Below are 55378 nucleotides of genomic sequence, written 5' to 3'. Positions count from 1 at the left end.
TCGATCTTCTAATGCCCGGCGTCGAAGTGGTCTCCACCGCGATCACCCATCTCGTCGCCGGCGACAGCATCGTGCGCGACCGCAAGGTCCACATCGCCGACGCGCTCATCGCGATCCTGTTGCCGATGCTGCTTGTGGGCCTGCTCGCCTGGCGGCGCAGCGCGCTCGGCATCGTCGCGGCGGCCGCGGTGATGATCGCCTGGGCCGGATTCAATCTGTTTGCGTTCACGCACGGCGTCTGGCTGAACGCCGCGACCACGCTCGCCGCAGCCGTGCCGCCGGTTGCGGTCTTTGCCGGCGTGCAATTATGGGCGGGAGGCCGCCGCACGCAATATTTCGCAGCCAAGAGCCGGTCGCTCGCGCAATTCCAGGCGCCGGCCGTGCAGGAGTGGTTGGCGCGCGATCCGAATTTCCTGTCGACACCTGTCCGGCAGGACGCCGCCGTGGTCTTCATCGATCTCTCCGGCTTCACGGCGCTGAGCGAGCGGATCGATCCGGGCGAACTCCAGGACATTCTGAAGGCGTTTCACGCGCTGATCGAGAAGACCGCGGTCGATTGCGGCGGCATGATCAGCGGCTTTCTCGGCGACGGCGCCATGATCCTGTTCGGCCTGCCCGGCGCGATGCCCGACGACGCCGCACGCGCGCTGAAATGCGCGATCGACCTGCACCGCGGCGTCGAACGCTGGATCGCGTCGCTGCCGCCTGCGATCAGGGATCAGCTCGGCTTCAAGATCGGTGCGCATTTCGGCCCGATCGTCGCCTCGCGCCTCGGCGAAAGCCATCAGCACATCACGGCGACGGGCGACACCGTCAACGTCGCGAGCCGGTTGATGGAGGTTGCCGTTCAGAACGGCGCGCGGCTCGCGCTCAGCGATACGCTGCTGGATGCGGCCGACTTTCAGGGCGGTCCCGACGACGTTCTGTCGGGCCCCCTGCTCACGCAGGTCCGCGGCCGCTCCGGCGTCGTGACCGTCTGGTTCTGGCGCGACCAGGACAGGCCGAACCAGGCCGCGACCAAGGCCGAGATGATCGACTGAACCTTCGTCGTCGTTCCGAGGAAGAGCTACCGCGCTTCCGGCGGTGGCGAGCGGTCCAGCACGTCGCCCTTGGCGCCTTCGAGCAGATCGATGCTGTAAGTCTCGATCACGAGCGGGCCGCGCTTGCGCTGCAATTGCGCGACCTGCGTCACCTTCCCAAAGAGGTCGTGGACGGCGGGATGGCCGTCAGAGCGCAGCTCGTCGACATAGATCAGCTTGCCCGCAAGCAGCTTTGGATCCGGCTCGGGCATGTTGGCCCAGCGGATGCGCTGGTTTTGCTGCGCCACGCAGCTGCCGCGCGGCAGATAGAAGGCGAGCCAGCCCGTCGTGCCGTAGTCCGGCGCAAGCACGCAGGACGCGCCATTGCGGACGCGCACCGCTTCGATTTCGGCAGCGAGCTCGCGCCAGCCGACGCCGACGCTGCGCACGGTCGCATCGCGGCGATAGCCGGACAGCCAGCCGGTATTGGCCTGCACGATCAGCGCGGCAAACATCACGATGCCGGTGGGTGCGGCCCAGCGCAGGCAGAAATCCACCAGGCGGCGCTGCCGCGGCTTCCACTGTACGAGATTGGCGGCGGCGGCCGCCGCGATGACGAAGGGCGGATAGACCGGCGCAAACCAGTTGGCCTCGACGCGCGCATGCAGCGAATGCCAGACAAAATAGACGACGATGGTCCAGAACATCGTCTCGATCAGCACGCGCGAGGCCAGCGCGCCGGCCCGGCGCCAGGTCAGCGCGTGCAGCCCCATCGCGCCGAGGATGAACACCAGCGGGGTTGCGAACGCGATCTGGGTCGGGATCAGCTCGGCAATGAAGACCGGACGAAAATCCTCGATCCTGGCGCGCCCGAGCTGCTTTGCGAACGAGACCCATTGATGATCGGCATTCCAGAGAATCACCGGCGAGAACAGCGCCAAGGCAACGAAACCGCCGAGATACGGCCAAGGCGAGAGAAACCAATGCCGCAGTTTCGGCACGGCCGCGATCCAGATCAGGATCGCCAGCCCGAAGAACATCGCGGTGTATTTGGACAGTAGCGCCGCGCCGACGGCTGCGCCGATCGCGAGCCACCAGACGCCGCGGCCGCTCTCCAGCACCTTGGCGAGAAAGAACAGCACGAAGCTGGAGGCAACCAGAAGCGGCGCATCGGGCGTGACGATCAGCGTGCCGACCGAGGCCAGCAGCGTCACGTTGAGCAGGATGGCGCTGGTCGCAGCCACCCGCGCGCCGCCGATCAGGATCGCGGCGGAGCGATAGACCGCATAGCTCATCGGCAGCGCGAGCAGGATCGAGACCACGCGAACGCCGAGTTCGGTGTCGCCCGCGATCAGGGTACCGGCGCGGATGACGTAGGCAACCATCGGCGGGTGGTCGTAATATCCCCCAGCGAGGTTCTGCGACCACATCCAGTAATAGGCTTCGTCGAAGGTGATCGGCGTGACGGCGGCTGCGACGAGCCGCAAGCCGACCAGCGCAAGGATCACCAGCGCGGTATTGCGGACGATCCGCGCATCAGCCCCGCCCATCGTGAGCTATTTCTTGCGCCAGACGAACAGTCCGGACATCGCGTAGTTCCACACCACGCCCATCAGCGCCCCGGCCGCACCCGCAAGCCACCAGATCGGCTCCTGGTCGTAGACCGAGAAGGCGACGCCGACATTGGCCAGCAGGCCGACGCTGCACACGATGTAGAACGCGATCAGGCCGCGCAGCAGCGCAAAGCCCTTCAGCCGCTGGTCGCGATAGGTGAGGAAGTTGTTGAGAACGAAATTGCTGGTCATCGCGACGATGGCGCCGGAGGCCTGCGCTTCCGCGAACGGCTCCTTGAACAGCTCGAGCGATATGAACAGGGTGGTGAGATGCACCACGAGGCCGATCCCGCCGACCATCGCGAACAGCAGGAAACGTAACGAGACAGCATCGTTGGTGAACTTCGCCAGAACGAGGCCGAGAAAATCCAGCGCGACCATGGAATCGAGCTTGCTTTCGCCGTGCTGGCGCTCGCCGAACGTGTAGGGAATTTCGATGGCGCGCAAGGTGCCGTTAGCGCTTGCGACGAGGTCGAGCAGGATCTTGAAGCCGTGCACGGAAAGTTTCGGCGCCAGCTGCTCGAAGCGGTCGCGGCGAACCATGAAGAAGCCGCTCATGGGATCGGCGATCTCGACCCGCAGCGCTTTCCTGGCGAGTTCCGTTGCCAGCGCGCTGGCGCCGGCGCGCTGCTTGTTGAAGCCTTCGCTCTTGTAGCCCTCGATGTAGCGGCTGCCGACCACGAGCTCGGCCTGCCCGCTCGCGAGCAGCGACAGCATCTTCGGCAGTTGCGTCTCGTCGTGCTGGAGGTCGGCGTCGATCACGGCCGCATAGGGCGCGCTGGAGGCCAGGATGCCCTCGATGCAGGCCCCCGACAGGCCGCGGCGGCCGATACGGCGGACACAGCGCACGCGGCTATCGCGCTGGGCCAGCGCGCGCACGACGTCCCAGGTGCCATCAGGCGAATTATCGTCGACGAACACGACCTCCCAGGCGATGCCGGCCAGCACGGCCTCCAGCCGCCGGTACAGCACCGTGACATTGTCGCGTTCGTTGAAGGTCGGGACGACGACCGACAATTCGGGCGCCGGCGAAGCCTTCTGTGGGATGTCGGAGCCCGGTCTGATCGCTTCATTCATGACGGCAGCGTATATCCGCCGCGTCCTGTGCTGCCAAGAACTTGCGCCAGCAAGCCAGGGTTTCTCTGGGGGGCGGCCCCAAAAGGGGCCCAAAATGCCAACGACCCCGGAACGGCGGGCCGCGCGTACATCCGGCGCAGCCTGTGCTATTCCAAGGTCGTTCCAGCGCCGGAGTTTTTCGCTCAACGTCGCCGTTAGAAGCTAAATGGGAACGGTAATGCCGCTTTACAAGGGGCGAAAGAGGCCTTTTCCACGCCCTTATTGGTTCGGGACTTCCTTGATCACCGGCCCTCGCGGCACGGGCGCGGCAGGGGCCGCCGGCGCCGCAGCCCCGGCCGGCTCGGTCTTCGCAGGTTTGGGCGGCTTGCCGTACTGGCCGATCGGCCCAAAGACGACGGCGACCGCAAGCACGATCGCCGCGACGATCGCGCCCAAAATGCCCCCCACCGACTCAGACGACATGGAAACCCATCCCTGTTCCAGATGCGCCCAGTGATACCATGGATGAGCGCGCTGCCGGAAGGGCTTGCCGGACGCACCGGTTCAATGGGCTATTTCTGCGGCGGCTTGTGCTTGACGAAGGCCGCCACGATGTCCTTCTGCGCCGCCTCCACCGCCCTGTTCGCGGTCGCGAGATGGGCGCCGGCATCAATATCCGGATATTGCGTGGTGAGATAATCGAGCAGTGCCACCCGGTAGTATTGTCGCTCCGACGGACAGGCTCCGGCGACGGAGCGGCCAAAATCCTGTTTCGACAGGCCCTGATTGCCGACGCGCGAATATTCCCGCGCCAGGCAATGCCAATAATCGTCGCGGCCCTGCGTGGCGAGCTTCTGCGCACCCTTGGCATCGTCATCGTCGGCCATAACTAAAGATATCATGGCAGCAGATGTCATCATGACGAGCGCCGCTCCCACCATCAGCATCCGCATCTTGTTCTCCTTTTTTCGCAGATCCTATCGCGAGCTTAGACGGGACGTCGCAACTGGCCAATCACAACTGGTTTGATTAGGATGGAGGCCCTCCTCCCGCATCCGAGATCCTCCCGTGGCCAAAGCAAAAACCGCGTCCAAAAAATCCGGCAACATCTTCATCGGCATCGGCGGCTGGACCTTCGAGCCATGGCGTGGGGTGTTCTATCCGGAGAAGCTCACGCAAGCCAAGGAGCTGTCCTACGCCGCCTCGAAGCTGACCTCGATCGAGATCAACGGGACTTATTACGGCTCGCAGAAACCGGAGAGCTTTCGCAAATGGGCGAGCGAGGTGCCTGATGGTTTCGTGTTCTCGGTGAAGGGGCCGCGCTTCGCCACCAACCGGCGCGTGCTGGCCGAGGCCGGGGATTCCATCAAGCGTTTCTATGATTCCGGCGTGCTGGAACTCGGCGATCATCTTGGGCCAGTGCTGTGGCAGTTTGCGCCGACCAAAAAATTCGACGGCGCCGATTTCGGAAAATTCCTCGAGCTGTTACCGCGCAAGCTCGAGGGACGCGCGCTGCGCCACGTCGTCGAGGTCCGTCACGACAGTTTCTGCACGTCGGATTTCGTCGCGCTGATCCGCGAATTCGAGACGCCCGTCGTGTTCGCCGAGCACGGCAAATATCCGGCGATCGCCGACGTCGCCGGCGATTTCGTCTATGCGCGACTGCAGAAGGGCAATGACGAGATCAAGACCTGCTATCCGCCGAAGCAGCTCGATGCCTGGGCCAAGCGCTTTCAGGACTGGGCCGAGGGAAGCGAACCCGACGACCTGCCGAAGGTCGACAAGGCCAAGCCGAAGAAGGAACCGCGCGACGTGTTCGCCTATGTCATCCACGAGGGCAAGGTGCGCGCGCCGGCCGGCGCGATGGAACTGATCGCACGGGTGAGCTGAGGTATTTCGCTAAAGGTGTCTCATGGCAAAGGCAAAAAAGCTCTTCACCATCGGCTATGAGCAGACGCCGCCGAAGGCAGTGCTCGACGAGCTGGAGCAATCCGGCGTCAAGCTCGTCGTCGACGTGCGCGCGGTGACGTCATCGCGCCGGCCCGGCTTTTCCAAGAGGCAGCTCGCCGCAGGCCTCGATGAACGCGGCATCGCCTATGTCCATCTGGCAGCGCTCGGCACGCCCAAGGAAGGCCGCCTCGCCGCCCGCAGCGGGCAATACGATGTACTGGAGAAGGTTTTCTCAAAGCACCTGAAGACGCCGGAGGCCAGGGAGCAGATGGACGAGCTCTCGGCGCTGGTGAAGAAAGCCGGTCCCGTCTGCCTGCTTTGCTACGAGCGCGACCACACCCATTGCCACCGCCAGATGATCGCGGAGATCATCGAGGAGCGCGATGGGGTAACGGTGAAGAATTTGGCGGGACGGCAGGCCTGAACGACTCTCTCCGTCATGGCCGGGCCTGTCCCGGCCATCCACGCCCTTGCCACACAGCACGAAGAACGTGGATGCCCGGGCTTTCGCGTCGCCGAAGCGGCTTCGGCCGCGCAGGCGGGACAAGCCCGGGCATGACGATGGAATAGAGAGCTAACCCTCCCCATCAAGCCTCAACGTCCCTTCCATCATCTGCACGCAGCTGCCGCCGACATGGGCGGAGACGATCTTGCCGTCCTGCTTGCGCACGCGCGTCTGCAGGATGCTGGGCCGGCCCATGTCAAAGCCCTGGCCGACCGTGAGCCTCAACTCGCCGTCGCGCCTGGGATCGAGATCGGCGAACAGCGCGGCGGCTGCGACGGTTGCGCTGCCGGTCGCGGGATCCTCGGTGAGGCCGCTGGCGCCGCGCATGAACATGCGCGCCTGGCGCTCACATGGCGCCTCCGCTGCGGGCACGTCACGGGTATAAAACCACACCGAGCGGGCGCCATCGCGTGGCAATATCTTGCCATAGGCCGCGGCATCCGGCCGGGCCCGCTTCAGCGCCTCGCGCGAATGCAGCTCCATCACGAGAAACGCGTTTCCGACGGTGACGACGTGCGCTGCGTGGTTGTCGGTCTTGATGTCATCCGCGCCGAGCGAGATGCAACTCGCGGCTTCAGCAGGTGACAGTGGCGCATACCGCGCCAGCGGCTGCGGCGCGGTCAGCTCCGTTCTGACCACCCGGCCCTGCTCCCGCACGATCTCGACCGGCACGAGCCCCGCCTTCTCCTCGAACAGCAGGCGCGGTTTCGGCTCCTTCGCCAGCGACGCCAGCACGAAGGCTGTGCCGACATTGGGATGACCGGCAAAGGCGATCTCCAACACCGGCGTGAAGATGCGCACTTCGGCGTCGTTGGCCTTATCGCGCGGCGGCAGTACGAAGGTCGTCTCCGAATAGTTGAACTCGGTCGCGATCGCCTGCATCTGCTGCGTGGAGAGCCCGCCGGCATCCAGCACCACGGCGAGCTGGTTGCCTCCGAAGGCGCGGTCGGTGAACACGTCGACGGTGATGTAGCGGCGCTGCATCTTCGCTTCCTCTTCACGCAAGCGCAGCCGCGGTCGGCTGCATCGCCGGCACTCTACAAGCCGGCGACATCGCCCGTCATGCCCCAAAATAGAGTGCAATCGGAGCAATCGCGGAAGACGGAAAAGCGGCAGAGCGAACGTGGCGATGCGAGCACTTGCGCGCGTTCACTCTGATCGACGATCAGCCCATCGATAAATCGCCGGTTCTTCGCGTAGCTTTGCGCCTTCTCGAACTGCGTGTGCGGCCAGTCGCTGCCCCAGAGCAGTCGATCGAGGCCGTACGCGTTGCGCAGCAGCGGGTAGGCCGTCTTCGCAAAATCTTCGCCGGCCGCGCCGTTGCGATACGGCGCCGAATCTACTCGGCCTCCAGCGCGAGATCCCGCGCAGTCCGCCATCAGCGTTCGCGACGCCGGGCTGGCGGACTTCACCGGCCCGGCTTCGTCTCTGCCGCGAGTTAGTACGCGGACGCCGTGTTGGGCAGGCAAGGCGGCTGTGCGTAAGGCGCAGAGGCATACGCGCCTGCTGCCGGAGCCCTGACGCAGTCGGTCGCCACGTGAGTTGCGGCGCGGCGCGGCACGCTGTCCCGCGCCGATGCGGCCTGGCTTTGGGTGACAGCGGCGGCGATCAGGGCGGCTGCAACAAAGATCGATCGAGTCATTGGCTTCTCCGGGTGACAAAGGGGAAGCTGAGATTTTCGGCTTCCACCGTGCAAGACCCAAAAGCTACCAAGGATATTTCATCACGCGCCTTCAACGAAACGCGAGCCGCTTCAACGAAACGCGACTCACAAGTGAAGGCGCAGGCGGCGGCCCTCACCCCAGTTGAAACACCGCCACCTTCTGCTCATAGCCGCGCACCTCGACCTCCCCAAGCGACACCGCATCGTCGCCGTCCTCGCCTAGCGCCTCGCGGACCGCCGCCGAGATCAAGAGCTGCGAGCCGAACTCCTTGTTCAGCGCCTCCAGCCGGGAGGCGAAGTTCACGGTGTCTCCGATCACCGTGTATTCCTTGCGCCGGGGCGAGCCGATATTGCCGGCGACGACCTCGCCGAAATGGATGCCGATTCCGATTCTGAGCGGCCAGCTCGTCTGCGCGTTGATGCGCGCCATCGCGGTCAGCATCTCGCGGCCCGCGGCGACCGCGCGGTGCGCGGCGTCGGAGGTCTCCAGCGGCGCGCCGAACAGGGCCAGAAAGCCGTCGCCCAAAAACTTGTTCACGATGCCCCCCTCGCGGTCGAGAATGTCGACCAGGACGGCGAAGGCGCCGTCGAGCCGGTCGACCACCTCCTGCGGGGTGCGCGACTGCGCGCCGGCGGTGAAGCCGCGGAAATCGACGAACATCACGGCGACGCGGCGGAGGTCGCCGGCGGCGCTCGTCCCCGCCGCCATCAGCCGCTCCACCACCTGTGGCGACACGTGCTGACCGAACAGGTTGGTCACCCGGTCGCGCGCGGTCGCTGCGGCAATGCTTGCGGCGAACTGGCGGCGGAGCTGCGCACCGACCGCGCCTGCAAGCACGCCGCAGATCAGGATGATGGTGCTTCGCACCGCGTGGAAATAGATCTGCGGCTCGCCGCTCCCGCTGGCGAAATCGAAGATCAGCGCCACAGCGAGCAACTCACCCGCAGCGACGAAGCCGGTGAAGGTGGACAGCCAGAAGTCGAGCCGCAGGGTCGAGAGGATGACGAAAATGAAATAGATCAGCGGCACGACGAAGCCGAGCGCCTGGCTCGCGCCCATGCTGCGGATCTGCAGGATCAGGATGACGGTCGGCAGCGAGGTCTCGATCAGCGCGCCGATATAGCGCCGGATCACCGGCAGATCGCGGTCGAGCTTGAGGTTTCGCCTGATCTGGCTGTGGACCCAGACCTCGAACAGGATGAAGCCGGTCAGGAGACCATAGACCTCGGCAAGCCCCTCCGTGCCCCGCCAGACCCGCTGCACCACGGAGGAATTGACGAGGTAGATCGCGGTGAGGAACACGACGATGACGCAGCCCGTCGTGATCAGCGCCCTCACTCGCACGAGCTCGGTGCGCAGCACCTCGCGCGTCAGCTCGCGCTCGAAGTCTTCGGACATCACGGCATGCTGCCGGGCCTTCCTGCTCGCAAAACTGACCATTCCGCCCCCTTGATTCCAGGGGCATCTTGCCTCAATCCAGCGTGCGGCGGAAGCGCGTCACGGCGATGGTCATGGCGAGCAGCATCAGGACCGCCAGCGCCAACGCGTCGAAACGCAAATTTTGCATGCTCGCACCCTTCAGCATGATGGCGCGGACGATGCGCAAATAATGCGTCAGCGGCAGGCACTCACCGACATATTGCGCCCAGGCCGGCATCCCGGCAAATGGGAACATGAAGCCGGATAGCAAGATGCTCGGCAGGAAGAACATCATCGACATCTGCATCGCCTGGAGCTGGTTCTGCACCAGCGTCGAGATCGTGTACCCGATCGCCAGATTGGTCGTGATGAAGAGCGTCGAGAGCAGCGCCAGCAGGAACAGATTTCCGAGCACCGGCACACCAAACAGGCCGACCCCGATGCCAATGATGAGGAACGCCTGCACGAACCCGACCAGCACGTAGGGAATGATCTTGCCGAACATCACCTCGACCGGCTTGATCGGCATCGACAGCAGGCTCTCCATCGTGCCGCGCTCGACCTCGCGCGTGACCGAGAGCGCGGTGAAGATCAGCATGGTCATGGTCAGGATGGTGCCGACGAGGCCCGGCACGATGTTGAGGCTCGACGCGGCGGCGGGGTTGTAGCGGGCGTGCGCGCGGATCTCGAACGGCATCTCCGGGGGATCTCCGATGTAGAGATCGTGCTTGAGTGCGGTCTGCACGACCATGCCGAGCGAGCCGATTGCCGCGCTCGCCGCCACTGGATCGGTGGCGTCAGCCGCGACCAGCAGCGCCGGCTTATCGCTGCGCCGCACTGCCCGCTCGAAGCCGCGCGGGATCTCGACGCCGAACAGAACCTTGCCGGATTTCAGGAGATTGTCGAAATCTTCGACGTCGTGGACTTCATAGAGAAAGCGGAAATAGGCGGTGTTCTCCAGCGCCTTCAGGATCGAGCGTGCGAGATCGGAATCCTCCTGAAGCAGCACCGCGCTCGGCAGATTGTGCGGCGTGGTGTTGATGGCATAGCCGAACAAGAGCAGCTGCATCACAGGCAGCATCACGATCATCGCAAATGACACGCGGTCGCGCTTGAGCTGGATGAACTCCTTGATCAGCATCGCATAGGAGCGCCTCCAGAAGCCGAAGCGCTCCCGGATCGCGTGCTGGGGTTCAGGATGATCGACCGCGCTCATTGGAAATTGTCCTTGGAACGGCTCATCAATTCGATAAACACGTCTTCCAGTGACGGCGATGATTTGTGCCAATGCAGTTCGCTTTTTTCGCGCCACGGCGCGATGCTGGCCTCGAGCGCGGCGACGTCGCGGCCGGAGACGTGCAGCGACGTGCCGAACGGCGCCACCATGCCGATTCCCGGCTTGCCGGTAAGCGCAGCCGTAAGCTCGTTCAGGTCCTCGCCCGTCACGGTGTAGGTCGTCAACGCGGATTTCGCGATCACCTCGTCCACGGTGCCATGCACGAGCAGATGGCCATAGGCGATATAAGCGATCTCGTGACAGCGCTCGGCCTCGTCCATGTAGTGGGTCGAGACCAGCACGGTGAGACCGTCGGCCGCGAGTGCATGAATCTCGTTCCAGAAATCGCGCCGCGCTTTGGGATCGACGCCGGCGGTCGGCTCGTCGAGCAGCAGCAGTTTCGGACTGGGCAATGTGCAGGCACCTAGCGCCAACCGCTGCTTCCAGCCGCCGGAGAGCTCGCCCGCGAGCTGTTCCTCGCGCCCCGAGAGCCCGATCCGCTTGATCATGTCGCGCGCGGCGCCGCGCGCGTCGGCAAGGCCATAGAGCCGCGCGACGAATTCGAGATCTCGCGCACCGACAGGTCCTGATACAGGCTGAACCGCTGGGTCATGTAGCCGACCTGGCGCTTGATCTTTTCGGCGTCCTTCAGGATGTCGTAGCCGAGGCAGGTGCCCTCGCCGCTGTCGGGTGTGAGCAGGCCGCAGAGGATGCGAATGGTCGTCGTCTTGCCGGAGCCGTTCGGCCCGAGGAAGCCGTAGATCGAGCCGCGCTTCACCTGCATCGACAGATCGTGCACGACCTCCCGGCCGCCGAACGACTTGGTCAGGCCCTTGACGTCGATCGCGATGCCATTGCCGCTCATCGTTTGTCCGCCACCGGAGTTTTTGGATTGAGATAGACGTCGATCGGCTGTCCGACGCGCAAGGCGTCGGGACGCGAAGGCCGCGCCTGAATCAGATAGACGAGCTTGTTGCGCTCCTCGAGGCTGTAAATGACAGGCGGCGTGTATTCGGCCGAGGTTGCGATGAAATAGATCTTTGCGGTGAGATCGGCGGCGCAATTGTCGCACGCGATCCGCACCGTATCGCCGATCGCAAGCTTCGGCAGCTCGGTCTCCGGCACGAAGAAGCGCAGCTTCATGTTTCCGGGCGGCATGATCGAGAGCACCGGCCGCTGGGCCGCCACCATCTCGCCCTCGCGAAAATAGATCTGCTGGATGGTGCCGGCGACTGGCGCAAAGCCCTTGCGCCGCGCCATCCGCGTCTCCGAGGTCGCCACCCGCGCCTCGGCGACGCGCAAGGCGGAGACGGCCGAGTCGAGATTGGCCTGCGTGCCCGAGCCGGTCTTGCTCAGCGAAGCCGCGCGATCGTAGGTTTGCTGCGCATTCGCCAGCGTCGCCTTGTTCTGGTTGAGATCGGCAAGCTGGAGATCGTCGTCGACGGAATAGAGGTGATCGCCGACCTTGACCTGATCGCCCTCGCGGACGTTGAGCTTCGTCACGCGACCCGCCTCGTCTGGGCTAACGAAGATCATGTCAGCCTCGACCCAGCCCTGGAAGCCGGGATCACGCTTGTCTTTGCAGCCGGCAAGCCCGGTCGCGAGGACCGCGATCAATGCGAGTACAGAAATTGCTTGCGACGACCTCATGTCGTGCTCCGTTCGCCAAAAATCAAATCGAGATGAACGCGCAGCATGTCCTGCGCGTCGAGCGGCGCGTGCCGCGCAAACAGGCTCTGCCAGATCACCGCGATCATCGCGGGTGCGACCAGGATCTGCGGATAGTGCGCCAGGTTCTTCTGGCGGATCTCGCCGCGGGCGATGCCGAGCTCGATCAGGGCGCGCATGGCGGAGATGCCGCGCGAGACGACCTCGCGGTAGTAGAAGTCGGCCACGGAGGGAAACCGCGGCCCCTCGGCCACGATCAGGCGCACGAGATCGCCGCGCCTGGTGCCGATGACCTCCTTCAGGAAGTTACTCGCAAACGCCTCGACCAGATCGCGCACCGAGCCCGCCGGTGGCGGCAATGCCGTCAACCGGGTCACGACAGGCACGATCACCGTCCGGACCAGCTCCTCGAACATCGATTCCTTGTCCTTGAAGTGCAGGTAGATGGTGCCCTTGGCGACACCCGCACGCTTCGCGATGTCGTCGAGCCGCGTCGCGGCAAAGCCCCGCGCGATGAATTCCTCCATCGCGGCATCCACGATCGCCGCGCGCCGCTCCGCCGCGCGCGTGGCACGGCTCGACGCGGGCACCGCGTCCTCGCCAGCGTGTGAATTGGCCTTCGCGTTCGCGCGAGCTGCGGGCGGCGTGGCGGCTTTGGCGGGTTTCCTGGTCATCTATCTGGTATGACTGACCAGTCAGTCATAGTCAAGACAGCGCTGCGGACCCAATCTGGTCCACAAATTAGTATTGACTAATTCATTAGCGACGGCTAATCTAATTCTATGATCGAAGCCGCCCCAAATCCCGTTACCACCGTCATGCGCGCGCTCGCGGACCCGACGCGACGCGCCGTCTTCGAACGCGTGTTCGAGAGCACGGAGATCAGCGTCGCTGAACTCACGCGGGGAAGTGGCGTGACGCAAGGCGCGATCTCGCAACATTTGAAGTCCCTCAAGCAGGCCGGCCTCGTCGCCGAGCGTGCCGAGGGCCGCAACGTCTATTACCGTGCCGCGCCGCAAGGCCTCGAACCGCTGGTCTCCTGGATGGACCATTACGGCGTGTTCTGGCGCGAGCGCTTCCAGAACCTGCGTGACCTCTTGAAGGAGATCGACCCGTGAGTGCTGTTGAATTGAAAGCCGAGACAAAAGACATCGTCATCGACGAGGTGCTCCCTCATGCGCCGGAGACGATCTGGAAGGCGCTGACCAGCGCCCAGCTGATCGCGCGCTGGCTGATGCCGCCGACCGGTTTCGAGGCCGTCGAAGGCAACACTTTCACCTACCAGACCACGCCGGGCGGCGCATGGGATGGTGTCATCCATTGCCGGGTCCTGGAAGTCATGCCGAACCGCCGCCTCGTCTACGCCTGGAAGGGCGGCGATGAGCGCAACATTGGCTACGGCGCGCCGCTCGACACCGTCGTGACGTGGTCCCTCACCCCGGTCGAGGACGGCACGCGGATCCGTCTGGTTCATGCGGGCTTCGTCTTGCCCAGGAACGAATCGGCCTACACGGGCATGAGCGGCGGCTGGAAGAAGGTCGTCCGCCAGCTCGACGAGATCAGCGGCGAAGACAAGTAAGGAGTAATCGCATGACCAAGCCCTATACCGGCGGCTGCGCCTGCGGCGCGATCCGCTATTCGATTGCCGGTGAGCCGCTGTTCAGCAATCACTGCCAGTGCCGGGACTGCCAGCGCGAAAGCGGCAGCGCCCACGGCTCGTACATGACATTCGCACGCGACGGCGTCACGGTGACGGGCGAGGCAAAGCATTGGGACATGGTCGCCAACAGCGGCAACGTGAAGACGCGCGGTTTCTGCACACAGTGCGGCGTGCCTGTGTACATGACCTTCGCGGCACAGCCCGACGTCTTCACGATCCGCGCCGCAAGCCTCGACGAGCCCGCCCGCTACAAGCCGCAGGCGGTCACTTTCGCCGCGCGCGGACATCACTGGGATCGTCTTGACCCTGACCTGCCCAAATTCGCGGGCATGCCGCCGGGGTGAGGCATCGCAGGTGGAAGCGCGCGCAAGACCGCGCGCGTTCACGTCAACTATGAAACTTCAACCCGTCGACGATCTTGTCGATCACCTTGCGCTCCGCGCGCATCGCGAGACCGACGAGATCGAGATCGGTGCGCGCCACTGCCCTCACCACCTCGCGGTTGGCCGCATCATGAGTGGTCTTGAACATGTCCTCGGTGTAGACCGCCGGCTTGACGTTGCGCGTCAGGGCCCGATCGAGCGCGCGCGTCAATGCGGGACCGTCGGCGCCATAGATCAGGATCGGCTGACCGATCAGCGCGTGATATTTCGTGCCCGACGCGTCCTCATAGGGCTCGCCGATGCATTCCGGAAAGGCCGCGGCGATGCCGCTGGTGAGGAAGGCCGCGACGTTGAGCTTCTGCCAGGCTTGAAGATCGGTACGAATCACGATGGCGATCTTGGTATCGAACTGCATGCAACTCCCGACTGTCATTCCGGATTCGATGCTACGCACGATCGGAATGACTGCAACAGGAATCAACCCTTGGCGTCGCAGGCCCAGGCGCGGATCACGCATTCCTTGCCGCCGTATTTGTAGCATTCGCGCGTGGCGGCATTGAGCGTGGTCGAGATCTTCGGCTTGACGGCATAGCCATAGGCGCCGCAGGGATTGGAAAGATCGACCGACATCGCGGCGCAGGCGCGCTTCATCGTCACGGTCGTGCAATCGCCCTTGCACTGCTTCTGCGCCGCCGCACGGGCTTCGTGCTCGGCGCCATAATCAAAGGCCTGGCCGTAAGCGCCGCACTTGCCGACCGCAAATGCACCGGCGGCATGCGCATCCGTGATATGGCGAGCGCCCGCGATGCAGACGGACAGCGCAAAGAAAAACATCGCGCAACGGCGCGCGACGACGTTCGAAGCCATGGAAAAACCCCTCCCCCCAAGGCAGGTGAAGGTGACTGTAAGCGGCGGTTGTTTCCAGATGGTGAACGGGGCGTTGAATTGAGGCCTGGGCGGCGCGGTAGGTGGGCAAAGCGACGCGTGCCTACCAATCAAACACCACCGTGTCGAGGGATGGTGGGCACGGCGCTGCGCGCCTTTGCCTACCCTACGAACCGCTATCCCCGCCGTGCCGCTTCCAATGCCTGCGGCGTGTCGATGTCGAGGAAGGCGCTCTCGCCGTCGACCGGCACTTCGGCAACGGCCTCGGTGTGCTTGGCGATCAGATGGCGCGCGCCGACATCGCCGTCGAGCGTCATCAACTCCTTGAAGAAGCGGCGCGACCACAGCACAGGGTTGCCGCGGCGACCTTCGCTGACGGGCACGACGATGAGATTGCCGCGGTCCGGTGCGAACGCGTCGATGAGACGATCGATCAGGCCGGCGTCGATCAGCGGCATGTCGCCGAGGCAGACCACGGCGCCGTCGGACGTCTCGGGAACGGCCGCGATGCCCGCCTTGACCGAGCTTGCGATGCCGCCGGCAAAATCCGGATTTTTGACGAAACGCACCTTCAGGCCCTGCAAGGCTTGTTCGATCAGCTCGGTCTGATGGCCGGTGACGACGATCACCTCGGACGCCTTGGAGGCCAGCGCCTGCTCGGTCGCTATTCGCACCAGCTTCTTGCCATCGAGCTCGGCCAGTAGCTTGTTCGGCCCACCCATCCGGGTCGAGCGGCCTGCTGCGAGCACGATGACCGCGACCTGGTTGTTGCCCTCGATCTCCGGTTTTGCGCGCGGCTGCGGGCGCGTGACGATCTCCATCAGGAGGCCGCCAACACCCATGCCCATCAGCTCGGACCGCGTCACCTTGATGCCCGCGAGCAGCCGCATCAGCACCCAGTCAAAGCCGTTCTCGACCGGCGAGCGCGCGCAGCCGGGCGCGCCCAGCACCGGCACGGCGCCGGCCCGGGCAATCAGCAGCAGGTTGCCGGGATCCACCGGCATGCCGAAATGCTCGATCTCGCCGCCGATGCCGGTCACGGCCGCAGGGATCACGTCGCGGCGGTCGGCGATCGCGGATGCACCGAACACGATCACGAGCTCGGCGCCAAGTCCCAGCAGTTCCTTGATCGCAGCCGACAGCGCCTGCTCCTCATGCGGAACCCGCCGCTCCGCGATGATGCCGGCTCCGGCTGGCGCCAGCCGCTCGGCGGTGACCCGCAACGTCTTGTCGATCACCTTGGAGGACAGGCCGGGCAGCAGCGTCGAGACCACGCCGACGCGCTTGATGACGTAAGGCGCGATCTTCAGAACGTCGCGACCCGCGGCCTTCACCGCGGCATCACGCAAGTTTCCTTTGACGCCGAACGGGATGATCTTGACGGTGCCGACCATCTCGCCCTCGACCACCGGCTTGTAGGCGGAGAGCGTGGCAAAGGTAATGGCCTCGTCGATATTGTTGATGCGGTCCACCGCGGCGCGATCGATCACCAGCACGCCTGGCTGCGCGGCGAACAGATTGGCCCGGCCGGTGAAGGCGCGCTCGACATGGATGCCCTCGCCGCCGACCGCGAGCGCGATGCTGGCGGCAGCGATGTCCTCGGAGACATCGCCCTCCTCCATCCGCACCACCACAACGTCCTTGATGCCGGCGCGCTCCAGCGCCTCGACCTCGGCCGGGCCGATCGTCGTGCCCTTTTTCAGCACCAGCGGTCCCTGGCGCAGGGTGTGGACGGTCACCCCGCCGATCGCATCCCTGGGACTCGCCGGGCCGAACTTCATGCGGCTTCTTCTTTTTCTTTGGGCGGCAGGCGAAGCACCGCCGTGATCTCGGCCATGATCGAGACCGCGATCTCGGACGGCGAGACCGCGCCGATCGCAAGCCCGATCGGCGCGTGAATGCGCGCGATGTCAGCCTCCTTGGCGCCTTGCGCCCGCAGCCGGGCGCCGCGCTTGGCGTGCGTCTTCCGCGATCCGAGCGCGCCGATATAGAAGCAGTTGCGCTCGAAGGCGTGCAGCAGCGCGGGATCGTCGATCTTGGGATCGTGCGTTACCGCGACGAAGGCCGTGTAGGCGTCGACGTTGAGCAGCGGCAGCGCCGTGTCGGGCCATTCCGCGACCAGTGGAACGTCGGGGAAGCGCTCGGGGCTCGCAAAGGCCGTGCGCGGATCGACCACGGTGACGTCGTAGCCGAGCGAGCGCGCCAGCGGTGCCAGGGCCTGGCTGATATGGACGGCGCCGACGATGACGAGCTTTGCGGTCGGCGCATAGACGTTGAGGAAAAGCTTCTTGCCGCCGGCTTCGACGCTGGCGCTTTTGCCCATGCGAAGCTGCTTGTCGAGCTCGGCGCCTAATGGATCCTTGGCAAAATCCTTGGCCTTCACCAGGCGCTGCTCACCACTCTCGGTGTCGGTGATCAAAATCACCGCGCGGCGCGCGGCGCGCTCGGTATTGAGTTCGTGCAGGATCTCGAGCTTCACGGCTAGCCGACTTTCTCGACGAAGACGCGGATGGTGCCGCCGCAGGACAGCCCGACATTCCAGGCAGTCTCGTCGGCAACCCCAAACTCCAGCATCCTGGGCTTGCCGCTCTGGATCACATCCATGGCCTCCGTGACCACGGCGCCCTCGACGCAGCCGCCGGAGACGGACCCCAGGAACGTGCCCTCGTCGTTGATGACTAGGCTCGAGCCCGCCGGACGCGGTGCCGAGCCCCAGGTCTCGACCACGGTGGCGAGCGCGACGCCACGGCCGGCCTTCTGCCAGTCCTCCGCCGCCTTCAGAATATCCTCGTCGCGATCGAGCATGGCTACCTCTCAGGCTGCGGAGCGGATCAAGCTGCGGTGATGCGGCGGCAGCGGCCGGGAGAGCGTGGTGATCAGCTCCTGGATCGAGCTCAAATTATGTACCGGACGGAATTCGTCAACGTGCGGCAGCATCATTTTGATGCCCTGGGCCTTGGCCTCGAAGCCGCCAAACCGCAGCAGCGGGTTGAGCCAGATCAGCCGCCGGCAGGAACGGTGCAGCCGGTCCATCTCGAAGGCGAGCTTGGAATCGGCTTCCCGCTCCAGCCCGTCGGAGATCAGCAGCACGATGGCGCCCTGGCTCAGCACGCGCCGCGCCCACAATTTGTTGAAATTGTGCAGGGAGGCCGAGATCCGCGTGCCGCCGGCCCAGTCCTCGACCGAGGCCGAGCAGCTCGCCAGCGCCTCGTCGGGGTCGCGCTGGCGCAGCGCCCGGGTCACGTTGGTGAGGCGAGTGCCGAACAGGAACACCGAGACACGTTTTCGCGCGTCCCCTATGGCATGCAGGAAATGCAGGAACAGGCGGGTGTACTCGCTCATCGAACCCGAGATGTCGAGCAGCGCGACGATCGGCGCCGGTTTCTCGATCCGCCCGAGGCGATGGATGTCGATGATGTCGCCACCGGTGCGCAAGGACGCGCGTAAGGTGCGGCGCAAATCGAGACGAAGCCCGCGCGCATCAGGCCGGTGCCGGCGCGTCAATAGCTCGGCCTGCGGCAGCCGCATCCGCTCGACAGCGCGGAGCGCTTCGGTGATCTCGGCCGCGCTCATCTGAGCGAAATCCTTCTTCTGAAGGATTTCCTTGTCGGAGAACGACAGGCGCAAATCCTGCTCCTGGTGCTGCGGCGTCTCCGTCATGCGCGGCTGCGACATCGCCTCCTGGACGCGGCGGGAGCCGGCCTGCGGCTTCTTCTTGGCCTGCTCCGGCAGCGGCACCGAATCCAGCATGTGCTTCCACTCTTCCGACGCCCGGAAGAACAGGTTGAAGGCCTGTTTGAAGATCAGCGCATGCTCGTGGCGCTTGACGAAGATCGCCTCCAGGGTGGTGAAGACGTCGGCGCGGTGGCCGATGTCGATCACCTCAAGCGCGCTCATGGCATCGATGACCGCACCCGGCCCGACCGGCATGCCGGCCGAACGCAGCGCGCGGGCGAAGCCCACGATGTTGTCGGCGAACTGCTCGGTCTGCTCAGGCGCAAGGTGGTTGATGGCCATGGTCTTTCCTCGCTCCGTCATTCCGGCGCGTCGCGAAGCGACGAACCCGGAATCCAGAGATTGTGGCGCGAGATTCTCAGGTGCGCAATTGCGCACCAGAGTTCACGCTCCCGCGCGCCCCGGAATGACAAGTTACTCGCTCGTCGCGTCCTTCAGCACCTTCTGCAAGGTGTCGCCCTGCATCCGCGTGATGTCGTCCTGGTATTTGAGCAGCGCGCCCAGCGTGTCGCCGACCACTTGCGGGGTCAGCGAGCGGGCGTCGAGCTCCGACAGCGCAGTGGCCCAGTCGATGGTCTCGGCAACGCCCGGCGATTTGTAGAAATCCTGATTGCGCAGCGCCTGGACGAAGCGCACGACCTGCTGCGACAGTTTCGCGGAGATGCCCGGCACGCGCGACTTGACGATCGCGAGCTCGCGATCGGCGTCGGGATAATCGACCCAGTGATAGAGACAGCGCCGCTTCAGCGCGTCATGGATCTCGCGGGTACGGTTGGAGGTGATGATCACGATCGGCGGATGCGGCGCCTTCACGGTGCCGAATTCGGGAATCGTCACCTGGAAGTCGCTGAGGATTTCGAGCAGATATGCCTCGAACGCCTCGTCGGCGCGGTCGAGCTCGTCGATCAAGAGCACCGGCGGTCCCGCAACGTCGGGCTCCAGCGCCTGCAGCAGCGGCCGCTTGATCATGTAGCGGTCGGCGAAGATATCGGAGGAGAGCTGATCGCGATCGGTGTCGCCGGCGGCTTCCGCCATCCGGATCGCGATCATCTGCGCGGCGCTATTCCATTCGTAGACCGCCGAGGAAACGTCGAGGCCTTCGTAACACTGCAGGCGGATCAGCTTCCGCCCCAAGGCCGCCGACAGCACTTTTGCGATCTCGGTCTTGCCGACGCCGGCTTCGCCTTCCAGAAACAGCGGCCGGCCCATGCGCAGCGACAGATAGGTCACCGTGGCCAGCGATCGCTCGGCGAGATAGCCGCGCGACGTCAGGAGTTCGAGCATCGAATCGACCGATGCCGGCAATACAACTGAAGTATTGGCACCGGACGTATTGGCCGCTGAGGTCATGAAAAAGCCAGTCTCGCTACGCCCTCACCGGGGACAAGTTTGGGCCGAGGCGTGAGGATCACTCATTCCTTGGCGTTGGCGGCGTCGAGGGCGCGCCGCGTCAGCACGCCGATAAGATGCGCGCGGTATTCGGCGCTGCCATGGATGTCGCTGTTGAGGCCGTCCGCGGGCACCTCGATGCCGTCAAGCGCCTTCGCGGCGAAGCGCTTCTTCAGGGCTTCCTCGAACGCGGTGACACGGAACACGCCTTCGGAGCCGGCGCCGGTGACCGCGACCCGCACGTCGGAGGGACGCCGCGCCACGAACACGCCGACCAGCGCGTAACGCGAGGCCTGGTTGCGGAACTTGATATAGGCCGCCTTCTTCGGCAGCGGGAACATCACCTTGGTGATGATCTCGTCGGCTTCGAGCGCCGTCGTGAACAGGCCCTGGAAAAACTCCTCCGCCTTGAGGCGGCGCTTGTTGGTGACGATGGTGGCGCCGAGCGCAAGCACGGCAGCCGGATAGTCCGCTGTCGGGTCGTTGTTGGCGAGCGAGCCGCCGATCGTGCCCTTGTGGCGCACGGCGGGATCGCCGATCTGGCCGGCCAGGTTCGCGAGCGCCGGGATCGCCTCGCCGACGATGGCGGAGCTTGCGACCTCGGCATGCCTGGCGGTGGCACCGATCACGAGCGCGCGGCCCTTCATCTCGATCGTGTTGAGCCCATCGATATGGGAGAGGTCGACCAGATGCGGCGGGCTGGCGAGGCGCTGCTTCATGACGGGAATCAGCGTGTGGCCGCCGGCGATCACCTTGGCATCTTCGTTCTTCACCAGGAGGTTGGCGGCCTGCCGAACGGTCCCGGGGCGATGGTATTTGAAATCGTACATCTGAATGTCCTGATCGCAGAGTGCGCGCGAGGTTTACGCGAGATCGGATTTCGCCATCGCCTTGGCGCCGGCGGAGATCGAGGTGACGATGTTCTGGTAGCCGGTGCAGCGGCAGAGATTGCCTTCCAGCTCCTCGCGGATGGTGTGGTCGTCGAGCTCGTTGCCCTTGCGATGGACGATGTCGATCGCGGTCATGATCATGCCGGGCGTGCAGAAGCCGCACTGCAGGCCATGGTGTTCGCGGAAGGCCTCCTGCATCGGATGCAGCGGCGCGCCGTCGGCGGCCAGGCCCTCGATCGTCTTGACCTCGTGGCCATCGGCCATCACGGCGAGCGTGGTGCAGGACTTCACGGCCTTGCCGTCCAGATGCACGACGCAAGCGCCGCACTGCGAGGTGTCGCAGCCGACATGGGTGCCGGTGAGCCGCAGATTCTCGCGCAGGAACTGCACCAGCAGGGTGCGGGGATCGACGTTGGCCGTGACAGGATTGCCGTTCACGATGAGGGAGATTTTTGCCATAAACACTCTCTATCAGCGCCCCGACGGGTCCCGTCGAAGCGGTTCTTATATTTATTCCAACCCATCATATGGGCCATTATGCCCCGGGGCAACATCACCCGGAATGCAAGGCGCCATGACAAAACGCGATATGCCGAAAGGCGCAATGCTTGAGGTGTTGGCCTTCAGCCCTGTACCGCCTTGGCGAAGTTCGCGAAAAATTCGTCGGCCAGTTTCTTGGCGGCGCCGTTGATCAGGCGCTGGCCGAGCTGCGCCAACTTGCCGCCGATCTGCGCCTCGACCTCGTAGGACAAAAGCGTGCCGCCGTCCTTCTCCGCAAGCTTGACCACGGCGCCACCCTTGGCGAAGCCGGCCACCCCGCCCTCGCCTTCGCCGGAGATCTTGTAGCCGTTCGGCGGGTCGAGATCGGACAGTGTGACCTTGCCCTTGAAGCGCGCCGACACCGGACCGACCTTCATTTTCGCCGTCGCGCGAAAGCCGCCATCGTCGGTCTTCTCCAGCTCCTCGCAGCCGGGGATGCAGGCCTTCAGCACCTCGGCATCGTTGAGCTTGGCCCACACGGCCTCGCGCGGCGCCGCAAGCTGGACTTCGCCGTTCATCGTCATGGCCATTGGGTGCCTCCCGGGATACCGAACTTGGATCGCGCAACTATAATGCAGCTCAAGTACCGCACGGAGGCGGCAAAAGAAAGGGTGGCCCTCGGTCACGTGCAATGCATATTCGCAACTGCAAAAAGCTTGCGCCGCCGGTTTGGGATTGGCACAGGCGGGTCATGGTGGTTAGGTCCCGCACAATATGAGCACATCCCTCTCCCCCCTGCTCGCGCCGATGCTGTCGAGCGTGGCCATGCGCGCGGTCTGCGACGACCGGTCGACCCTTCAGAATATGCTCGATTTCGAGGCAGCCCTCGCCCGAGCCGAGGCGGCCACGGGTGTGATTCCCGCGTCCGCGGTGGGCCCGATCGAAGCCGCGTGCAAGGCCGATACCTTTGACATGGCTGCGCTGGCCGAGGCCGCGACTCGATCCGGCAATCTCGCGATCCCCCTGGTCAAGACTCTGACCGCCAATGTCGGCAAGGGCGACGCCGAGGCCGCACGCTACGTGCATTGGGGCGCGACCAGCCAGGACGTCATCGACAGCGCGACCATGCTCACGCTTCGCGCCGGCATCGATGCATTGGACGCCGATCTCAGCCGCGCCATCAAGGGCTTTGCCGCACTTGCGCGCAGTCATCGCAACACGGCAATGGTGGCGCGAACCTGGCTCCAGCACGCCCTGCCGATGCCGTTCGGACTGAAGGCCGCCGAATATGCCGCAAGCCTTGCCCGCGCCCGCTGCCGCCTCAGGCGGCTGCGCCGCGAGGGCCTCGCACTGCAATTCGGCGGCGCGGCCGGCACGCTTGCGGCACTTGGCGACAAGGGGCTCGTCGTTTCAGAACGGCTGGCGCAGGAGCTGAACCTGCCATTGCCAGAAGCCCCCTGGCACACCCACCGTGACCGCATCGCGGAAGCCGCATCAGCCTTCGCGATTCTCGCCGGAAGCTGCGGCAAGATCGCGCGCGACGTCTCGCTGCTGATGCAGACCGACGTCGCAGAGGCGTTCGAGCCCGCCGGGGAAGGCCGCGGCGGCTCCTCGACCATGCCGCACAAGCGCAACCCGGTCGCAGCCGCAAGCGCGCTCGGCTGCGCGACCATGGCGCCTCAGCTCGCAGCGACGATTTTTGCCGCACAGGTGCAGGACCACGAACGCAGCGCCGGTCCCTGGCACGCGGAATGGCCGACGCTGCCGCAATTGATGCTGGTCACCTCCGGCGCGCTTGCCGCCATCGTCGACATCGCCGAGGGTCTCGATGTCGATGCCGCGCGCATGCGCAGCAATCTCGATGCGACGCACGGGCTGATCATGGCGGAAGCGGTTACCTTTGCGCTGGCCGAGACGATGGGCAAGAGCGATGCGCATCATCTGATCGAGGCCGCGAGCAAGCGCGCGGTCGCCGAGAAGAAGCATCTGCGCGAGGTGCTCGCAGCCGATTCGCATGTCACTGCGCATCTTTCGCCGGAAAAAATTGCGGCGTTGCTCGAGCCGATGGCCTATCAAGGCGCTTCCCAAGCCCTGATCGATCGCCTGCTCGACAGCCTCGAACGCGAATAAAGCAGTCCTGCGCGCAAATAAAACGGAGACGCCCGCATGCCCATGATTGATGCCGACGGTTGCCTGATCAACGTCTCCGTCGAGGGCCGCGACGGCGGGCCGACGCTGATGCTCTCGAACTCGCTCGGCTGCACGCTGCAGATGTGGGAGCCGCAGATGAAGGCACTGACGCAGATATTCCGCGTCATCCGCTACGACCGCCGCGGCCACGGCAAGTCCAACGTTCCGCCCGGCCCCTACACCATGGAGCGCTTCGGCCGCGACGTGCTCGCCATCCTGGACGACCTCAATATCGAAAAAGTGCACTGGTGCGGCCTGTCGATGGGCGGCATGGTTGGGCAATGGCTCGGCGCGAACGCGCCGGAGCGCTTCGGCAAGCTCATCCTCGCCAACACCTCCTGCTACTACGCCGAGCCGACCAAATGGCTCGAGCGCATTGACGCGGTGAAGAAGGGCGGCATCGCCGCCGTCGCCGACGCCGTTATCGCCGGCTGGCTCACCCAGGATTTCCGCGAGCGCGCGCCCGACATCACCGCCAGGATGAAGGAGATGCTGCTGGCCTCGCCGCTCGAAGGCTATCTCGCCTGCTGCGAAGCGCTGTCGACGCTCGACCAGCGCGCGTTGCTGCCGAACATCAAGAACCCGACACTGGTGATCGCCGGCCGCCACGACATGGCGACGCCGATTTCGGCGGGTGAATTGATCCGCTCAAGCATTCCCGGCGCGAGCATGACCATCATTGACGCCGCCCACATTTCCAATGTCGAGCAGCCGCACGCATTCACCGACGCGGTCGTGGGCTTTTTGACGCAACGCTAGCCACAACCGTCGTTGGGAGCACAGCGATGCAACCAGAAATCCGTCTGCCGTGAGAGACTGGATTGCTTCGTCGCTTCGCTCCTCGCAATGACGAAGGAGGAAACAGCATGGACGACCAGAAACGCCGCGATGCCGGTATGAACGTGCGCCGAAAAGTGCTGGGCAATGCCTGGGTCGACAAGTCGATCGCGGGTCGCAATGCATTCAACACCGATTTCCAGGACATGATCACGCGCTACGCCTGGGGCGAGATCTGGACGCGGCCGCATTTCGACGAGCGCACGCGGCGGGTGCTGGTGATCGGCACCATGGTTGCGCTTGGGCAATGGGATGAATTCCGCCTGCATGTGCGCGCGGCCCTCGCCGAGGGTGGCTTCACGCCCAACGACATCAAGGAAATCCTGCTGCAGCAGGCGATCTATTGCGGCGTGCCGGCGGCGAACCACGCCGTCAAGGAAGCCTCAGCGATTGTGCAGGAGCTCGGCCTGCTCAAGACCTAGCGGCGGGGTGGCCTCGACGGGCTTCTGAACGATCTTGGGCGCCGCCGCGGGCCGCTCGATCACCACCACGATGGCGGCACCGAGCAAGAGCAGAAGTTCGGTGGCGTGCAGCCGCAGCGCGGCCATCTCGCCGACCTTCGAGGCCATGATCATGCTCGCAAACGAGATCAGGCTGCCGATCGCAAGCGCAATGCCGAGCGCTTCGTCGCTGCCGCCGTTCTTGCGGATACGGGGGATGCAGAGCAGCGCAAGGTAGATCGCAAAGAACGCCACCACCGTTAAGCGCCCCAGCGCCAGCAGCCAGGCGGCGCGCACCGTGTCCATCCCCGCCATCTGGAGATGGTCGCTGAGGAAAAGAGCGACTGCGACGCTCGGCCGCTCATAGAGGCCGTGCACCGGCGCCACCATGATGTTGAAGGCAACGAGGGTCCAGGTCGGGATGAAATAGGCCGCCAGAAGTGCGCCGTTGACCGAACCGATCCGCCAGTTTCCGAACATGCCGCTTCCCGCTTCGTTTGGCCGCGCCTTCGATGAAAGGCTCTGCCGGGAGCTAACTCGCATCAGACTGTGGCGGCAATTTAAACCCTTTGTTTACCTTAACTGCCTCCCGACAGGCATCCGATGGCGCTGACGGAGCCGGTTCCGCCCATTGCGGGGGAACCGGAGCGCCAAATGATCTCTGTAAAAGCCTTGATGCGGAGGCGAGGCCGGTTGCAGCCGCCAGTTCCCTCCTGTTACAAAACGAGAATGCTTAAGGGCTGCCGGGGCCCGAGAAGAAACCAGCACTCTCTCGAAGAGCTCCCTTTGAGCCGCGTCAGATTTGGGTACGGCAGCCTATGGATTATTTCGCCCAGCAGCTCATCAACGGTCTCGTGCTCGGCTCGATCTACGGGCTGATCGCGATCGGCTACACGATGGTCTACGGCATCGTCGGGATGATCAACTTCGCCCATGGCGATGTCTTCATGATCGGCGGCTTCATCGCCCTGATCACCTTCCTTCTGCTGGTCTCGACGGGCCTGACTGCGGTCCCGGTGATCCTTTTGATCGTGATCCTGGTCTCGATGGCGATCACCGCCCTGTATGGCTGGACCATCGAGCGCATCGCCTACCGTCCGCTGCGCCACTCCTTCCGCCTCGCGCCGATGCTGTCGGCGATCGGCATGTCGTTCGTGCTGACCAACTATTCGCAGGTGGCGCAAGGCGCGCGGGTGAAGCCAGTGCCGCCAGTGATCACCGGCGGCTATACGCTGCACGAGAGCGCCGATGGCTTCGTCATCCAGCTCTCCAATATCCAGATCGTGGTGGTCATCACCACCATCGTGCTGCTGGCGATCTTCACCTGGCTGGTGTCGCGCACACGGCTCGGGCGCGACATGCGCGCCTGCGAGCAGGACCAGACCATGGCGGCGCTGCTCGGCGTCAACGTCGACCGCACTATCTCCATGACCTTCGTGATCGGCGCTGCGCTCGCCGCAGTGGCCGGCCTGATGTACCTGCTCTATTACGGCCTGGTCGATTTCTTCATGGGATTCGTCGCCGGCATCAAGGCGTTCACCGCGGCCGTACTCGGCGGCATCGGCTCGCTGCCCGGCGCCATGCTCGGGGGGCTCGCGATCGGGCTGATCGAGACGTTCTGGTCGGCCTATTTCTCGGTCGAATACAAGGATGTCGCCGCGTTCTCGATCCTGATCGTCGTGCTGATCTTCATGCCGACCGGCCTGCTCGGCCGCCCCGAAGTCGAAAAAGTCTGACGGTCGCGCGCGTGAAAGCTCCCTCGATCAATACGGCCAAAACCGCATCGGGCATCCCCGCTCTCCTGAAGACCGCCTGCGTCAACGCACTGATCGCGCTGGTGCTGTTCTCGCTGATGGTCGGCGTCCGCACCGAAGCCGGTTCCGACGGCCAGCTCACCTATTGGACGCGCTTCGGCGAGGTCGCCTCCCTCGTCGCCGCGGTATTCGGCGGCTCGATCGTGCTCGAGCTGCTCAAGCAATGGATCGGTCCGACCGGCGCCGAGAAGCTGGTGCCGCCGGCGGTGCAGAGCGGAATGTCGTTCCTCGGCCGCTATCTCGCACCGGCGCTTCTGATCTTCACCCTGCTGGTGCCTGTGATCTTCTATGACCAGCGCTACATCCTCGATCTCGCCATCCTCGTGCTCACCTATGTGATGCTGGGCTGGGGGTTGAATGTCGTAGTCGGGCTGGCTGGCCTGCTCGATCTCGGCTATGTCGCCTTCTATGCGGTCGGCGCCTATTCCTACGCGCTGCTTGCGACCAATTTCGGCTGGTCATTCTGGATCTGCCTGCCGCTAGCGGGCGTCCTCGCCGCATTCTGGGGCGTGCTGCTCGGCTTCCCCGTGCTGCGCCTGCGCGGCGACTACCTCGCGATCGTGACGCTCGCCTTCGGCGAGATCATCCGCCTCGTCATCATTAATTGGCAGGATCTGACCGGCGGCCCCAACGGCGTCTCCAGCATTCCCCGCCCCTCTTTCTTCGGCATCCCGCTCGACAACAGCGACAACGGGCTCGCCGCCAGACTCGGCATCGAATATTCTCCGACCCATCGCATCGTCTTCCTGTTCTACCTGATCCTGGCGCTCGCGCTGCTCACCAACTGGGTGACGATCCGGCTGCGCCGCCTGCCGATCGGCCGTGCCTGGGAAGCCCTGCGCGAGGACGAGGTCGCCTGCCGCGCGCTCGGCATCAACACCACCACGACGAAGCTCACGGCATTCGCGACCGGTGCGATGTTCGGCGGCTTTGCCGGCGCGTTCTTTGCGACCCGCCAGGGCTTCATCAGCCCGGAATCCTTCACCTTCCAGGAATCGGCGCTGGTGCTCGCCATCGTCGTGCTCGGCGGCATGGGCTCGCAGCTTGGCGTGGCGCTCGCAGCGCTCGCCATGATCGGCGGTTTCGAACTGTTCCGGAGCCTCGAGAGCTATCGCATGCTGGTGTTCGGCATGGCCATGGTGCTGATCATGATCTGGCGGCCGCGCGGCCTGATCGGCCATCGCGCGCCGACCGTGTACCTGACCAAGGCCCACGCGATCTCATCGGACCTCGTCAAGGAGGGGCACGGATGAGCCGCGACCAGATTCTCGAGGTCGACCGGCTCACCATGCGCTTCGGCGGCATCGTCGCGGTGCAGGACCTGTCGTTTGCTGCCGAGCGGAAGAAGATCACCGCGCTGATCGGACCCAACGGTGCCGGCAAGACGACGGTCTTCAACTGCATCACTGGCTTCTACAAGCCGAGCGGCGGCGCCATCCGCCTCGGCCATGACGACGGCAAGGTGATCGCGCTGGAACGGCTGAACGATTTCCGCATCGCCAAGCAGGCCAAGGTCGCCCGCACCTTCCAGAACATCCGCCTGTTTCCCGGCATGACCGCGCTGGAAAACCTGATGGTGGCGCAGCACAACGCGCTGATGCGCGCCTCCGGCTTCACCTTGCTCGGGCTCATTGGCGCGCCCGTCTACCGCGACGCCGAGAAGCGCGCGATCGATCTCGCCACCGACTGGCTCAAGCGCGTCAATTTGCTCGATCGCGCCGACGATGCTGCCGGTAATTTTGCCTATGGCGACCAGCGACGACTCGAGATCGCACGCGCGATGTGCACCGAGCCCGCGCTCTTGTGCCTGGACGAACCCGCCGCCGGCCTCAATGCGCGCGAGAGCGCCGCCCTGAGCGAGCTGCTGCTGTCGATCCGCAACGAGCTCGGCACCTCGATCCTGCTGATCGAGCACGACATGTCCGTGGTGATGGAGATCTCCGACCATATCGTGGTGATGGACCACGGTGTGAAGATCTCTGAAGGCTCCCCGCGCGAGGTTCGCGACGATCCGAAGGTGATCGCCGCCTATCTCGGCACCGATGAGGAAGAGGCGGCGGCCGTGATGGAGAGCGGGTCGTGACGTCGCCCACTGCACTGCTCGCGATCCACGGCCTTCGCGCTGCCTACGGCAAGATCGAGGCGCTGAAGGGCGTTGACCTCGAGATCAATGCCGGCGAGATCGTGGCGCTGATCGGCGCCAACGGCGCCGGCAAATCGACGCTGATGATGACGATCTTCGGCAAGCCCCGCGCCCGCGCCGGCCAGATCCTGTACGAAGGCCGCGACATCACCGAAGTGCCCACCCACGAGATCGCGCATTTGCGCATCGCGCAATCGCCGGAAGGCCGCCGCATCTTCCCGCGCATGAGCGTGGCGGAAAATCTCCAGATGGGCGCGGACGCCACCGAATGCACCGACGCCGAACGCGAGGTGACGCTACAACGCGTGTTCACGCTGTTTCCGCGGCTGAAGGAACGCTACGGCCAGCGCGGGGGAACCCTGTCTGGCGGCGAGCAGCAGATGCTGGCCATCGGCCGCGCTTTGATGAGCCGCCCTCGCCTGCTCCTGCTTGATGAGCCCTCGCTCGGTCTGGCGCCGCTGATCGCGCGCCAGATTTTCGATGCGATCCGCACTCTGAACCGGCAGGACGGCCTGACCGTGCTGATCGTCGAGCAGAACGCCAACCACGCGCTCAAGCTCGCCCATCGCGGCTATGTCATGGTCAATGGCCTGATCACCCTGGCCGGGACCGGTGCCGAGTTGTTGCAGCGCCCCGAGATCTGCGCCGCCTACCTGGAAGGCGGCCGGCACGGCTGAGGCCGCCCAAGGCGAACCCGTGCGGCCGAATTTGGCGATATCTCTGCCAATGCCCGTATTTTGCCGGTGACTTCTCCTCGAATTCATTCAAGAATGGCGCCGGTTTGAACCGGGCATGCCCGGTAACTTCCACAGGCGACCACCCTCGAGGTATCTCATGAAATCACTGAAGCTCATCGGTCTGGCATTCGGCGCATCGATCGCGCTGTCGAGCGCGGCATTCGCGCAGGATGTCACCGTCGCAGTCGCAGGTCCGATGACCGGCGGCGAGTCCGCCTTCGGCCGCCAGATGAAGAACGGCGCCGAGATGGCCGTAGCCGATATCAACGCCGCCGGCGGCGTCAACGGCAAGAAGCTCGCGTTGTCCGTCGAGGACGACGCCTGCGATCCGAAACAGGCGCGCTCGATCGCCGAGAAGATCGCCGGCGCGAAAATTCCGTTCGTGGCCGGGCATTATTGCTCGTCCTCGTCGATCCCCGCGTCGGAAGCCTATGCCGACGGCAACGTGCTCCAGATTACTCCCGCCTCCACCAATCCGAAGTTCACCGATAGCGGACTGTGGAACGTGGCGCGCGTCTGCGGCCGCGACGACCAGCAGGGCCTGGTCGCCGCCCAGTTCATCGCCAAGAACTACAAGGGCAAGAACATCGCCATCCTCAACGACAAGACCACCTACGGCAAGGGTCTTGCGGACGAGACCAAGAAGGCGCTCAACAAGGCCGGCGTCACCGAGAAGATGTACGAGTCCTACAACAAGGGCGACAAGGACTTCAACGCGATCGTCTCGCGGCTGAAGCGCGACAACATCGATCTCGTCTATGTCGGGGGCTACCATCAAGAGAGCGGCCTTCTCCTGCGCCAGATGCGCGACCAGGGCCTGAAGACCGTGCTGATGGCCGGCGACGCACTCGCCGACAAGGAATACGCCTCCATCACCGGCCCGGCCGGCGAAGGCACGCTGTTCACCTTCGGCCCCGATCCGCGCAACAAGCCGACCGCGAAGAAGATCGTCGAAGCCTTCAAGGCCAAGAACATCGACCCCGAGGGCTACACGCTCTACACCTACGCAGCGATGCAGGTCTGGTCGGAGGCGGCCAAGAAGGCCGGCACCACCGACGCCAAGAAGGTCATGGCAGCCATCAAGGCCGGCAAGTGGGATACCGTGATCGGGCCGATCGAGTATGACTCCAAGGGCGATATCAAGCAGCTCGACTACGTCGTCTACAAATGGGACGCCAAGGGCGGCTACGCCTCGATCAGCGGCAACGGCACCTAAGCACGCTTGCCGGGGCCTGAAGGCCTCCTCCAATCATCATCGCGCCCCGGCTCGCCCGGGGCGTTTCTTCCTGCGTCAGGATCAGACTGCTGCTTGTATCGCGCCGTCCACCGCGGCTTGGGCCTTCCTCAGCGCTTGAAGAAGATCGTTCGGCCGAAACGGCTTTTGCAGGCAGACCACGCTGGCGAGGTGGGGCGATTGTTCCATGAAGTCCAGCGCCGTCATCCCCGACACGGCAACGACCGGGAGGCTCGGTGCAAGCTCGCGCAGGGTCGTGATGACCTCGACGCCACTGGTATCGCCGAGGAAAATGTCCACGATTGCCGCGTCGAAGCCGACCTCGGTGAAGGCTTTCACCCCGGCTGCGCCGCTGTCGGCCTCAACGACCTCATAACGGTTGACGCGCAGCACGATCGCGACCATCGCACGGACGTCCTTCTGGTCGTCGATGATGAGAACGCGGGGCACAGGGAACAACTCCCGGATCCTGACATCAAAATGCCTGGTTCAAACCTGGAACCCGCAGCTGCGGGAGAGCATTATTGCACCATCCAGTAAAGCGCATCTTACCCGATCCCCGGTGCGCGTTCCCCCCCAAAATTAAGTAAACTGTAACCTTCGGTTGAGTCGCAGTGGGTTTTGTCATGATGCGTGCCCAGAACCCGCTACCATGGGCAGAAATTGATTGGGCCAAATGAGATTGGCGAAGATGCTCAAAACCGATCTGCGCGAGCTGCACGTGTCTGCGACGACCGATCGAAGCACATTCCTTTCGACGTTGCCGGCTACCCCGAAGGACCGCACCGCAGCATTGGCGATCGTGGGCGTCTCGTCGATCCTGTTCGCAGTGGCCGTGCCCTTCGCGGGTATCTCGCTACTGCCCGTGCCAGCCTTCGTCGCCAGCTATCAATCCGCCCTTGTGGTCGCGGACATTGTCACCGCCGTCCTGCTGTTGTCGCAGTTTGCGGTGCTCAGGACCAGCGCGCTGCTCGTGCTCGCGACGGGCTATCTGTTCACAGCCGCCGCGGCCGTGGTCCATGCCCTCACCTTCCCCGGACTTTTTTTCGCCGACCGGGCTGCTGGGGGCCAACCAGCAGACCACGGTCTGGCTCTACATGATCTGGCACGGCGGCTTTCCGCTCTGCGTGTTGGCCTACGCCTGGCTGAAGGAGGCCGACGGCGGCGCCCGGATCACGGGCTCGGCAAGCAAGGCGATCTACGCCAGCGTGGTCGGCGTCGTCACGATCATGATCGTCTTGACCTGGATCGTCACTGCGCAGCACGACCTGCTTCCGGTCCTGCTGCGCGATGGCGGTTACACGCAGATCATGATCGGCGTGGTGTCCTTTGTCTGGTCCTTGAGCTTCGCCGCGCTGGTCTCGCTGTGGTTCCGCCGTCCGCATTCGGTCATCGATGTCTGGCTCATGGTGGTGATGTGCGCATGGCTGTTCGACATCGCGCTGTCGGCGATCGTCAACGTGGCGCGCTTCGATCTCGGCTTCTACGCCGGTCGTGTCTACGGCCTCTGCGCGGCGACCTTCGTGCTCGCGGTGCTCCTGATCGAAAATGTCCGCCTCCAGGCGCATACGCTGGGTCTCGTCGGCAGGCTGCGCCAGCAGTCGGCATTGGATCGCGACTATTATGGCAAGCGCCTTGCCCTGTACGGCGCCGTCGTCGAATCCGCCAATGATGCCATCATCACGAAGACGCTCGACGGTGTCATCACGGGCTGGAACAAGGCCGCCGAACATCTGTTCGGCTATGCCGCCGCGGAGGCCATCGGGCAGCCGATCGACATCATCGTCCCGGAGGACCGCAAGGCCGAGGTCAGGGGTATCCTGAACCGGGTCGGCGGCAACGAAACGATCGCACAGCACGAGACGGTCCGGATCCGAAAGGACGGCCGGCGGGTCGACGTCGTCCTCAATGTTTCTCCGTTGAAATCAGCCAACGGACAGATTATCGGCGCTTCCAAGATCGCCCACGACATCACGGAAGAGAAGCAGGCACGAGAAAAAACTGCGCCGCGAGGTCGAGGAGCGGCAGCGGATCTTCGAGACCTCACAGGATCTGATCCTGGTCACCGACGGTTTTGGCAATTTCATCCAGGTCAGCCCGAGCGTGAAGACCATTCTCGGCTTGATCCGGAAGACATGATCGGGCACAGCGCCACCGAGTTCATTCATCCCGATGACCTCCAGAAGACGCGCGACGAGATGCGCGCGGCGCGGCGTGGCGCGGTCAAGCGCAGCTTCGAGGCGCGCTACTACCACTACGACGGTCACGAGGTCACGCTGAACTGGATGGGCACCTGGTCCGAGCCGGTCAAGCGCCATTTCTTCATCGGCCGCGACCTCACCGAGAAGCAGGCGGCCGAGGCGCAGTTCAGGCACGTCCAGAAGATGGATTCCATCGGTCAATTGACCGGCGGCGTCGCGCACGACTTCAACAATGTGCTGACCGTCATCACCGGCACCATCGGAATTTTAGCGGACGCGGTCGCTGACCGTCCCGAGCTCGCCGCCATCACCAAGCTGATCGACGACGCCGCCGAGCGCGGCGCGCAACTGACCAAGCATCTGCTCGCGTTCGCCCGCAAGCAGCCGCTCCAACCGCGCGAAATCGACGTCAACGCATTGACGCTCGAGGCCGCAAAGCTCCTGCACCCCACGCTCGGAGAGCAGATCACCATCATGCCGCAACTCACCGAGGATGCGTGGCCGGCACTGATCGACCCGGGCCAGCTCTCCACTGCGATCCTCAACCTCGCGCTGAACGCGCGCGATGCGATGCCCGACGGCGGCACGCTGGTGCTGGAGACGCGCAACATCTTCCTCGACGACGGCTATGCCAGCATGAATCCCGACGTGGTGGCCGGCAATTACGTCATGATCGCCGTCAGCGACACCGGCTCCGGAATCCCGCCGGAGTTGATGGACCGGGTGTTCGATCCCTTCTTCACCACGAAGGAGGTCGGCAAGGGCACCGGCCTCGGGCTCAGCATGGTGTTCGGCTTCGTCAAGCAGTCCGGCGGACACATCAAGATTTACAGCGAGGAAGGCCACGGCACGAGCGTGAAGATTTACCTGCCGCGCTCGAGCGGCGTGCAGGAGACCGAATTCGAGGCGCTGCAGAACGCGCCCGTCACCGGCGGCCACGAGAAGATCCTGATCGTCGAGGACGACGCGCTGGTGCGCCAATATGTCGTGACCCAGATCAAGAGCCTCGGCTATACCGCCCTCGAAGCCGCCAACGCGGCCGAGGCCCTCGTCATCATCGACGCCGACAAGGACATCGACCTGCTATTCACGGACGTCATCATGCCCGGCAACATGAACGGCCGCCAGCTCGCCGACGAGGCGGCTCGCCGCCGCCCCGACCTGAAGACGCTGTTCACCTCGGGCTACACCGAGAACGCCATCGTCCATCACGGGCGGCTCGATTCCGGCGTGCTGCTGCTGGCAAAGCCCTACCGTAAGTCCGAGCTCGCCAAGATGCTGAGGACCGCGCTCGCGGGTTGAGCCTGCGGCATCCCTGCGATATCGCTGAAGCGCGCGCCTTTCAGCCTGCGGAGCCGCCTTGAAAAACCTTCTCACCGATATCGCCGGCGTCCGCGTCGGCCATGCCGAGGATGCGAAAATCGCCACTGGCACGACCGCGATCATCTTCGACGCCCCCGCGGTTGCGGCCATCGATGTTCGCGGCGGCGGACCCGGCACGCGCGAAGACGCGTTGCTCGACCTCGCCAGCACCGTCGATCGCGTTGACGCCATCGCGCTGTCCGGCGGCTCCGCCTTTGGAATCGACGCCGGCGGCGGCATCCAGGCCTGGCTCGCCGAACAAGGCCGCGGCTTGCGGATTCGCGAGGCGGTGATTCCGATCGTGCCTGGCGCAATCGTTTTCGACTTGCTCAACGGCGGCGACAAGGCCTGGGGACGCTTCGCGCCCTATCGCGACCTCGGCTACGCCGCAGCGTTGGCCGCCAGCGACGATTTCGCACTGGGCAGCGTCGGCGCCGGCCTCGGTGCCACCACCGCGACCTTCAAGGGTGGACTGGGGTCGGCCTCCGCGGTCCTGGCCAATGGTATCAAGGTCGCCGCGATCATGGTCGTCAACGCGGTCGGCAGCACAACCGTTGGCGAAGGGCCTTGGTTCTGGGCTGCGCCCTTCGAGGAGAACGGCGAGTTCGGCGGGCGCGGCCTGCCGTCCACGTTCACACCGGACATGCTGGCGATGCGCATCAAGGGCGGACCCGCCGCGAACGCGCGCGAGAACACCACGATCGGCGTCGTTGTCACCGATGCCACGCTGACCAAACCCCAGGCCAAGCGGCTTGCGATGATCGCGCATACCGGGTTCGCCCGTGCGATCTATCCGGTGCATGCCCCGACCGACGGCGACGTGCTGTTCGCCGCCGCAACGGGCGAGAAGCCGATCGAGCCGCTGGTCGGCCTTACCGAGCTCGGAACGATCGCCGCCAACGTGGTCGCACGCGCCATCGCTCGCGGCGTCTACAATGCGACGGCCCTGCCCTTTGCCGGCGCAATGCCGGCGTGGAAGGACCGGTTCGGATAGAAACGAAACGGCTGACACGGCGTTACCCTGGCCGACAAGGTGCACCGCCATGCCGTCTTCCGTGATCCGCTTTTTCCGCTACGCCCCCGATAGGCGCGAGCTGACGGTGACTTTCGTCAGCGGACGCGTCTATGTCTACGCGGACGTTCCGCCCGAGGTCGCCGCCGCGCTCAAGAATGTGCGCTCAAAGGGTACGTTCTTCAACCGCGAAATCCGTGATCGGTATGTCTATCGTGACATCACGCACGAATATGCAGGCTAGCCGTGAGCAAGGTTACACGCTCATCGACATCGATGAACCGACAGCCGCTGAGGCGCCTTGTCCCTGCCCGCCCTGCCGCTGCATCAACTGCGCGAACAGATCGTACGCCGAATTACGGGAGCTGGAGGCGCCCGGGACCGTCGTCGACATCTTGAAGCCGTCGGCATAGGTGACAGTGGTGGTGGTCGAACCGTCGGCGCCGGTCGTCGAGGTCGAGGTCGAGCCGCCGCTGGACCGCGAGGAGGAACCCGAACCGCTGCCGGAGGCATCGCCCGCGCCTTGCGCGTGATGGTGACCGTGATGGCCGCCCTTCAGCGCCTTCGACATCTCGTCGAGGCTGACGCTGCCGTCGGTATTCGAATCCAGCTTCGAGAAAACGTCGTCGGCCTGCGCGAGATTGGTGCCGCCGGCGCCGAGCGCATTCTCGAATTCCGACTTGGTGATCTTGCCGTCGCCGTCCCCATCGATCTGCGAGAACAGATCCTTCAAGGCGGCGTCGCGGCGCGTCGAGGAGGAGGACGTCGAACTCGACGAGGTCGAGCTGGCGGCGCTGCCGGTGCTGTCCGAGGATTGGCTCTGCGCAGCGAACAGCGCGTTCATCGTCTCCGGCGAGATCTGCGGGGTCTTGCCCGCATTGACCGACGAGGCCGCGCCGGTCGTGCTGTTGCTGCCGCTCTCGATCGCGAACGGATTGGTCGCGGGCTTTTGCGAGGATCCCGTCTTCTGCGTCGACGAGGACGATTTCGAATTCGTCAGCGACTGGATCGCGTCGAGTGCGCTCGATACGGCCCCAAGAGCAAACAACATTGCACAACTCCAACCAATGCGGCATGCCGCGGCCAATGTTCTGTTCAGGTGAAGTCAGCAAGCGCCGTGCCAGCGCAAAAAGCTCAATGAAATCCGCTTTCACCGCACTTTGCACGGCCCGGAACACCGGCAATTCATGCCGGTCGCGGCAGAAATTTCCGCCCACAGGAAGCACGCCGCCCCTGCATTGCCCGGCTGAGAGGCCCATGTTAGGCGAGTCCATCTTCTACGGCCGCCACGGGAAACCGCCATGACCCAAGCCTTCGCTCCCCGCCCCCTGGCAATCGCGCCCTCGATCCTGGCCTCGGATTTCTCCAGGCTCGGCGAGGAGGTGCGCGCCGTGGACGCCGCTGGAGCCGACTGGATCCATCTCGACGTCATGGACGGGCACTTCGTTCCCAACATCTCGTATGGCCCCGACGTCATTAAGGCGATGCGCCCGCACACCAAGAAGATCTTCGACGCGCATCTGATGATCTCGCCCTGTGACCCCTATCTCGAGGCCTTCGCGAAAGCCGGCTGCGACCACATCACCGTGCATGCCGAGGCCGGTCCCCATCTGCACCGCTCGCTTCAGGCGATCCGCGCACTCGGCAAGAAGGCCGGCGTTTCGCTCAATCCGGGCACGCCGATCAGTGCCCTCGAATACGTCCTGGACCTGGTCGACCTCGTGCTGGTGATGTCGGTCAATCCCGGCTTCGGCGGCCAGGCCTTCATCCCCTCCGCGATCGGCAAGATCCGCGACATCCGCGCCATGACAGCGGGCCGGCCGATCGATATCGAGGTCGATGGCGGCGTCGGGCCCGACGTCGCAGGTCCTGGCTGCGGCCGGGGCCAACGCCTTCGTCGCCGGCACGTCCGTGTTCAGGGGCGGCACGCAGGACGCCTATAAGACCAACATCGCCGCAATCCGCAACGCCGCCGCGGGTGCACGCGGCGAGGCGATCTGAGGGCCCGCTCGACTCCGCAGACGTGCGGCCTCTACGGGTGTTGCGGCGCGTAATGCCTAAATTTGCAACTTGATCCGTACTCCTCCGGGCTTCCCTGATTCGCGCAAATCACCGCAAGTGATTCTTGCCTGTTTTCGCGGGAGCACATCATGACGACGACCCTGGTCTGGACTGGCGTGGCGTTGTGGCTTGGTTTTTGTGCGTTTGTTGTGTTTGGTCCATCGGCCGGACCGGTGAAGGTCTCGGTACGCTCGGCCCGCATCGCTCGTCGCGACTGGTATCGGGCCTGACCCCATGCAGATCGCGCTCGTGAAACGTCAGCCGAAGCGCCGGTGCCGCATCCCGCGGCGCCCACATCCTGACCTCGATTTTTTCTTCGGTCGGCTCGAACGCACCGAAGGCGAGATGCGCGACGACACCGGGCCCGAGATGGACCTGGATCACCCGCTCCGGTCACCGCGCCGGCATTGAATTCTTTTCTGGACCAAGCTCATGAAGCCGCATTGCCCGAACTGCCTCAAGGAAATGACCAAGGCATCCGCGTCGCGTAACCTGTTCAACTGCGAGCCGTGCCGCGAGATCATCCAGTTCTTCGGCGGCAGCGCGGATCACTGCGAGCCCGGCCCGCAATTCTCCTGGCCGATCCGTCGCAAGCGCTCCGTCCACACCGCTCACGCGGCCTGAGCCTCCAGGATCCAGAGCGCGGCCCTATCCGGCCTCCTCGCCCGCATCCGCAGCCATTCGCGGCGGCCGTACCACAGTGACGGTGCAGGCCGCTTCCGAGGCCACCTTGGCCGAGACGCTGCCGAGCAGCGTGCGCCTGAACGAGCCCTGCCGCGCGCCGATGATGACGTGGTCGACGTGGTTGACCTCGCAAAACTCCAGGATGGCCGCCGCGGGATCGACGGCTTCCAGCACGTGAGCCGAGAGCCGGCTCTCATCGAGCTTGAGCGGCGTGGCCCAGTGTCTGAGCGCCACCAACCGGTCGATATGCTTGTTGGAGCCCTGCTCATCCAGCGTCCTGTCAATCGCGATGCGGTTGAGCCTCAGCACGTTGAGACAGGCGAGCCGCGCCGACGGCAGCGTGGCGAGAATACGCTCGGTGGTGACGCGCAACGCTTCGTTCAGCTCGGGGGCGCCTTCCACCGTGTCGAGCGCGACCGCGAGGATCGGGCTTGATGCGATCTGGGCTGCGACATCCGATTTCGCGCGCGGCTGCATGACGCCCTGGTTGAAGCGGCGCCGCCAAGCGACGCTTAACGGGTCGCGCTTCATCCGCTCCGAGCGTGTGGTGAGCCTGATCTGGTCCGGATGGGTCAGATCGAAGGCGAGCTGCGACGCCGTCGGATAGCGCCGCACCGGTTCGATCTCGAGGCACCGCAGCACCACCTCCTGGAGCCGGGGCGGATAATCAGCGCGCAAGCCGCGCGGCGGGTGCGGATCGCGCCAAAGCCGGCGCCGCATCGCACGCAGTGTCTCGCCCTCGCCGAACGGCCGCTCGCCGGTCGTGAAGAAATAGAGCAGCACGCCCAGCGAAAACAGATCGCTGCGCGGATCGTCGCGCACCCCTGACAACCGTTCTGGCGCCATATAGGGCGCGGTGCCGTAAGGCAGGCGGAATTCCTCCTGCAACAGGTCCGGCAGATGGTTGTGATGCGACAGGCCATAGTCGATCAACACCGCCTCGCCGCTCTCGCGGAACATGATGCTGCTCGGCTTGATGTCGTGATGGATCACGTTCTGCCGGTGCAAATCAGCAAGCCCCGTTGCGATCCTGGCGACGAGCTGCCGCGCCTCGTCATACGGCAGCGGTAGGTCGGGCAACCGCTTGTAGAGCGTGGTCCCGGAGATGCGCTCGATCACGACATAGGCCTGGTGGGCGAAATCGCCGGTGCCGAAACAGGAGGGCACGTGCGGACCCGCAAGCCGCGGCAGGATCATCATCTCCATCTCGAAGGAGACGATCGCCGCGGGGTCCTCGCCCTCCGACACCCGCGGAATTTTCATCAGCAGCGGCACGTCGAGGCCGGGACGGGTGACGGTCCACAGCGTCGCCATTCCGCCGGCATGGACGCATTCGCCAATCGTGTAGCCGTCGATCTCTGCGCCTGATTTGACGAGGGGTTTCGGCATCGGCCTCTAACGCCCCTGCGACAGTCGGTCGGCGAGCCAATGCGGCAGGCCGTTCTCGCGGATCCGGTTCGCGGCCGTCTCGACGTCGTAGGGCGCGCGGCAATAGGTGATCTGGCACGAGACCGTGTCGAACAGCGCGAAAGCCGCGGATGGATCGCCATCGCGCGGCTGGCCGACCGAGCCGAGCACCGCAATCCATTGCCGGCCGCGCAGCAGCGGTACGGAGACGTCAGTCTTGGGCACGAGTCCCGACATCTTCGCCGTCACCGACATCGAATAGATCGCCGGGCGGTGGATGTGGCCGCAGAACGTGACATGAGCCGGCGTCGCGATCAGGCTCTTGGCTGCGTCGGCGGTCGATCGGACATAGTGCCAGCTTCGGGGGCTGGAGGCTTCCGAATGCACGAACAGGCGATCGCCGTCCTCCACCAGCATCGGCAATTCCGCCAGGAACCGCCGCTGCGCGGTGTCGAGCCGGCCGCGGGTCCATTCGATCGCGATTTGCGCCTCGGCATTCATGGTCTCGGCCGAGGAATTCACCGCCTGGTCATGATTGCCGCGCACGGCGACGGCGCCTTGGACAACCAGCTCCATCGCGGTATCCACCACCCATTCCGGATCGGCGCCATAGCCGACGAAGTCGCCAAGCAGGATGAAGCGCTCGGCGCCACGCGCCCGCGCGACTTTCAGGCACGCCTCGAACGCCTGCCGGTTGCCGTGGATATCCGAGAAGACAGCGAGAAGCACGCACCCTCCACCCTCGAACCTTATTGGGAGCCGATAAGGCTAAATTGAGGAGGTCAAGAACATGCGCCAGCGGCGCGCGGTTTGCCAGCACTGCCCTGTCGCGATGGTGAAGAGCCTATTGCTCGTCCTTCGGCGGCATCCGGGGCGGCGGCAACGGCGTGAACACGGCGCCCTGCGCGCCGGCCGGTGGTGCCAGGAATTCGCCGGTCGAGGAATCGCCTCCGCTCGTCTCCATGATGGTCTTGGGCGTCACATATTCCCGGACCATGTCGATGAGGCTGCCATCGCCGCCGCCGAAATCGGCGGCCCGGCCGCCTTGCGGATGTCCCAGCGCGATCTCGTTCTCCGCCGCATGGGTCTTGTCGGCCAGCCTGTCATTGTAGGGCACACGAAAGGCGCGCGGGATGCCACTCGGCCGATTGTCCTCGTCGAGCTGCTCGACCCAGAGATAGATCGAGCCGGGATCGCCCTCCAGCGAATGCGGCTCGACGATGCGGGCCTTCAGCAGCTTGAACGAGGCCGGCAGCCGATCGGCGCTGGCCCAGCCGAGCAGCCCGCGCATCTCGGTGAAGCTGACGACATAGAACGCACTGGTCACGACCACCGCGACCGCCTTGAACGACCAATGCAGCCGCGCATAGACCAGAACGACCAGCAGCAGCGCACCGATGACGGCGTAGGCTATCGATAGCGTGAGGATGACCGTTTGCAGGCTAGTCACGGCGCACCCTCACAGCGTTCTTGCTCACGCCGGTGCTCGGGTCGAGATCGGCGCCGTTGCGCCAGCCGCTGCGAAAGGTCTCCAGCAGCGATTTCGGCCGCTGGTCCACATTGACGACCTTGCCTTCGGCGTCGAGCCGGAACCGCACCGCGGTCTTCTCGTCGCCGGTGTGATCGACCGTGAACTTGTTATCGAAGATCACCTGCGCCGTCGGATTGAGTTTTTGCACCTTCACATTGGCCGTCACAGGCTCGCCGGTCGTAGCCACGAAATGTGAGACATTGACGGTGTATTCGCCGGGAACGATGCCCCGCACCGTGACGATCTCTTCGCGGATCGGCGAGGCAATCTTTTTGCCGTTGACCATGATGAAGTCGTTGGCTCCGCCGCGATCGTCGCGGTCAAGCGTGAGGAAGCCGGCCTCGCGGTGGCGATACCAGGCGATATTGCCCACGGGATCCTGCACGAACAGGTCGAGATCGTCGGGATGGCTGTCGGGCCAGTCCAGCGTGATCATGAACTCGGCCTTGGAGTCGATCTTGCCGTCCTTGGCGTCCGGCGAGACCGCGAGCAGCGCGAGGAAGAACAGGAAAGCGATCACCTGGAGCGCCTTGAACAGCATCACGCCCAAGGGATCGAACGGCTCCTCGCGCGGATAGAGACCGAAATCATCCATCATGTCGCGATTCCAGCGCCCTTACGTTCCAGCACCGGCGTCACATAGGTCTCGGTCAGCACCACCGCATCCGAGAACACCTTCTGGGTCGCGGCATCCAGCATGTAATACTGGATGCGGACCAGGATCGAACCGACGAGGCCCGCCAGCGTCGTGTACATCGCGACCGCCATGCCGTCGCTCATTAGTCCCATCGATGATCGCATCGCGACCTTGTCGGCGGCATCCAGTCCCGCGATCGGCGCCAGCATGATGATGAAGCCGACGATGGTGCCGAGCAGGCCGAGCTTCATCAGCGTATCCGAGACGAAGGCCCCGAAGCCGTTGGAGCCGCGCAGCCGGTCGGCGAGCGTTCGCAGCAATAGCGTCTGGTCGACGGGGCGGTAGTCCTGCGCCGCGGCCTTGGTCACGAGGCTCTCAATGTGGTCCCGCACCAGCCCGCGCGGCAGCGCGGCAGCGCCGACGTCGAGCGCCCTGCCGCCCTCGGGGGCCGCAAGCACCGCGCGGCAGCGCCTTGCCGCCGCGCCCTCGCGGGCAATGGCCCGCGTGCGCAGGAAGCAGTGACCGCAGGTGAGGACATAGAGCAGCGCGATCACGCTGGAAATGTAGGTCCGATCTGAGGTCAGCATCAGGCGGATCAGGCCGAACCGCCACAGCAGCACGACGGCGAAGATCGAAAGCCCGGTGAAGATCATCCAGAACAGGAGCGCACTGCGCTCGGATGGGTCGGCAGCAGGCCCCGCGATTGGCCCAATCGTCATCGAACTCATGCTGCACCGCTCCTGGCCGTGAATTCCGCCCATTAGATCAAAGCCGCCGCCCCCCGTCCAAAGAGCCATGCCCAATCCGGCTTGGGAAATTTGCCCGAGCTGCCATCTTGCCGTGCCTCGCAATTGGCAAGGCGCGGCGGCGTTGTTAGGCTGACCTTAGCAAACTTTGGGGTGATCGCATGCGCCTTGTGCTTCAGCTTGTCGCCCGTCTGTTTCTCATCGTCGCGCTCTGCCTTGGGGCGGCGACGATCTGGGCCACGTTCGACGCCTATCGCAGCGTCGACCGGGCAACTGCGGCCTCGGCGCAGCGGGTCGCCCAGGCGCTTCAGGCCCTGTATTGGCACGAATTCCTGTTGCGTAGCAGCAGAACACGCGAGCAGCTTCTGCCGGTTCCGGAGTGGCGCACGCTGGAGACGATGAAGCTGATCTCGCCCGGCGTCTGCGTCGAATTCCAACCGGCCATCGCATTCGAAAAGCCGCTCTGCGGCCAGAGCGAGGGGCTGGGCAAGACGCCGCCGCGCTGGTTCGCGTCGATCGTGCCGACCTTCCTCGGCAGCCATGCCGAAGTGATACGGCCCGTCAGTCCCCGCGCGGCGACCGCCGGAACGGTGGTCGCGACGCCGGATGAAACGGCCGCCATTTCGCTCGCCTGGGAGTACATCCTCAACGTGATCGACGTCGCGCTTTTGATGGCGGCGGCGATCGCGCTGCTGGCCTCGCTCGCGATCGCGCATGCGCTGGCGCCGGCGCGCACGATCGTCACGGCCTTGCAGCGCATGGCCCGCGGCCATTATCGCACGAAACTGCCGCGCTTCCGCTCGATGGAGCTGGCGATGATCGGCAGCGCCGTCGGCGAGCTCGGCGGCCGGCTGGAGGAGGCGACCGAACAGCGCGCGGCGCTGACGCGGCGCCTGATCGAGATCCGCGACGACGAACGCTGCGCGCTCGCCCGCGAGCTGCACGACGAGTTCGGACAAAATCTCTCGGCCATCCTCGCCTTCGCCAACACCATCGAAACGGCGAGCACGAAGGCAGATAAGCGCGACGACATCGTGCAGGACGCGCGGATGATCTCGCAGGCCACGCATCATCTGATGGCCTCGCTGCGCGACGCGCTGAAGCGCCTGCGCAATCCTCTGCCCGCCGAGCTTGGGCTGGAGGCGAGCCTCGTGAATTTGGTGGATAGCTGGCGCTCGCAGAGCTCGGCGCGGCCGACGATCCAGCTCGATCTCAAGGGCGACCTCACCGACATCAGCGGCCCGGCCGCTATCACGGCCTATCGCGTCGCGCAGGAATGCCTGACCAACGCGTTGCGCCACGGCGCGGCACGCGAGATTTCGCTCAGCGTGGAACGGCGCGCGGGCGACGACGATGCATTGCTGATCCGTGTCGACGACGATGGCGGCGGCGACGCGGCACGCGTCAAGCAGTCGGCCGGCTTCGGCCTCACCGGCATCTGCGAGCGCGTCGCAGCGGCCGGTGGATCATTCTCGATCCTGCCCGCCCGAGGCGGACTCAGCGTCGCCGCCACCATCCCGCTCGCCGCATGAGGCCGGCATGAACGAGATTACGGCAACGGGCATTTCCGTGCTGCTGGTCGACGACCATCCGATCGTGCGGCAAGGCTATCGGCGCGTGCTGGAAAGCCAGGGTGATCTGCATGTCGTGGCGGAAGCCGACAACGCTGCGGATGCCTACAGCGCCTTCAAGGCGAGCGATCCTGATGTCGTCGTGCTTGATATCTCGATGCCCGGCGCGAGCGGACTGGAAGCCATCCGCAACATCCGCGCGCGCAGTCCGCGGGCGCGCATCCTCGTCTTTACCATGCACAACGAAGCCGTTCTGGTGAAGGCAGCCTTCAGTGCCGGCGCCAGCGGCTTCGTCACCAAGAGTAGCGAGCCGTCCGCGGTCGTGTCCGCGATCCGCAGCGTTGCCCGCGGCGAGCGCGCCATGAGCGACGACATCGCGCACATCTTGGCCGAGGACAGTCTGTCGGCGGGCTCGGCGCTGGATCAATTGGGAGAACGCGAGATCGAGATCCTGCGCCAGTTCGCCGGCGGTGCCACGACCGAACAGATCGCTGCGCATCTCAATCTCAGCGTCAAGACGGTGCAGAACTATCACTATCTGATCAAGACCAAGACCGGCGCGCGCACGGATGCGCAGCTGGTGCGGCTGGCAGCCAATTGTGGACTGACGAAGATCTAGATGTTTGCCCCTCCCTGGAGGCAGGCGCACGGAGCCATCCTCCGCATGCGGGCGTCTCCCAGGTATATTTCGACCGCCTTGCGATGCGGATTGGAACGGAGGCCATCGAACTCCAGTTAGTACCGCAGTGAAGGAGTTCCGCCATGAGTAAGGCTATCCGCGAAGCTACCTATCCCGCGCTCATCACTGTCGGCGAGCTCATCGATGAACTCTGCCGCTTGCCAGACACAGCAACCATTCGATTCCACTGCCCCATGCTCGAACAGGAGCTTGCATTCTACAGGCTTCGAAAGCGGGCGAAGGACCTCGTCGAAATTGAAGTCAATGCGTATCCGGAAAGCCCGCCGGTCGTGCCATTGGCGGGTACCGCTCTTCGTGCGCGGAAAAAGTCCCACCATCCGCGTTCGCTTCGCGATGGTGCCCTCGCCCACAAGGTCGACGGATAAAAGCGCCGCCCATGCGGACGATCGAACGGCTTTGGAACAGCGCGTGGAGTATTCGGCCTACGCCTTCAGCCCGCGCAATACCAGCGCCAGCGTCGCATCGACACGCGCCGAGAGATCGGCATCCTTCCACTCGTCGGCATGGGCCGGATGGTGAAAGCGGACTGTGGCATCGAAGATCGCACGCGCGGTGGTCTTGACGTCATCGACGGCGAACACGCCCTGCGTCACGCCGTCGGACAGGATTGCCGCGATCTGGTCGATCATGGTGTCCTTGTGACATTTGACGGCCGCGCAGGCTTCGCGCGCCAGGGTCAGATAAGTGTCGAACATCTCGGGGTCGTCGAGCACACGCGAACGTTTGGCGGCGAACAGCGTGCGCAGCCAGCGGTCGAGCCTGTCAGGCGCCGGGCCCTGCTCCTTGGCAATCGCCAGCAGCGGCGCGTCGATGCGGTCAAGCCAGCGTTTGGCAACCGCTTCGCGCAGCGAAGCCTTGCTCGGGAAATGGCGATAGACGCTGCCATGGCTCACATCGAGCGCACGGGCAACGTCGACCACGGTGGCTTTGGCCAGTCCGTAACGCCGCAGCACGTCCTCGGTGACTTCGAGGATCCGCTCCGGCGTCAAGATAACGGCTTCGTTCATGCCAGCACCATGTTCCCGTTGAGGGCTCAGTTACCCGGCGACAGAGCTGCTTCCGAAGCGCCCGTGCCGGTCGTTTCGGAAAGCTCTCGCCTTAATGAGGCAGTTTTGCAGCCTGCGCCGCGATCTGGCGCGCCACCAGTAAATTGAGCCAGTGCCCAATCGTCCCGGTCAAATTGATGATTTCGGTCGTCATTGTCGTAAGTCTCCAATCAATTGGCGGTCCCTGTTGTTCAATTGCGACCCTCAATCCCCCATCTGCTTGGGACGTCGGGCTCCCGGGATGCCGCCAGACGCCCAATTGGAGCGTCCGAGAACGGATATACACGTCTCGCTGACAGATTTCAATATCTGTCAGTCAATGATCCGTGATTGACAGTTAATATCTGCGGCCCCGGGGCACGTTCCGCTCATCGCGCGCCGCGGCCGGCCGATGCCCCCACCCAGCCCAATCATCCCCCCGCTACGTTGCCGGTGCCGTTTGTTTCGCTCTCCCCGCTCTGCTAAGTCACGGCGTAAAAGCATTTTGGCAGGTCGCCCCTTCTGGGTCGCCCGCCCACCTTCCTGGAGCAGTCCAATGATCCCCCGCTATACCCGCCCGGAAATGGCCTCGATCTGGGAGCCGCAGACCCGGTTCAAGATCTGGTTCGAGATCGAGGCGCATGCGGCGGACGCCCTTGCCGAGCTCGGCACGATTCCCAAGGAGGCCGCCAAAACGGTCTGGGCCAAGGCCAAGGACGCCACTTTCGACGTCGCCCGCATCGACGAGATCGAGCGCGAGACCAAGCACGACGTCATCGCCTTCCTCACCCACCTCGCCGAGATCGTCGGCCCCGAAGCGCGCTTCGTCCATCAGGGCATGACCTCCTCCGACGTGCTCGACACCTGCCTCAACGTCCAGCTCACTCGCGCCGCCGACCTGCTGCTCGCCGACCTCGACAAGGTGCTGGCGGCGCTGAAGAAGCGCGCCCTCGAGCACAAGATGACGCCGACCATCGGCCGCAGCCACGGCATCCATGCCGAACCCGTGACCTTCGGCCTCAAGCTCGCTTATGCCTATGCCGAATTCTCGCGCGCCAGGGAGCGCCTGATCGCGGCGCGGAAGGAAGTCGCCACCTGCGCCATCTCTGGTGCGGTCGGCACTTTTGCCCAGATCGACCCGCGCGTCGAACAGCATGTTGCCAATGCCATGGGCCTCGTCCCCGAGCCGATCTCGACGCAGGTCATCCCCCGCGACCGCCACGCGATGTATTTCTCGACGCTCGGTGTGATCGCTTCCTCGGTCGAGCGTTTCGCGGTGGAGATCCGCCACATGCAGCGCACCGAAGTGCTGGAAGCCGAGGAGTTCTTCTCCGAAGGGCAGAAGGGTTCGTCCGCGATGCCGCACAAGCGCAATCCGGTGCTCTCGGAAAACCTCACCGGGCTGTCGCGCATGGTGCGCGCCTATGTGACCCCGGCGCTGGAGAACGTCGTGCTCTGGCACGAGCGCGATATCTCGCACTCCTCTGCCGAACGCATGATGGGCCCCGACGCGACCGTGACGCTGGACTTCGCGCTGGTCCGCCTCGCCGGCCTGATCGACAAGCTGCTGGTGTACCCCGCCAACATGCAGAAGAACCTCGACCGCCTCGGCGGCCTCGTGCATTCGCAGCGCGTTCTGCTGGCGCTGACGCAGAAGGGCGCAAGCCGCGAGGACGCCTACAAGCTCGTGCAGCGCAACGCCATGCCGGTCTGGCGCGGCGAGGGCGACTTCCTCCAGCTCCTGAAGAAGGACGCTGAAGTGAAGAAGTATCTCACCGACGCCGAAATCGACGAGCAGTTCGACCTCGGCTATCACTTCAAGCACGTCGACACGATCTTCAAGCGCGTGTTCGGCGAAAGCTGAGCGTCATTCGTAGCCCGGGTGAGCGCAGCGACACCCGGGACTTTTCCCACAAAAAATCCCGGATTTCGCTTCGCTCATCCGGGCTACAAATCAAGGCGGACCTCCCTCATGCCCATCGTCAACCGCGTTGCCGCCCTCTCCGACGAAATGGCCGCCTGGCGCCATGACTTCCACGAGAATCCGGAGCTGCAATACGACGTCCACCGCACCGCCGGCATCGTCGCCGACCGCTTGCGCGAGTTCGGCTGCGACGAGGTGGTGACGGGCATCGGCCGCACCGGCGTCGTCGGCGTGATCCGCGGCCGCAAGTCCGCCTCGGGCAAGACCATTGGCCTGCGCGCCGACATGGATGCGCTGCCGATCATGGAGACGTCGGGCGTACCCTATGCCTCCAAGGTCCCCGGCAAGATGCACGCTTGCGGCCATGACGGCCACACCGCGATGCTGCTCGGCGCCGCCAAATACCTCGCCGAGACGCGCAATTTCGACGGCACGGCCGTGGTGATCTTTCAGCCCGCGGAAGAAGGCGGCGGCGGCGGCAAAGCCATGGTCGAGGACGGGCTGATGACGCGTTGGAATATCCAGGAGGTCTATGGCATGCACAACATGCCGGGCCTGCCCGAAGGCCATTTCGCGACCACACCCGGCGCGATGCTCGCCTCCTCCGACAACATCCAGATCACGGTGCACGGCAAGGGCGGCCATGCCGGCGCGGGTCCGCACAAGTCCATCGACAGCGTGCTGATCGGCGCTCAAATCGTCAACGCGCTGCAATCGATCGTCGCGCGCAACGTCGATCCGCTCAAATCGGCCGTCATCTCGATCACGCAATTCCACTCCGGAACCGCCTTCAACATCATTCCGGAGGTCGCCGAGCTCGGCGGCACCGTGCGCACGCTCGATCCTGAAGTGCGCGATCTCGTCGAGCGCCGCATCGGCGAGGTCGCCGAGAGCGTCGCCCGCGCCTATGGCGGCTCGGCCGAAACGAAGTACATGCGGATGTATCCGGTGACGATGAACCATGCGCGCGAGGCCGGCCTTGCCGCCGACGTCGCCCGCGACATCGTCGGTGCCGAGCGCGTCAACGACAAGTTCATTCCCATGATGGGCGCCGAAGACTTCTCCTTCATGCTGGAAGCGCGCCCCGGCGCGATGATCCTGGTCGGCATGGGCGACGGCAACGAGTGCCACCACCCGGCCTACGTCTTCAACGACAACATCCTCGGCCACGGCGCGTCGTATTGGGCGCGCCTGGTAGAGACGCGGATGCCGGCGGGTTAGTGCAGGTCTCGCCGGGTGGGCAAAGCGAAAGGGTGCCCACCACAAACTTCTCCGCTGCAAATGGTGGGCACGGCGCTTCGCGCCTTTGCCCACCCTACAACACCGCTCATCCCTGATATTGCAGCACGTGCATGCCGGCGTTCCAGTCGGAGACGAACATCAGCCCGTCAGGCCGGACATAGGCGTCGCAGGTTTTGGCCGCGAGCGCGACGTTCGGGCGCGGATCGATGAGCTTTTTCGGTGTCGGCGGCACCCAATACGCGATCTCCTTCGGTGCGAAGGCGTCCCTGACGTCGAACACCCTGACGCCGGCATTGTTGTAGGTTGCGAAGATCGTCTCCTCGCTCTGGAACGAGCCCGGGCGGTTCTCGTGCAGATTATGCGGACCGAAGGTGCCGTTCGTGCAGAAATCGCGGTCGCGCGGGGTCGGCAGGGTCGCGATCGGCACCGGATTTGCCGGCGCGCGCACGTCGAGAACGAATGTATGGAACAGCCCCTTGGCGCAATTGTCCGCGTTCGCTTCGTCGGCGACGATTGCGAGCTGTCGCTTGGGCAGCGGCAGCGGCGTATGCGTCCCGCCGGCGAAGGGCGGCGACCAGTTGATGTGGGACAGCAGCTTTGGATTCACGGGATCGCCGATGTCGTGAATGGTGAAGCCGCCATCGCGCCAGGCAGCATAGCCGCGATCACCCGCCGTGATCATGTGATGGAGCGCAAAGCGCTTGCCCTTCGGCGTTGCCGGCTCGCCGGCCGCACGGTTCATGCCCGGCAGCCACCATTTCGCGACGATCTCCGGCTTGGTGATGGTCTTGAGATCGACCACGCAAAGGATGTGGTCGGTGAACCCGTCGAGATGCGCCGATACATAGGCATAGCGGCCGCCCGGCCACCACAGCCGATTGATGCCGAAGCCGGGCATTTCGAGGAATGCGATTTCGCGCATCTCGTTCGGTTTCGATATGTCGTGGATCGACAGCCCACAGCGGAATTTCTTGGCCTTGGTGATGCTGTCGACCAGCGTGTTCTCGAAATAGCCGCGCATATTGTCGTAGGACTGCATCGCGACGATGTTGGCGCCGTTTGCAAGCAGCAGCAGGTCTTCCGCCACCTGTAAATGGTGGGTGCGAGTGTATTGTCCCGCGGTGAAGAAATTGACCGGCTTCAGCGCACGCGGATCGGATGCGTCCAGGACCGTCACGCCGTCGCTGAACATATGTCCGACATAGACATGCTGCCGGTTGAACATCACCTGCACACTGTCGGGCCGTCCGCCGATGTCGCTGTAGGAGATGTGCTTGATGCCCTTGCCGATGCCCTCGGAGGGAATGTCTGCCTCCGAAGCCCTAGCGCATCTCGACCACCCAGGCAGCGCGGCGGATCCGAGCACGGCCGACAATTGCTGAAGGTGACTGCGGCGCGAGAGCTCAAGCATCGGTTTTCCCCATTTTTTGGGAATGATGCTCGCTTGCGGCGGGGCACGCAAGCCTCGTGTCGCCTGCCCTCACCTCAACCGCAGACGTGTCTGGTCCGGCCGGACATCACCGCTGCCTGGCCCTCAGTTGCAGACCTCGCCGGTGATCTTGGCGCTGGCGTTCGCATTGGGCACCGGCCCGAGGTGACAGCCCTTTGCGACCGGTCTGCATCCGGCGTTGTTGCAGATCATCTGCCCGGAGGACTGCGACTTCGGAGCCGCGGACTCCGCCTCCTTGCGGTCCTGGTCGCGCCTCTTCGAATCCTCGCGCGTGACCACCGGCTTCTTCTCCGGCACCTTCTCGCATTCATTGTCATCGCCGACGTGATAGCCGGCGCGGCAGGTGATCTTCGCGCATTGATCGCCGTCGGCCTTGAAGCCGAAATTGCATACGAGCGGACAGACGCGTCCTGGCTTCGCCTTCAGCGCATCGAGCGCGTCGACGCTTGCAAGCTTCGCGTCGAGTTGGGTGCCGGCATATTTGTTGAACAGCGTCAGCGAGCGTTGCGATGCGGCGTTCCAATCGCCGTCAGCGGCGGCCGAAAGACAGCCGACGCGGCGCAGCTCGCTCTGAACGGATTTCGCGAGATCGCCGGGCGGCGGGGAGCTTGGCGGCGGCGACAGCGCGGCGACCTTCCTGCTTTCGGCATCAGCCGCCTGCTTGTCCGCCGCCTGCTTCGTTGCGGCCTCCGTCGCCGCTTTCTCGAGCGCCCGCTTCTCCGCGAGCGACTTGGCCGCGGCAGCTTCCGCCGCCTTGCGATCTCGTTCGGCCGCCTCCGCCTTGGCCTGCTCGATCTGCTTGGCTTTCTCGGCCGCGATCCTCGCCTCTTCCGCGGCTTTGGCAGCTGCGGCGGCTTTCTCCTGCTCGGCCTTCTGGGCTCGTTCGGTCGCGAGCCTCGCCTTCTCCTGTTCGGCCAGACGCGCCTTCTCGGTCGCCACCGTGCGATCCTCCTCGGCGGCAATCTTCTTCAACTGCACACGAGCGAGGTTGGCGTAAAAGCCGTCCGGATAGGTCTGGAGGAATGCTTCCCAGGCTTCGCGCAGGCCGGCCTGAAGCGCCAGCTCGTAGTCCTTGCGCACACTGTCCTGCGGGTTCGCCTGCGGACCTGCTGCGGCGACTGGCCTCAGCGGCACCAGCGGCACGTCGCTGCCGCCCAGGGAGCCATAGACATACGGCTCCTGCTTGTTGCCGGTCTTCTTCAAGACGTCGTCACGGACAAAACCGAATGCCTTGCGCAAGTCGAGCCCGGGCTTCGGGAGATGATCGGTCAGCGCGACCGCGAACGGGCTGTTGCGGGAGTCGCCATCCGACGCCGTCGATCCCGCCTTGGCCGCAAAGGCGATCATCGTGTTCGGACTGGTCGGCTCGACCTTGGCAAGTCCGCCACCAATCGCGCGCGAGGCCAGGGTGCGCTTCATCGTCTTGGCGAATGGGTTGTCGCGGCACGCATCGAGGATGACGAGACGGAGTTGTTTGGCCGGTTCGACCGCGTACAGCGCGCGATCCAGCGCGACCGTCTCGTCGAGGACGTCACCGTCAGTTTCCAGCATCGCATCGGTCGGAACGAGATAGTTGCTGCCGTCCAGCTCGATGCCATGGCCCGCATAGTAGATGACTGCCATGTCGGCATCGCGCGTCCTGGCCGCGAACTCGCGCAACGATCGCCGCATTTCGCTGGCGTTGAGATCCAGCCTGACCTCGACCGTATCGAAGCCTGCGTTCCTGAACATGCTGCCCACGAGCCCGGCGTCATTCACCGGGTTCGCAAGCCGCGGTGCGTTCTTGTAAGCGGAATTGCCAATGACGAGCGCAACGCGCTTGTCGGCCTGGGCCGATCCGCACCCCAGCCAAAGACCGAAAATCAACAGTGAAAGAGATCGCAAGACGATCATGAAACGCCGAGCCTTTTACGGGCGATTGCCTGTGACACCCTAATTGCAGACCTCGAAGTTGCCGCCTGTGGCTGTATTCGAACTAACCCTGCCGGGGATCGTCCCGCTGACAAGCCGACATCCCTTTTGCACCGGGCGACATCCCGTCGAGCTGCAAATAATCTGTCCACTCGCCTCAGGCCTGGACGGCGAAGATTCTGCTTGCCTTCCGGTCCGTATCCCGCCTCCGCGATTCCTCACGCGTGGCGACCGGCTTCTTCTCCTGAATCTTTTCGCACTCGTTGTCATCACCGACGCGATAGCCGGCGCGGCAGGTAATCTTCACGCATTGATCGCCGTCGGCCTTGGAGCCGAAATTGCAAATGAGCGGGCAGACGCGTCCCGGCTTGGCTTTCAGGGCATCGAGCGCGTCGGCGCTGGCGAGCTTGGCATCGAACTGAGTACCGGCGTATTTGTTGAACAGCGCCAGCGAGCGCTGCGAAGCTGAATTCCAGTCGCCGTCCGCAGTGACGGACAGGCAGCCGACGCGGCGCAGTTCGCTCTGGAGTGATTTCGTCAGATCAGCCACCGACAATGTGGATGCCGGCGCCGGCGCAAGGGCTGCAACTTTCTGCTCGACCTCAGGCATCTGCCGATCGGCCGCCGGTTTTACCGCCTGCTCCGCCTTCTCGGCGGCCTGCTTGGCGGCAAGCTCGGCCCTGGCCTTCTCCGCTGCCTGCTTCTCGGCTTGTGCTTTTGCCGCGGCAGCCTCAGCCAGTTTGCGCTGGTGCTCGGCCGCGTCCGCCCTTGCCTGCTCGATCTGCTTCTGCTTCTCCGCCGCGACCCGGGCCTCTTCGGCGGCCTTGGCAGCCGCGGCCGCCTTGTCCTGCTCGGCCTTCTGGGCGCGTTCGGCAATGAGCCTTGCCTTCTGCTGCTCGGCCGCGTTCGCTTTTTGCTCGGCCGACGCGCGCGTTTCTTCAGCAGCGATCTTGTTCATCTGGCCCTTGGCCAGATTGGCATAGAAGCCTTCGGGATATTGCGCCAGGAAGGCTTCCCAACCGTCGCGCGTGGCAAGCTGCAGCGCGAGCTCGTAATCCCTGCGAATCGAATCCTGCGGATTTGCCTGCGGACCGGTTGCAGCCGGCTTGGCAGCAACCAACGGCACGTCATCGCCGCCCAGCGAGCCATACACGAAGGGCTCCTGCTTGTTCCCGGTGCTCCTCAGCACGTCGTCGCGCACGAATCCGAACGCCTTGCGCAAATCTAGGCCCGGCTTGGGCAAGTGCTCGACCAGCGCGGTGGCGAACGGGCTGTTCCTCGAATCGCCGTCGGACGCAGTCGAACCGGCCTTTGCCGCGAAGGCGATCATGGTGTTGGGGCTGGTCGGCTCGACCTTCGCAAGCCCGCGTCCGATCGCGCGCGAAGCCAGCGTCCGCTTCATGCTCTTGGAAAACGGATTGTCGCGGCAGGCGTCGAGGATGATCAGACGAAGCTGCTTGGCCGGCTCGACCGCGAACAGCGCGCGCTCCACCGGGATGGTCTCGTCGAGTACGTCGCCATCCGTCTCCAGCGTCGCGTCGATCGGAATGAGATAGTTGGTGCCTTCCAGCTCGATGCCGTGGCCGGCGTAATAGATCACCGCCATATCGGCATCGCGGGTCCTGCCGGCGAACTCGCGCAACATGCGCCGCATCTCGCTGGCGCTGAGATCCAGCCTGACATCGACGGAATCAAAGCCCGCCTTCTTGAACATGCCGCCGACCAGAGTGGCATCGTTGACGGGATTGCCGAGCTTGGGCGCGCTCTTGTAGGCGGAATTGCCGATGACAAGCGCCACCCGCCGGTCCGCATGGGCTGGTCCGCAGGCGAGGCCAATGGCCAAAATCAACAAAACAAATATCCGAAACGGAATCACTTGCGTCCCCCCGGATGCAATTCCACGAGACTATTCGGACCATGGCTCAATTACCAATTCTTCCTATGTGATACTTGTCACATAAGGGGCTCTATCGGGGTATGGATGATGCGGCGAAGCGTCGCCCTGCTCTGGAGCTGACGCCAAAGCCGTCTGTTGAGCCCGTTACATTTGCACCACCTCGTGGCGCATCACGAACGGTGCAAGCAGTGCGTGCACCTCGCTCGCAACCGCCTCGCGCTGATCCGCCGGCAGGCCCGCGAGCGTCACGGTGGCGATCGAACCGTGGCTGCCGTGGGCGCCGACCCTGACCTTGCAGTCGATGCCGCGCTCAGTGAGCGGCGTCAGCACCTTCGTGAACACGCGCTGGGCTGCGTCCCAGCGCAGCTGCGGCTTGAACACTTTGCCGACGCCCGTCACCGGCATCGGATCGATCGAGATGACCTGTACGGGAACGGCGGCGCGCTCCGGCGTACGCTCGCGCACCCATGTCTCCAGCTCGCCCGGCTCGACGGTCGCGCCCGGCTTCAGCTGCACGTAACCGACCGGCAGCTCGCCGGCATAGGCGTCGGGTTGGCCGACCACGGCGGCAAAGCCGACGGCGGCATGCCGGAACATGATCTCCTCGATCGGCGCCGGATCGATGTTGTGGCCCCCGCGGATCACGAGATCCTTGGCGCGGCCGGTGATCCAGAGATAGCCGTCGGCATCGAGCCGGCCAAGATCGCCGGAATTGACCCAGACCTCGTCGACGAAGGCACCCTTGTTGTGCTCGTCGTTGAGATAGCCGCCGAACACGCCTGGGCCAGCCATGATGACGACGCCAATCTCGTCCGGCGCGCAGTCGCGGATCAGCTTGCCCTCGGCATCGAGCTGGACGATGCGGACCCGCGCGTAAGGCATGGGAAGGCCGACCGAACCGAGCCGGATCGGCCGCGACCGATAGGCCAGCGTGTGCACGCTCGAGGTCTCGGTCATGCCGTAGACCTCGACGACCGGCAGCTTGAGCTTGTCCTGGATCGCAGACCCCACCGCGACCGGGATCGCGGAG

General features: G+C 64.6%; 56 protein-coding genes and 4 pseudogenes (2 of these 60 cut by a window edge). 26 read left to right on the top strand and 34 right to left on the bottom strand.

Going from position 1 to position 55378, the window contains the following annotated elements:
* On the top strand, window positions 1-1040 hold the 3' portion of the coding sequence (locus AB3L03_RS31650; protein ID WP_368507668.1) for a CHASE2 domain-containing protein. 850 nt of this gene lie to the left of the window's left edge; 1040 of the gene's 1890 nt are visible here — the last part of the coding sequence; the start codon falls outside the window, past its left edge; the stop codon is at window positions 1038-1040.
* Window positions 1041-1066: 26 nt separating this feature from the next.
* Here AB3L03_RS31650 and AB3L03_RS31645 read toward each other — a convergent pair whose 3' ends face one another.
* From AB3L03_RS31645 to AB3L03_RS31630, 4 genes are all read right to left on the bottom strand, one after another.
* Window positions 1067-2569 carry a glycosyltransferase family 39 protein gene (locus AB3L03_RS31645; protein WP_368507667.1) on the bottom strand — a complete coding sequence of 501 codons (1503 nt, stop codon included), beginning with the start codon at window positions 2567-2569 and terminating at the stop codon, window positions 1067-1069.
* A 6-nt stretch (window positions 2570-2575) separates the two neighbouring features.
* Window positions 2576-3709, bottom strand: a complete 1134-nt coding sequence (locus AB3L03_RS31640) for a glycosyltransferase family 2 protein (protein WP_085351076.1) — start codon at window positions 3707-3709, stop codon at window positions 2576-2578.
* A gap of 258 nt (window positions 3710-3967) precedes the next feature.
* Window positions 3968-4171: a hypothetical protein gene (locus AB3L03_RS31635; protein ID WP_368507666.1), complete on the bottom strand. Its 204-nt coding sequence runs from the start codon at window positions 4169-4171 to the stop codon at window positions 3968-3970.
* Window positions 4172-4260: 89 nt separating this feature from the next.
* Window positions 4261-4641, bottom strand: a complete 381-nt coding sequence (locus AB3L03_RS31630; protein WP_368507665.1) for a hypothetical protein — start codon at window positions 4639-4641, stop codon at window positions 4261-4263.
* 115 nt (window positions 4642-4756) lie between these two features.
* Between AB3L03_RS31630 and AB3L03_RS31625 the strand changes: the two genes are divergently transcribed.
* On the top strand, window positions 4757-5578 hold the full coding sequence (locus AB3L03_RS31625) for a DUF72 domain-containing protein (RefSeq protein WP_085385045.1): 822 nt from the start codon (window positions 4757-4759) through the stop codon (window positions 5576-5578).
* A gap of 22 nt (window positions 5579-5600) precedes the next feature.
* Window positions 5601-6062: a DUF488 family protein gene (locus tag AB3L03_RS31620; RefSeq protein WP_018455600.1), complete on the top strand. Its 462-nt coding sequence runs from the start codon at window positions 5601-5603 to the stop codon at window positions 6060-6062.
* Between the two features lie 150 nt (window positions 6063-6212).
* On the opposite strand, the gene AB3L03_RS31615 is transcribed toward AB3L03_RS31620, so the two are convergent.
* From AB3L03_RS31615 to AB3L03_RS31585, 7 genes and pseudogenes are all read right to left on the bottom strand, one after another.
* A complete protein-coding gene (locus AB3L03_RS31615; RefSeq protein WP_368507664.1) occupies window positions 6213-7127 on the bottom strand; it encodes a PhzF family phenazine biosynthesis protein in 915 nt (304 codons plus the stop codon).
* Between the two features lie 53 nt (window positions 7128-7180).
* A complete protein-coding gene (locus AB3L03_RS31610; protein ID WP_368507663.1) occupies window positions 7181-7555 on the bottom strand; it encodes an amidohydrolase family protein in 375 nt (124 codons plus the stop codon).
* 384 nt (window positions 7556-7939) lie between these two features.
* On the bottom strand, window positions 7940-9247 hold the full coding sequence (locus AB3L03_RS31605; RefSeq protein WP_368507662.1) for an adenylate/guanylate cyclase domain-containing protein: 1308 nt from the start codon (window positions 9245-9247) through the stop codon (window positions 7940-7942).
* Between the two features lie 31 nt (window positions 9248-9278).
* Entirely contained in the window at window positions 9279-10442 is a 1164-nt protein-coding gene (locus AB3L03_RS31600; protein WP_368507661.1) for an ABC transporter permease, read from the bottom strand.
* A pseudogene (locus AB3L03_RS31595) lies at window positions 10439-11367 on the bottom strand (ABC transporter ATP-binding protein). The gene AB3L03_RS31600 and the pseudogene AB3L03_RS31595 overlap by 4 nt, the downstream one beginning before the upstream one ends.
* On the bottom strand, window positions 11364-12152 hold the full coding sequence (locus AB3L03_RS31590) for an HlyD family secretion protein (RefSeq protein ID WP_026232982.1): 789 nt from the start codon (window positions 12150-12152) through the stop codon (window positions 11364-11366). The pseudogene AB3L03_RS31595 and the gene AB3L03_RS31590 overlap by 4 nt, the downstream one beginning before the upstream one ends.
* Window positions 12149-12844 carry a TetR/AcrR family transcriptional regulator gene (locus AB3L03_RS31585; RefSeq protein WP_085351068.1) on the bottom strand — a complete coding sequence of 232 codons (696 nt, stop codon included), beginning with the start codon at window positions 12842-12844 and terminating at the stop codon, window positions 12149-12151. The genes AB3L03_RS31590 and AB3L03_RS31585 overlap by 4 nt, the downstream gene beginning before the upstream one ends.
* Window positions 12845-12952: 108 nt before the next feature.
* Between AB3L03_RS31585 and AB3L03_RS31580 the strand changes: the two genes are divergently transcribed.
* The 3 genes from AB3L03_RS31580 to AB3L03_RS31570 are packed head-to-tail and all read left to right on the top strand — an operon-like array spanning window position 12953 to window position 14174.
* Window positions 12953-13288: a helix-turn-helix transcriptional regulator gene (locus AB3L03_RS31580; protein WP_085351067.1), complete on the top strand. Its 336-nt coding sequence runs from the start codon at window positions 12953-12955 to the stop codon at window positions 13286-13288.
* Complete coding sequence (locus AB3L03_RS31575; protein ID WP_085351066.1) at window positions 13285-13749, top strand: SRPBCC domain-containing protein; 465 nt, start codon at window positions 13285-13287, stop codon at window positions 13747-13749. Before AB3L03_RS31580 ends, AB3L03_RS31575 begins: the two co-directional genes overlap by 4 nt.
* Window positions 13750-13760: 11 nt before the next feature.
* The gene (locus AB3L03_RS31570) at window positions 13761-14174 is read left to right on the top strand and encodes a GFA family protein (RefSeq protein ID WP_018455590.1); all 414 of its coding nucleotides are present in this window, start codon (window positions 13761-13763) and stop codon (window positions 14172-14174) included.
* A 43-nt stretch (window positions 14175-14217) separates the two neighbouring features.
* On the opposite strand, the gene AB3L03_RS31565 is transcribed toward AB3L03_RS31570, so the two are convergent.
* From AB3L03_RS31565 to AB3L03_RS31520, 10 genes are all read right to left on the bottom strand, one after another.
* Window positions 14218-14628, bottom strand: coding sequence for a DUF2000 family protein (locus AB3L03_RS31565; RefSeq protein WP_204511632.1), 411 nt, complete (start codon window positions 14626-14628; stop codon window positions 14218-14220).
* Between the two features lie 62 nt (window positions 14629-14690).
* A complete protein-coding gene (locus AB3L03_RS31560; RefSeq protein WP_018455588.1) occupies window positions 14691-15080 on the bottom strand; it encodes a DUF4189 domain-containing protein in 390 nt (129 codons plus the stop codon).
* A gap of 194 nt (window positions 15081-15274) precedes the next feature.
* Complete coding sequence (locus tag AB3L03_RS31555) at window positions 15275-16879, bottom strand: NTP transferase domain-containing protein (protein ID WP_247455058.1); 1605 nt, start codon at window positions 16877-16879, stop codon at window positions 15275-15277.
* Window positions 16876-17577, bottom strand: a complete 702-nt coding sequence (locus AB3L03_RS31550; protein WP_368507660.1) for an XdhC family protein — start codon at window positions 17575-17577, stop codon at window positions 16876-16878. The genes AB3L03_RS31555 and AB3L03_RS31550 overlap by 4 nt, the downstream gene beginning before the upstream one ends.
* Before the next feature lie 2 nt (window positions 17578-17579).
* Window positions 17580-17903 carry an XdhC family protein gene (locus AB3L03_RS31545; RefSeq protein WP_007602422.1) on the bottom strand — a complete coding sequence of 108 codons (324 nt, stop codon included), beginning with the start codon at window positions 17901-17903 and terminating at the stop codon, window positions 17580-17582.
* Between the two features lie 9 nt (window positions 17904-17912).
* Window positions 17913-19115, bottom strand: a complete 1203-nt coding sequence (locus AB3L03_RS31540; RefSeq protein WP_204511635.1) for a VWA domain-containing protein — start codon at window positions 19113-19115, stop codon at window positions 17913-17915.
* Window positions 19116-19247: 132 nt separating this feature from the next.
* The gene (locus AB3L03_RS31535) at window positions 19248-20183 is read right to left on the bottom strand and encodes a MoxR family ATPase (RefSeq protein WP_026232979.1); all 936 of its coding nucleotides are present in this window, start codon (window positions 20181-20183) and stop codon (window positions 19248-19250) included.
* Between the two features lie 62 nt (window positions 20184-20245).
* Complete coding sequence (locus AB3L03_RS31530; RefSeq protein WP_027518800.1) at window positions 20246-21052, bottom strand: xanthine dehydrogenase family protein subunit M; 807 nt, start codon at window positions 21050-21052, stop codon at window positions 20246-20248.
* Between the two features lie 33 nt (window positions 21053-21085).
* A complete protein-coding gene (locus AB3L03_RS31525) occupies window positions 21086-21571 on the bottom strand; it encodes a (2Fe-2S)-binding protein (protein ID WP_007602418.1) in 486 nt (161 codons plus the stop codon).
* A gap of 164 nt (window positions 21572-21735) precedes the next feature.
* Window positions 21736-22182, bottom strand: a complete 447-nt coding sequence (locus AB3L03_RS31520; RefSeq protein ID WP_018455582.1) for a carbon monoxide dehydrogenase subunit G — start codon at window positions 22180-22182, stop codon at window positions 21736-21738.
* Window positions 22183-22366: 184 nt separating this feature from the next.
* Here AB3L03_RS31520 and AB3L03_RS31515 point away from each other — a divergent pair, with 184 nt between their 5' ends.
* The 3 genes from AB3L03_RS31515 to AB3L03_RS31505 all read left to right on the top strand — a co-directional run bounded on the left by AB3L03_RS31515 (window position 22367) and on the right by AB3L03_RS31505 (window position 25041).
* Window positions 22367-23722: a 3-carboxy-cis,cis-muconate cycloisomerase gene (locus AB3L03_RS31515; RefSeq protein WP_368507659.1), complete on the top strand. Its 1356-nt coding sequence runs from the start codon at window positions 22367-22369 to the stop codon at window positions 23720-23722.
* A gap of 36 nt (window positions 23723-23758) precedes the next feature.
* Window positions 23759-24541 carry a 3-oxoadipate enol-lactonase gene (gene pcaD / locus AB3L03_RS31510; RefSeq protein WP_018455580.1) on the top strand — a complete coding sequence of 261 codons (783 nt, stop codon included), beginning with the start codon at window positions 23759-23761 and terminating at the stop codon, window positions 24539-24541.
* 107 nt (window positions 24542-24648) lie between these two features.
* Window positions 24649-25041 (top strand): carboxymuconolactone decarboxylase family protein, encoded by a 393-nt coding sequence (locus AB3L03_RS31505; RefSeq protein WP_085351059.1) that lies wholly within the window; start codon window positions 24649-24651, stop codon window positions 25039-25041.
* Here AB3L03_RS31505 and AB3L03_RS31500 read toward each other — a convergent pair.
* Entirely contained in the window at window positions 25003-25539 is a 537-nt protein-coding gene (locus tag AB3L03_RS31500) for a hypothetical protein (RefSeq protein WP_018455578.1), read from the bottom strand. The genes AB3L03_RS31505 and AB3L03_RS31500 overlap by 39 nt on opposite strands.
* Before the next feature lie 338 nt (window positions 25540-25877).
* Between AB3L03_RS31500 and AB3L03_RS31495 the strand changes: the two genes are divergently transcribed.
* The 5 genes from AB3L03_RS31495 (at window position 25878) to AB3L03_RS31475 (ending at window position 30969) form a co-directional block, all read left to right on the top strand.
* The gene (locus AB3L03_RS31495) at window positions 25878-26795 is read left to right on the top strand and encodes a branched-chain amino acid ABC transporter permease (protein WP_018455577.1); all 918 of its coding nucleotides are present in this window, start codon (window positions 25878-25880) and stop codon (window positions 26793-26795) included.
* Window positions 26796-26806: 11 nt separating this feature from the next.
* Entirely contained in the window at window positions 26807-28126 is a 1320-nt protein-coding gene (gene livM, locus AB3L03_RS31490) for a high-affinity branched-chain amino acid ABC transporter permease LivM (RefSeq protein ID WP_018455576.1), read from the top strand.
* Window positions 28123-28956 (top strand): ABC transporter ATP-binding protein, encoded by an 834-nt coding sequence (locus tag AB3L03_RS31485; protein ID WP_018455575.1) that lies wholly within the window; start codon window positions 28123-28125, stop codon window positions 28954-28956. Before livM ends, AB3L03_RS31485 begins: the two co-directional genes overlap by 4 nt.
* Window positions 28953-29693, top strand: a complete 741-nt coding sequence (locus AB3L03_RS31480) for an ABC transporter ATP-binding protein (protein WP_368507658.1) — start codon at window positions 28953-28955, stop codon at window positions 29691-29693. The genes AB3L03_RS31485 and AB3L03_RS31480 overlap by 4 nt, the downstream gene beginning before the upstream one ends.
* A gap of 157 nt (window positions 29694-29850) precedes the next feature.
* Entirely contained in the window at window positions 29851-30969 is a 1119-nt protein-coding gene (locus tag AB3L03_RS31475; RefSeq protein ID WP_368507657.1) for a branched-chain amino acid ABC transporter substrate-binding protein, read from the top strand.
* A gap of 81 nt (window positions 30970-31050) precedes the next feature.
* Here AB3L03_RS31475 and AB3L03_RS31470 read toward each other — a convergent pair whose 3' ends face one another.
* Complete coding sequence (locus tag AB3L03_RS31470; protein WP_018455572.1) at window positions 31051-31437, bottom strand: response regulator; 387 nt, start codon at window positions 31435-31437, stop codon at window positions 31051-31053.
* Between the two features lie 241 nt (window positions 31438-31678).
* On the opposite strand from AB3L03_RS31470, the pseudogene AB3L03_RS31465 reads away from it, so the two are divergent.
* The 3 genes and pseudogenes from AB3L03_RS31465 (at window position 31679) to AB3L03_RS31455 (ending at window position 35806) form a co-directional block, all read left to right on the top strand.
* Window positions 31679-34490: pseudogene (locus AB3L03_RS31465) on the top strand (PAS domain S-box protein).
* A 58-nt stretch (window positions 34491-34548) separates the two neighbouring features.
* On the top strand, window positions 34549-35544 hold the full coding sequence (locus AB3L03_RS31460) for a P1 family peptidase (RefSeq protein ID WP_018455570.1): 996 nt from the start codon (window positions 34549-34551) through the stop codon (window positions 35542-35544).
* Window positions 35545-35593: 49 nt separating this feature from the next.
* The gene (locus AB3L03_RS31455; protein WP_085351054.1) at window positions 35594-35806 is read left to right on the top strand and encodes a KTSC domain-containing protein; all 213 of its coding nucleotides are present in this window, start codon (window positions 35594-35596) and stop codon (window positions 35804-35806) included.
* 12 nt (window positions 35807-35818) lie between these two features.
* On the opposite strand, the gene AB3L03_RS31450 is transcribed toward AB3L03_RS31455, so the two are convergent.
* Entirely contained in the window at window positions 35819-36613 is a 795-nt protein-coding gene (locus AB3L03_RS31450; RefSeq protein ID WP_085385053.1) for an EF-hand domain-containing protein, read from the bottom strand.
* A gap of 250 nt (window positions 36614-36863) precedes the next feature.
* On the opposite strand from AB3L03_RS31450, the pseudogene rpe reads away from it, so the two are divergent.
* The 4 genes and pseudogenes from rpe to AB3L03_RS31430 all read left to right on the top strand — a co-directional run bounded on the left by rpe (window position 36864) and on the right by AB3L03_RS31430 (window position 38247).
* Window positions 36864-37563: pseudogene (rpe, locus tag AB3L03_RS31445) on the top strand (ribulose-phosphate 3-epimerase).
* Window positions 37564-37712: 149 nt separating this feature from the next.
* Entirely contained in the window at window positions 37713-37853 is a 141-nt protein-coding gene (locus AB3L03_RS31440) for a hypothetical protein (protein ID WP_162847284.1), read from the top strand.
* 4 nt (window positions 37854-37857) lie between these two features.
* On the top strand, window positions 37858-38034 hold the full coding sequence (locus AB3L03_RS31435; RefSeq protein WP_162847283.1) for a hypothetical protein: 177 nt from the start codon (window positions 37858-37860) through the stop codon (window positions 38032-38034).
* 21 nt (window positions 38035-38055) lie between these two features.
* Window positions 38056-38247 (top strand): hypothetical protein, encoded by a 192-nt coding sequence (locus tag AB3L03_RS31430; RefSeq protein WP_085351052.1) that lies wholly within the window; start codon window positions 38056-38058, stop codon window positions 38245-38247.
* 24 nt (window positions 38248-38271) lie between these two features.
* On the opposite strand, the gene AB3L03_RS31425 is transcribed toward AB3L03_RS31430, so the two are convergent.
* The 5 genes from AB3L03_RS31425 to AB3L03_RS31405 all read right to left on the bottom strand — a co-directional run bounded on the left by AB3L03_RS31425 (window position 38272) and on the right by AB3L03_RS31405 (window position 42610).
* Entirely contained in the window at window positions 38272-39696 is a 1425-nt protein-coding gene (locus AB3L03_RS31425) for a protein kinase (protein WP_368507656.1), read from the bottom strand.
* Between the two features lie 6 nt (window positions 39697-39702).
* Window positions 39703-40443, bottom strand: coding sequence for a metallophosphoesterase (locus tag AB3L03_RS31420; RefSeq protein ID WP_204511642.1), 741 nt, complete (start codon window positions 40441-40443; stop codon window positions 39703-39705).
* Window positions 40444-40558: 115 nt separating this feature from the next.
* The gene (locus tag AB3L03_RS31415) at window positions 40559-41164 is read right to left on the bottom strand and encodes a hypothetical protein (RefSeq protein ID WP_204511643.1); all 606 of its coding nucleotides are present in this window, start codon (window positions 41162-41164) and stop codon (window positions 40559-40561) included.
* Window positions 41157-41843, bottom strand: a complete 687-nt coding sequence (locus AB3L03_RS31410; RefSeq protein WP_085351050.1) for a hypothetical protein — start codon at window positions 41841-41843, stop codon at window positions 41157-41159. The genes AB3L03_RS31415 and AB3L03_RS31410 overlap by 8 nt, the downstream gene beginning before the upstream one ends.
* Window positions 41840-42610, bottom strand: a complete 771-nt coding sequence (locus AB3L03_RS31405) for a MotA/TolQ/ExbB proton channel family protein (protein ID WP_085351049.1) — start codon at window positions 42608-42610, stop codon at window positions 41840-41842. The genes AB3L03_RS31410 and AB3L03_RS31405 overlap by 4 nt, the downstream gene beginning before the upstream one ends.
* 179 nt (window positions 42611-42789) lie before the next feature.
* On the opposite strand from AB3L03_RS31405, the gene AB3L03_RS31400 reads away from it, so the two are divergent.
* From AB3L03_RS31400 to AB3L03_RS31390, 3 genes are all read left to right on the top strand, one after another.
* The gene (locus AB3L03_RS31400) at window positions 42790-44160 is read left to right on the top strand and encodes a sensor histidine kinase (RefSeq protein WP_204511644.1); all 1371 of its coding nucleotides are present in this window, start codon (window positions 42790-42792) and stop codon (window positions 44158-44160) included.
* Between the two features lie 7 nt (window positions 44161-44167).
* The gene (locus AB3L03_RS31395; protein WP_204511645.1) at window positions 44168-44818 is read left to right on the top strand and encodes a response regulator transcription factor; all 651 of its coding nucleotides are present in this window, start codon (window positions 44168-44170) and stop codon (window positions 44816-44818) included.
* Between the two features lie 143 nt (window positions 44819-44961).
* The gene (locus tag AB3L03_RS31390; RefSeq protein ID WP_018455556.1) at window positions 44962-45264 is read left to right on the top strand and encodes a hypothetical protein; all 303 of its coding nucleotides are present in this window, start codon (window positions 44962-44964) and stop codon (window positions 45262-45264) included.
* A gap of 57 nt (window positions 45265-45321) precedes the next feature.
* Here AB3L03_RS31390 and AB3L03_RS31385 read toward each other — a convergent pair whose 3' ends face one another.
* Window positions 45322-45906: a TetR family transcriptional regulator gene (locus AB3L03_RS31385; protein ID WP_018455555.1), complete on the bottom strand. Its 585-nt coding sequence runs from the start codon at window positions 45904-45906 to the stop codon at window positions 45322-45324.
* A 574-nt stretch (window positions 45907-46480) separates the two neighbouring features.
* Between AB3L03_RS31385 and purB the strand changes: the two genes are divergently transcribed.
* Both purB and AB3L03_RS31375 read left to right on the top strand, forming a co-directional pair.
* Window positions 46481-47788 carry an adenylosuccinate lyase gene (gene purB, locus AB3L03_RS31380; protein ID WP_204511646.1) on the top strand — a complete coding sequence of 436 codons (1308 nt, stop codon included), beginning with the start codon at window positions 46481-46483 and terminating at the stop codon, window positions 47786-47788.
* A 108-nt stretch (window positions 47789-47896) separates the two neighbouring features.
* Window positions 47897-49069 (top strand): M20 aminoacylase family protein, encoded by a 1173-nt coding sequence (locus tag AB3L03_RS31375; protein WP_204511647.1) that lies wholly within the window; start codon window positions 47897-47899, stop codon window positions 49067-49069.
* 106 nt (window positions 49070-49175) lie between these two features.
* Here the strand turns inward: AB3L03_RS31375 and AB3L03_RS31370 are convergent, their stop codons facing one another.
* The 4 genes and pseudogenes from AB3L03_RS31370 to AB3L03_RS31355 all read right to left on the bottom strand — a co-directional run.
* Entirely contained in the window at window positions 49176-50501 is a 1326-nt protein-coding gene (locus AB3L03_RS31370; protein ID WP_204511648.1) for an LVIVD repeat-containing protein, read from the bottom strand.
* 123 nt (window positions 50502-50624) lie between these two features.
* Window positions 50625-52433 (bottom strand): caspase family protein, encoded by a 1809-nt coding sequence (locus AB3L03_RS31365; protein ID WP_018455551.1) that lies wholly within the window; start codon window positions 52431-52433, stop codon window positions 50625-50627.
* A gap of 39 nt (window positions 52434-52472) precedes the next feature.
* Window positions 52473-54327, bottom strand: a pseudogene (locus AB3L03_RS31360) (caspase domain-containing protein).
* Window positions 54328-54492: 165 nt separating this feature from the next.
* Window positions 54493-55378 carry the final stretch of an acyl-CoA synthetase gene (locus AB3L03_RS31355; protein WP_368507655.1) on the bottom strand. 1022 nt of this gene lie beyond the right edge of the window, so the window shows 886 of its 1908 coding nt (coding positions 1023-1908); the start codon falls outside the window, past its right edge; the stop codon is at window positions 54493-54495.

It is taken from the genome of Bradyrhizobium lupini (genome assembly GCF_040939785.1).
In the GTDB taxonomy this organism is placed as follows: Bacteria; Pseudomonadota; Alphaproteobacteria; order Rhizobiales; family Xanthobacteraceae; genus Bradyrhizobium; species Bradyrhizobium canariense_D.
Note: the sequence above shows the minus strand (reverse complement) of the source record. Positions and strands in the feature narration are given on the sequence as shown.

Coding starts and splice junctions, on each gene's coding strand:
- AB3L03_RS31645 (WP_368507667.1), bottom strand. CDS start 2,569: ATGGGCGGGGCTGATGCGCGGATCGTCCGCAATACCGCGCTGGTGATC.
- AB3L03_RS31640 (WP_085351076.1), bottom strand. CDS start 3,709: ATGAATGAAGCGATCAGACCGGGCTCCGACATCCCACAGAAGGCTTCG.
- AB3L03_RS31635 (WP_368507666.1), bottom strand. CDS start 4,171: ATGTCGTCTGAGTCGGTGGGGGGCATTTTGGGCGCGATCGTCGCGGCG.
- AB3L03_RS31630 (WP_368507665.1), bottom strand. CDS start 4,641: ATGCGGATGCTGATGGTGGGAGCGGCGCTCGTCATGATGACATCTGCT.
- AB3L03_RS31620 (WP_018455600.1), top strand. CDS start 5,601: ATGGCAAAGGCAAAAAAGCTCTTCACCATCGGCTATGAGCAGACGCCG.
- AB3L03_RS31615 (WP_368507664.1), bottom strand. CDS start 7,127: ATGCAGCGCCGCTACATCACCGTCGACGTGTTCACCGACCGCGCCTTC.
- AB3L03_RS31605 (WP_368507662.1), bottom strand. CDS start 9,247: ATGGTCAGTTTTGCGAGCAGGAAGGCCCGGCAGCATGCCGTGATGTCC.
- AB3L03_RS31600 (WP_368507661.1), bottom strand. CDS start 10,442: ATGAGCGCGGTCGATCATCCTGAACCCCAGCACGCGATCCGGGAGCGC.
- AB3L03_RS31590 (WP_026232982.1), bottom strand. CDS start 12,152: ATGAGGTCGTCGCAAGCAATTTCTGTACTCGCATTGATCGCGGTCCTC.
- AB3L03_RS31585 (WP_085351068.1), bottom strand. CDS start 12,844: ATGACCAGGAAACCCGCCAAAGCCGCCACGCCGCCCGCAGCTCGCGCG.
- AB3L03_RS31580 (WP_085351067.1), top strand. CDS start 12,953: ATGATCGAAGCCGCCCCAAATCCCGTTACCACCGTCATGCGCGCGCTC.
- AB3L03_RS31570 (WP_018455590.1), top strand. CDS start 13,761: ATGACCAAGCCCTATACCGGCGGCTGCGCCTGCGGCGCGATCCGCTAT.
- AB3L03_RS31565 (WP_204511632.1), bottom strand. CDS start 14,628: ATGCAGTTCGATACCAAGATCGCCATCGTGATTCGTACCGATCTTCAA.
- AB3L03_RS31560 (WP_018455588.1), bottom strand. CDS start 15,080: ATGGCTTCGAACGTCGTCGCGCGCCGTTGCGCGATGTTTTTCTTTGCG.
- AB3L03_RS31555 (WP_247455058.1), bottom strand. CDS start 16,879: ATGAAGTTCGGCCCGGCGAGTCCCAGGGATGCGATCGGCGGGGTGACC.
- AB3L03_RS31545 (WP_007602422.1), bottom strand. CDS start 17,903: ATGCTCGATCGCGACGAGGATATTCTGAAGGCGGCGGAGGACTGGCAG.
- AB3L03_RS31540 (WP_204511635.1), bottom strand. CDS start 19,115: ATGGCCATCAACCACCTTGCGCCTGAGCAGACCGAGCAGTTCGCCGAC.
- AB3L03_RS31535 (WP_026232979.1), bottom strand. CDS start 20,183: ATGACCTCAGCGGCCAATACGTCCGGTGCCAATACTTCAGTTGTATTG.
- AB3L03_RS31530 (WP_027518800.1), bottom strand. CDS start 21,052: ATGTACGATTTCAAATACCATCGCCCCGGGACCGTTCGGCAGGCCGCC.
- AB3L03_RS31525 (WP_007602418.1), bottom strand. CDS start 21,571: ATGGCAAAAATCTCCCTCATCGTGAACGGCAATCCTGTCACGGCCAAC.
- AB3L03_RS31520 (WP_018455582.1), bottom strand. CDS start 22,182: ATGGCCATGACGATGAACGGCGAAGTCCAGCTTGCGGCGCCGCGCGAG.
- AB3L03_RS31515 (WP_368507659.1), top strand. CDS start 22,367: ATGAGCACATCCCTCTCCCCCCTGCTCGCGCCGATGCTGTCGAGCGTG.
- pcaD (WP_018455580.1), top strand. CDS start 23,759: ATGCCCATGATTGATGCCGACGGTTGCCTGATCAACGTCTCCGTCGAG.
- AB3L03_RS31505 (WP_085351059.1), top strand. CDS start 24,649: ATGGACGACCAGAAACGCCGCGATGCCGGTATGAACGTGCGCCGAAAA.
- AB3L03_RS31500 (WP_018455578.1), bottom strand. CDS start 25,539: ATGTTCGGAAACTGGCGGATCGGTTCGGTCAACGGCGCACTTCTGGCG.
- AB3L03_RS31495 (WP_018455577.1), top strand. CDS start 25,878: ATGGATTATTTCGCCCAGCAGCTCATCAACGGTCTCGTGCTCGGCTCG.
- AB3L03_RS31485 (WP_018455575.1), top strand. CDS start 28,123: ATGAGCCGCGACCAGATTCTCGAGGTCGACCGGCTCACCATGCGCTTC.
- AB3L03_RS31475 (WP_368507657.1), top strand. CDS start 29,851: ATGAAATCACTGAAGCTCATCGGTCTGGCATTCGGCGCATCGATCGCG.
- AB3L03_RS31455 (WP_085351054.1), top strand. CDS start 35,594: ATGCCGTCTTCCGTGATCCGCTTTTTCCGCTACGCCCCCGATAGGCGC.
- AB3L03_RS31450 (WP_085385053.1), bottom strand. CDS start 36,613: ATGTTGTTTGCTCTTGGGGCCGTATCGAGCGCACTCGACGCGATCCAG.
- AB3L03_RS31440 (WP_162847284.1), top strand. CDS start 37,713: ATGACGACGACCCTGGTCTGGACTGGCGTGGCGTTGTGGCTTGGTTTT.
- AB3L03_RS31435 (WP_162847283.1), top strand. CDS start 37,858: ATGCAGATCGCGCTCGTGAAACGTCAGCCGAAGCGCCGGTGCCGCATC.
- AB3L03_RS31430 (WP_085351052.1), top strand. CDS start 38,056: ATGAAGCCGCATTGCCCGAACTGCCTCAAGGAAATGACCAAGGCATCC.
- AB3L03_RS31425 (WP_368507656.1), bottom strand. CDS start 39,696: ATGCCGAAACCCCTCGTCAAATCAGGCGCAGAGATCGACGGCTACACG.
- AB3L03_RS31410 (WP_085351050.1), bottom strand. CDS start 41,843: ATGATGGATGATTTCGGTCTCTATCCGCGCGAGGAGCCGTTCGATCCC.
- AB3L03_RS31405 (WP_085351049.1), bottom strand. CDS start 42,610: ATGAGTTCGATGACGATTGGGCCAATCGCGGGGCCTGCTGCCGACCCA.
- AB3L03_RS31400 (WP_204511644.1), top strand. CDS start 42,790: ATGCGCCTTGTGCTTCAGCTTGTCGCCCGTCTGTTTCTCATCGTCGCG.
- AB3L03_RS31395 (WP_204511645.1), top strand. CDS start 44,168: ATGAACGAGATTACGGCAACGGGCATTTCCGTGCTGCTGGTCGACGAC.
- AB3L03_RS31390 (WP_018455556.1), top strand. CDS start 44,962: ATGAGTAAGGCTATCCGCGAAGCTACCTATCCCGCGCTCATCACTGTC.
- AB3L03_RS31385 (WP_018455555.1), bottom strand. CDS start 45,906: ATGAACGAAGCCGTTATCTTGACGCCGGAGCGGATCCTCGAAGTCACC.
- purB (WP_204511646.1), top strand. CDS start 46,481: ATGATCCCCCGCTATACCCGCCCGGAAATGGCCTCGATCTGGGAGCCG.
- AB3L03_RS31375 (WP_204511647.1), top strand. CDS start 47,897: ATGCCCATCGTCAACCGCGTTGCCGCCCTCTCCGACGAAATGGCCGCC.
- AB3L03_RS31370 (WP_204511648.1), bottom strand. CDS start 50,501: ATGCTTGAGCTCTCGCGCCGCAGTCACCTTCAGCAATTGTCGGCCGTG.
- AB3L03_RS31365 (WP_018455551.1), bottom strand. CDS start 52,433: ATGATCGTCTTGCGATCTCTTTCACTGTTGATTTTCGGTCTTTGGCTG.